Consider the following 57,671-nt stretch of genomic DNA (forward strand, 5'->3'; position numbering starts at 1 on the left):
GCAAAAAGGATTCTGCTACACGAGCTACAATTGCTCCCTTTTCGTATTTAGGATTACCATTGTACATCACATCTCGCATTACTTGGTCTCCAGATAGCGACAGCGACAAAGCTCTAGTTGTTGGTACGCCTAAATGAAACATGGCCTCACTACATAAATATTCTCTTACAGAAGAGCGTAACACGGCTAATCCATCTGCAGAGCGCGAATATGGTGTTTCACCAGCACCTTTTAATTGCAATGCCCAACGTTTATTATTATGTTCTATTTCGGCCAAATTAATTGCTCTACCATCACCTAATTGCCCTGCCCAATTGCCAAACTGATGTCCTGCATAACACATAGCATAAGGTTTTGTATTTGGCAAGAGTTCTGCTCCAGTAACAATTTTTAAAAATCTATTTGTTTTAATATCTGCTTCAGAAAATCCTAAATTTTTAAGCATGTCTGGAGAGACATGAATTAATGAAGGATTACTAGGTACTTTAGGAGTTACATATGAAAAACAAGCTTTTTTCACCTGTCTTCTGCTATTTTCTATAATTGAATCAGCTGGTAAATCTTTATTAAATCTATCTTTTATGTTGAGTTTTAATGTCATATAATATGTTAACGATTAATCCGCATTTTCCTCCTGTGATTGAAGCACCATAGATTCAGAATTTATACAATAACGCAATCCACTTGGTTCTGGACCGTCTGGAAAAACATGACCTAAATGAGCATCGCAAGTATTGCATTGTACTTCTACTCTAACCATACCGAAAGCCGTATCTTTAATATATTTTATAGCATTTTCTTGTATTGGTTGTGAGAAACTTGGCCATCCTGTGCCAGACTCGAATTTAATTGTTGAGTCAAACAATGGTGTGTTACAACATACACAGTTATATTTTCCTGCTTCATGGGCACTACATAAGTCTCCAGAATGAGGTGCTTCTGTGCCTGCTTTGCGCGTAATTCTATATTGTTCTGGAGTTAAAATAGCACTCCACTCTTGTTCTGTTTTTTCAACTCTACAATCTGGTTTTGGATTTCCATTGACCGAAAAGTTAATAACATCTTTCCATGTTAGCATAGCTCTTTTTTTTTATTTTTTAGACGTAATAATATCTATAAAATTACTACTTACTACAAAAGTATTAAACTAATACTGATTTAATGAAGATAGTTTCTAGGCTAAATTGTTTTTATAAAATAGACTAAAAACAAAAATACCACTAAAGCTATTGCTTTAATGGTATTTTGAAAAGAATGAGCAACTTGCTTAAACGCCTTAAACATAATAACATCATTATAAGACACATGTAGTATTTATTTAAAAGTTGCGGTTAAAATTCTCAGTTAGGGGATAAGAATTTACTTTACCTTTTAATAAACACTTTCATTGAGTGGTTTTACTTAGGGCCTCAATGAATTATGTGTTTGCTATTTTATTCTGAACGTATCCTTAATTAACTATTAAGGCGTTTCTTTTACAAGTCACAACATATTGCTATTAGAAGCGTAATTATTTTTTGCTTCTTGGCAAAACCCCTTTGCGGAGCTTAGATCTTTAAATATTCCAAATGGTATAATTTTATCATATAATTTTTTATACATTCCTATTAATAACTTAATTTCTATAGTGTTAATTAAGTAAGATTCGGAAATTCTTAACTTAACTAATTCTGGACTTTTAGCTAATAATTTTGCTGCAGCAATAGGAAAAGTGCCACATGTATTTCTTAAATCAACAATAAATGGCATGGACTTACCGTCACACAACTTAGTTATTGCCTCTATATACGACTCTACATTTTTTCTTTCTAATTTTATATTTGAATCAGTATTACTAAATTCACAATAAAGAATTTCTGTGTCATCAGTCCAAAATATGGCGTTATTAAATCCTATTATTTTACTCATGAGAATCCGTGTTCACTAACTTCATTAAAAATCATGTAATCCTTTTTACAATATTTAATTGCGGCATTATAGCTTCTATAAATTTTGTTTGGCACAGCTTGTTTAACAATTAAATTATTTAAACTTAGTATTACTTTTAATCCTGTAGAGTTAACTAAAAAGATTCTAGATAATACCAATCTTTTAATGTACGAACTCTTAGATATAATATTAAAAATTTTTAAAGCATATGGACGTTCAACATCTTCTATATTAACCATAAAAGGCATATATTTTCCATTAGATAAAACAGGTATTACATTACTAAAGAGTTCTTCAATATTTACATTTTTGTGCTTTTTGAAGAAAACATTATCAAGATTACAATGTATAATATCTTGGTCTACCCAAAATTTTATCCCATCAAATTCAATTACGTTATTCATCATTATTTTATTTGTAAAACTAAATACCAATTGATGTGCCAAAAAAAAATATAGTTAAAAATAAATATATAAATAACTGATAATCATCTAATTAAAATATTAACTCTGTTTTTGCTACAAAAGAAAAGTCACGGAATACCGTGACTTTTAAGATTCAAATAATAAAATTAACGAAATACCGTTATTTATATTGTGGCTTTACAATTTTTAGTTTATTCATTCTATCGCGTAAGGTACTAGGTTTTATTTTTAGTAAAGATGCTGCACCATTAGCTCCTGTAATTTTCCAATTACATTGTTCTAGTATATTTAGAATATGATTTCGTTGAGCTGCATCTAATGATAAGTCTTTTTTATGAATTGATTTTGCTTTTTGATTTGCGGATTCAAAACCTGGAATTAATAAGGTTTCTTCCGTTGATAAAATAGACGCACGTTCTATTAAATTTTCTAGTTCTCTAATATTACCTGGCCAATCATAGTCTCTTAGTTTATTCATGGCTTCATCTGAGATGTACTTAATATTTTTACCATAGGCTTTATTAAATTTTTCTACAAAATGCTCTACTAGGTAAGGTACATCTTCTTTTCTTTCTTTTAATGATGGAATATCTATAGGAAATACATTAAGCCTAAAATATAAATCTTCTCTAAAATTCTTTTTTTCTACCTCTTCTTTAAGGTTTCTGTTAGTCGCTGCAATGACCCTTACATTTAATTTTTTTACTCCAGAACCACCTACGACTTCAATTTCTCCTTCTTGCAAAAAACGTAATATTTTTGGCTGTAAATCTAATGGTAACTCACCTATTTCATCTAAGAACAGAGTGCCATTGTCTGCTAATTCAAACTTTCCTATTTTATCTGCAAAAGCACCAGTAAATGAGCCTTTTTTATGACCAAACAATTCGCTTTCAAAAAGTTCTCTTGGGATTGCGGAACAATTTACTTTAATTAATGGTTTATTATTTCGATGACTAATATTATGAACCGCTCTTGCTAACAATTCTTTACCAGTACCAGACTCTCCAAGTAGTATTACTGTAGCATCTGTTGGTGCTACTTTTTCTATTTCCGTTAAAACGTTGCCAAATGCTTCGCTGCCATAAACCATCTCTTCATAATTAAATACAAGGTCTATCTCATTTCTAAGGTATACGTTTTCTTGTTCTAACTTATCTTGCAATACATTTAATTCATTATTTGCCTTGGTAAGTTCTTCATTGGCTAAGACAAGTTTGTGTTCTGCCAGTTTTCTTTCTGAACTTTCTATCATTAAAGAAACAATATTGGCAATTGAGCTTGCAAACTCTTGCTCCTCTGCAGTCCATTCTCTTAAATCATCTCCCACATGCTCAAAACAGATAACTCCATAATATCGATTAGTACTTTGTATAAACACATCCATTACAGAGGTTATGTTATTTGGCTTTAGATAAAAGTCATTAAAGAGTTGGGTTACAATATTATTTTGAGCATCTTTTATTAGAATTGTTTGATACATTTTTAAGGCTTCAAAATAATATGGATTAGCCGAATAATTTATGGCTTGCTGAGTATCTAAAAATCCTTTACCTAATTCAAATAGATTTTCTGAATTAATTACACTCATATCATCATTAAAACTCCAAATACCAACTCTACTAACGTTTAATGTTTGTGCTGCTAATTCTGAAATTCTCTGTAAGGAAGATTCAACATCTTTACCTACCAATTTAGCCAACTCTAGAATTACGTTTTTCTTTTGGTTAGACTTTTTCTCTTTATCTATTAATATTTGCTTAGCCTTTTCTTCTTCTGAAATATCTTTAACTGTGGCATATACAGCAATAACCTCTTCATTATTATTTTTAATTTTACCTGTATTAAAAGAAGCCTTTATTAGCTCTCCATTTTTTCTTTTTATATCAAAAAACACCCTTTTCTCTTCTTGTGTAATTGATTTATGAATTTCTATCGCTTTTTCATGGTCTTCTTTTCTCCAAAAAGGATAAGGCTGACTTTGTTCTAAAAGTTCATTTCTAGAATATCCTGTTAGTTTACATAAAGAATTATTAACTAAAATAATTTTAGTATTTAGGTCTGTAATGATTAACCCTTCTTGCATAGACATAATTAGTTTGTCGTTAAATTCTTTAGACAATTTTAATTCTATCTCGGCTTTTCGTCGCTCTGTAATATCTTGTATTGTTCCAAAAAACGCAATAACATTTCCTTGATCATCATTTATTCTAGAGACCCTAATTTGTACGGGAAAACGTTCTCCGTTTTTACGTCTGTATAAATTTTCGTAATTAGGATTATTATTGGTTTCTAGTAATAATTTATAACGCTCATTATTTTTAGAAGCCATTTCTGGTGTAGAAAATGGATATGGACGTTTAGCACCTAATAATTCCTTTTCGGAAAACCCTGTCATTTGGCAAAATGCTGGATTAACACTTATTATTTCAGATTCTAAATTAATGGCATATAAACCCTCTTGCATGGATTCTAAAAGACCTGAAGAAAACTCTTTTTCTTTTTTTATGGCTTTTAATATTTTTTGCCGTTCTGTAATATCTCTTACAATACTAACAACTTTGCCATCTTGTTGTATTTTTGCAGATACTTCTCCTTCTATTATATCACCACTTTTAGAAACTAATTGTCTCAGAAAAATTACGGATTTACCATCTAAAATGTTTTGATAAATGTTTTGATCTCTTATAATATTATCTACTAAAAAGTCTTGTAGTTTTATATTTGAAAACTCTTCTTCTGTGTAGCCAAGTATTAAATAAGCGGCTTTATTAAAATCATAGATATTGCCTTCAAAATCATAAGTAATAATGGCATCACTAGCTTGATTAACTAAAGATTTATAGGATTCATCTTTTTTCTTAATTTCTTCAGTAATTATTCTTTTTTCAATGGCAATTACGGCCAAGCTTACAGCAAAATCTAAATCTCTTATTTGTTCTGTACTTGGCGTGTTTATTTCTTTGCTATATATAGCAAACGTACCTAATAGTGTATTCTCTTTTGAAAGAATAGGTACAGACCAACACGATTTTAAATTATGCTTTAAAGCAATCTCTCTGTCTCTATCCCATAATTTATCTGTACTTATATCTGAAACAATAACAGTTTTCTTAGAAAAAGCTGCTAAACCACAAGACCCTCTATTTTTTTCAATCTTAAAACTTGCAAGAGGTTTACTAAAAGTTTTAGGTAAACTTGGTGCTGCAGATAATTCTAGATGCGTCCCTTCTACATTTAATAAACAAATGGCACCATGGTAACCAGGGTTTTCTGACTCATAGTTTAATATTACTTGTTCAAATATTTTATTTATTGACGTGTTAGAAGCAAATAATTCTAAAACTTCGTTTTTTTCAATTAATGATTTTTCAATCTTTTTTCGTTCTACTATTTCTTTTTCTAGTTCTAAATTTTTTTGCTCTAGTTTTCTTATTAGCCTTTTACTGTAAAATTTTAAAACTTCTTTTTCTGATAAATCTTCATTTTCTGGTTCAATTGGCTTAGTTTCTACTACCTTTTGTTGCAGAATCTCTTGGATAATTGATACTATTTTATCGTAATCTGTTGGTTTTCTTAGAAACTTTGCTGCTCCTAATTTTAGGGCTAATTCTTCGTCTAATTTTTCGGTATATGTAGATGTGTAAAATACGAAAGGAATATCTTTTAATTCATCCTTTTTTTTGCAGGCCTGACAAAACATATAACCGTCCATTACAGGCATTAAAATATCTGAAATAATTAGATCTACGTTGTGATTTGATAATTGATTTAAACCTTCTTGGCCATCATAGGCTTCTAATACCTGAAACCCAGATTTTTCTAATATCACTTTTAGTAAATAGAGATTCTCATAGATATCATCAACTATTAAAATAGTACTCATATCTCTACTATTGATTTAATTTATATATATTTTCCATTTCAGCAATGAATGTTTCTGTATTTATAGGTTTCTCCATATAACCGTCTGCACCTGCTTTAATTGCTTTTTCCCTATCACCTTCCATGGCATAGGATGTTACTGCAATAATTGTAGTTGTTTTTGGTAAATTGGCTTGTCTTAATTTAGCACAAATTTCATAACCGTCCATATCTGGCAACTGAATATCTACTAAGATTATCTCTGGCTGTATATTTATTGCTAATTCTAGCCCATCTTTTCCATTAAATGCTTTCGTAACTTCATAGTCTTCTTTTTTTAGAAGATAAGACAACATATACATATTTTGTTCATTATCTTCTATAATTAAAATAGAGGTTTTCATAATCATTGAATTTTTTTATATCAACTTGTTATGCTCATTATCCCTTGTTTTAATTAATAGCAATTATTTTTAATTTATATTTTTATAATGGTATAGAAAATGTAAAATTACTTCCTTTACCTATTTCGCTTTCTACATGTATAGAACCTCCAAGTTTCTCAATTAAACTTTTACTAATGGTTAATCCCAAACCTGTTCCTTCATGTTTTCTGCTTAATCCTCCTTCTAATTGAACAAATGGTTTAAATAATTTAACCATTTCTTCTTTGTTAATACCAATCCCTTGATCTATAACTTGTGTAACCACAAATTTATCTCTTATATCAACTTTTACTATTAATGTTCCCTTTTCAGAGAATTTAATAGCATTAGAAATTAGATTTATTAATACTTGTTCTATTCGTCTTTCATCACTGTTTACTATTATTTCTGTTTTAGGTATTTCTGTTTTTAATTTTAAATCTTTTTTTGAAATTTGTATCTCAAAAAAATCTATAGTTTTCTTTAAAGATGTTAGATAGTTAAATGAAGACATTGTTACATTTAGTTTTCCTGCTTCTATTTTAGAAATATCTAATATATCGTTTATTAAACCTAATAAATTTTTACCGCTTCTTTTAACCATGGAGAGTTGCTTTTTTTGCTCGTCATTTAATGGTCCGGCTAATTCATTTAAAAGTATACCTGTAAAACCAATTATTGAATTCATTGGTGTTCTTAACTCATGAGACATGGTTGCTAAAAAAGCAGATTTCATAGCGTCTGCAGATTGTGCTTTTTGTTTTTCTTTTTCTAATTCTACCGATTGAGAGTTAATATCTTCTAATAAATTTAATAAAGCTTCCTTACTATCGTTGAGTTCTTCTGTTCTTTGATTTACTAAATTTTCTAAATTTATTTTAAAGTTTAATAGTTCGTTTTCGCTAATAACTCTTTCTGTAATATCTTGTATGGTACCAAAAGATTTAATTAGATTTTTATTTTTGTCAAATAATAACTCGCAATGTTCATTAACATGTTTTATACGATCATTAGGCAATAATAAACGGTAAGTGATATTATAATCTTTTTTATTTTGCAAAGATGCATTAATAGTTTTAACAATTTCTTCTCTATCATCTGGATGAATAATGTTGTAATACGCCTCTCGTGAAACATTAAAAGTTTCAGGGTCTTTTTCTATTATTCTGTACATTTCTTCAGACCAAGTTAGTTTGTTTGATTTAAGTATTACTTCCCAACTACCAATACTTGCAATTCGTTGTGCTCTATTTAAATTTAACTCACTTTTTTTTATTTGATTTTCTGCCTTTTTATGAACTAACTTTAATTCAGTTTCCTGTTTATTTAATTTTTCTGCTACAATTTTACTATATCGCTCGGTCTGCCCAATAAAACGCCAAATTATCCATCCTCCAAAAAGTGATATTAATAACCCTAAAATAGAAAACCAAATAGCTGAATTTAATGGTTGATTGACTGGCATTATATATAATTTCCATTCTCCAAAGGGTATTTCTATTGGCACTGCATATTCTTGTAAGTTGGATAAGTCATTTTCTAGAAAAAAATTTTCTTCACCTGTTTGTCCATTCACTCTAGATAATTGATAATAATATTTGTTATCATTTTCATAATCTATATTTAAATCATCAAAAAAAGTGGAGAGCTTGGTTACAACAGCAGAGAAACCAGAAAACTTATTGTCTCTAAAAATAGGTTGTCTACTTATTATACCAACACCACCTTGTTTTAATTTTACAGGACCAGCTATAAAAAAATCCTTTCTCTTAATTGTTGCATAAGCACCTTCACTAGCTGCTTTATTAGACATTATATTAAAGCCAATGACATCATTACCTTCTAAGGGATATACATGTGTAATTACGCCTTTATCATTTACTAATTCTATAGCATCAAAATATCTATGATGGCTTAAGAAATCTTTAGCGATATCATCAAAATCATCTGGTACACCGTTTCGCTCTATTATGTAAGCCAAGGATTTAGTTGCAGAATAATTGTACATAATTAATGACTGCAACTTATCTTTAATTAAACTTATTTCAGTGTTTAATTCTTTTTTTTCTGTATTAATATTTATTAAATACTTTTGGTAAGCAATGTATTGTGTTATTACCAACAGAACAATAAAAGTAGAAAAACCGGCTACAATAGGTTTTTTAAAATAATGATACAAAGCTGTACTTTTCATTGAACGCTTATTTTATTTATTTGCCAAACTTTACTCATTAAGCTAATCTTCATATTTGTTTTTTAAGTCTTTTATTACCTTTTTTAAGTCTCTCATTTTTAACTCCCTTCCTACAAACATCTTATTCATACGCTCTAATTGAATATTTTTAGATTTAACTTCTTCTGTTCTTATTTCTACTAACTCTTCTAGATTATTTCTGTAATTTTCTAATTCTGTCTCTGTAATTTTGTTTTCTGTATTATCTATAACAGCAAAAAGCGCATGTGTTTCTCCTGCAATTTCTATAGCCTCTACGGAACATAAAAGGCTTATTTTTTTACCACTTACTAATACCCTATCAACGGTTTCATTATTTAAGAAGCCATCTTTCATTAATTTTTTAAATAATCTACTTTTTTGATCGTAATAAAAATCATCTAACCTATCAACATTTGCGTCTTCCATTGTTTTTCCAATTAAATGCGCTCTTGTAGATTCTAACATTTTGGCCATGGTTTCATTTACATCTACTCTAATTTGATCTGAATTAATTATGGAGTAGCCTATTAAACTAGAGTGAAATACTTTAGAAAACTTTTCTTCGCTTTCAGCAATACTTTTTTCAATTTCTATACGTTCGGTAACATCTAGCACTATAGAGAAATAAGATTCTATATTACCTTTAGGACATAGCAATACCGAATTATACCACTCACAATAAATCACTTTGTTTTCTTTGGTATTGTTGCGGTTAATTACTCTGTTATAATTTACTTTACCATTTTTTAAATCATTGTAAAACTTGGAAATTAAAAATTCATCTTCATTATAAACTAAATTGAATTCTCTAAAGTGCTTACCAATCACCTCTTGTTCATCCCAACCAAATATGTTTTCTGCTTGCACAGACCAATTAGTAATGTTAAACTCTTTATCCCATTCTATAACTGCTAATGGCGAATTATTTAAATGAGTTGTAAGTCGTTGATGTGTTTTTCTTATTTCTTCTTCAACTTTTTTACGTTCTGTAATATCCCTTAATACGCCAATTATTAACTTATTGCTGTCATTATCTATGTACCTCGTTTTTTTTATGGAAAATGTACGTGGCTCTTTAAAGTTTAAACTCACAGTTTCCTCGTTTACCACTTCCTCTCCTGTTTCTAAAATGTGTTTTTCTATTTTAAATAAAGTTTCGCGTTCTTTAGCTGGTTTTCGTTCTCCTAAAGTTTTACCTAATATTTCTTCCCTTGGCAGACCAAAAACGTTACACAAGGCATCATTTACTAATATTAACTTACTCTCACTATTTTTTACAAAAACAGGATCTCCAATGTTATTTAATATATCATTTAAGTATTGCTTACTTTTTAGCTCTATTTCTTCTGCTTTCTTAGCTTCAGTTATATCAATAACAGAACTTATAAAACCGCTAAATTCATTATTTGCATTATATATTTTTACAGAATTATTTAATAGCCAAGATATGCTATCATCTTTCTTTAAACATCTGTAAACAATGTTTACATTTTCTTCAGTAGCAACTGCTTGCTTCCATTTATTAATAACGTCTTCTCTATCGTCTGGATGTACAGCCTTTACAAAACCAAATTCCATAGCTTCCTCAAACGTTTGACCTGTGTAATTAAGCCATTCTTTATTTACATAATTGCATAATCCGTATTTATCGGATTGAAGAATTGCTATTGGAGCATTTGATATTAATCTTTTAAAAAGTTTTTCGCTATTAATTAATTTTATTTCTGCTTTTTTCTTCTCTGTAATATCTAACACAGTTCCTTGAAACTTTATAGCATTACCTTGCTCATCTTCTATTACTTCTGTTTGTACAGTAACGTATTTAACCCTTTGGTCTGTGCATAAAACTCTATATTCAAAAGGGTCTGTATTCTTACTTAGAATTCTATCTTGTGTTATTTTATCATGGAAATCTCTATCTTCAGGATGTACTCTACTTAAAACCGTATCATATTTTAGTTTAGCACCTCTATCAACATCGTAAATATCATACATTAAATCTGACCAATACACTTCGTCTTTTTCTATGTCCCAACTCCAATACCCAATATTACCAATTCTAATTGCCGCTTCAATTTTGCCTTGCATTTCTGCAATTTCATTCTCTGCTTTTTTCCGTTCTGTAATATCTCTTATTACACCTATTATATACTTATTACCATTACTATCAATAAAACGTGTCTTTTTAGTTGAAATAGATCGTAACTCTGTATTATTTAAACTAACCGTTTCTTCATTTACATTTTCTATTCCAGTTTCAATAATATGCCTATCATTTGCTAAAAAACGATTTCTTTCTTCCATTGGCACATTTTCTGCCATGGTTTTTCCTAAAATATTTTCTCTAGACATACTAAAAATTGAGCATAGAGCATCATTAACAAGAATCATTCTGCTTTGCTCATCTTTTACAAAAACAGGATCACCAATGTTATTTAAAATATTTTCTAAATATTTTTCGTTTGTCTTTAATTGTTCTTCTGCAAGTTTACGCTCGGTAATATCTACGCACATACCGATATAACCATTCAAATTATTATTAGTATCATAATAACAAACAGCTTTGACGCTCAACCAAGTTACAATGCCTTCCTTGGTTTCAAATCTGCAATCGGTAATAAACTCTTTTTGTTTTTGGATTGATATTTGCCAACTTTTAATTACCCTGTCCTTGTCTTCTTTATGTAATGCTGAAGTCCAACCTAAGCCCATGGCTTGGTCAAAGCTAAGTCCTGAATAATTTATCCATTCCGCATTAACAAAATTACAGACACCAACTTTATCTGTTTTAAAAATCCCTACAGGTGCATGAGTTGATAATCCTCTAAAGAGCAACTCACTATTAATTAAATTTTCTTCTGCTTGTTTGCTTTCGGTAACATCTATAGTCATTCCTATATAACCATTTAGGTTATTTTCGGCATCAAAAGTTGCTACAGTTTTTACGGTTACCCAAACAACGTTATCGTTTTTATGTAAGAATCTAAAATGAGTTTTTAATTCTGTTTCATCGGTCAATAAATAATTTTGCCACTCTTTTACTATTCTATCTAAATCATCTGGATGCAATGCATTAGCCCAACCAGCTCCCATAGCTTCTTCATAAGCTAAACCTGAATGTTGTAACCATTTATCATTTACATAATTGCATGCGCCTTCTGCATCTGTTTGAAAAATACCTACAGGTGCTTTAGATGTTAGACGCTTAAATAATTTCTCACTTTTTTTAAGGTTTTCTTGTGCTAACTTGGTTTCTGAAACATCGAGACATATGCCTATGTAACCATATAACTTATTACTAGAGTTATAATTACCAACCGCCTTTACGGTCATCCATAATATTTTCCCATCTGGATTTAGAAACCTAAAATCAACGTTAAAGTCTTTTCCGGTTGGTACAATTTTCATCCAAGCATTAAGTACTCTTTCTCTATCATCTGGATGTATGGCGTTTGTCCAACCAAATCCCATGGCATCATTATAGGACATGCATGCATATTCTTCCCATTGCTGATTAACAAAATTACAGCTTCCGTCTAATTGCATTCTAAACATGCCTACAGGTGCTGTAGTGGTTAATTGTCTAAATAATAACTCGCTATTTGCTAATTTCTCTTCTGCCGTTTTGCGCTCTGTGACATCTATTACCGTTCCATGAAATTTTATTGGCACACCAGAAGGGGTTTCTACAACTTCCATTTGTACCATAACGTACTTTATAGAACCGTCTTTACTTAATATTCTGTATTCAAATGGCTTATTGCTTTTATCTTTAATTCTTTGTGCACTTATCTCATTGTAAACTTTTTTATCTTCTGGATGCACACAATTTGAAGCCGTATTGTATTCTATAACAGTATCTTTAGGTACATCATAGATTTTATACATAAAATCTGACCAATAAACCTCATCCTTAGATATATCCCAAGACCAGTGACCAATATTACCAATTCTTATAGCGGCTTGCATTTTTTGCTGAATATCTAATATTTCATTTTCAGACGCTTTACGTTCGGTAATATCTGTGGCTACAATACCTAAAGCTATTGGTGAATTTGAATTACTATCTCTTATTAAAAAGCGAGACACTTCAACCGGAATTAATTTATTGGTTTTAAAATTTATAAAGTGAGTTTCTCCCGTCCATTTTTCGTTATTAAAAACTTCAGACATTTGTTGATTCTTCACTTCATGTTTATATTCTGGCGGATAAAACTTATAAATAGTCTCTGGCAAATCTTCATTTTCTGCTAAACCAACTAATGCTCTTCCGTTAGAGTTTAAATAGAATGGCTTACCTTCTAAAGAAGCTAGACCAATAAACTGTTCACTAGAATTAATTAAGGAACCCAACTTATGGTTGTGGCTATCGGCTTGGATTTTTTCTGTAATATCCCTAAAGTATATAGTTATACCATCTTCTGTTGGGTACACCCTATTTTCAAACCATTTATCTAACGGTTCATAATAATCTTCAAAATATATTGTTTCTTGTGTTTCAACAGCTTTATAATAGGCTTTATAAAAGGAGCGACCTATTCCTTCCGGGAACTCCGTCCAAATATGCTTTCCTATTAAACTTTCTGGTGTTCTTCCTAGTAAATCTGCTGCTTTTTTGTTAATGTAAGTATAATACCAATTAGAATCTAACGAAATAAAACCATCAGAAATATTGTTTAACGTAGACTCTATATCAAAAAATATTTTTTGATTATCATTTTCGTTTTTTACATATTGATTAGCGCTTGTTTTATTAAATTTTAAAATAGAAAAGATATCAATGTTCTTATTTGAAATGAATTTAAAGTGTGTTTTTCTTATATCAAAATATTTTAAATAAACATATAAGAGTATTCCGTAACACAATGCTAAAATAGAATTAGCAATTGTTTGAGAAGTAATTAAAGTTGTTAATGCTGAATTATTGAAATTATAGATTACATTGTAAACGACAGAATGAAAAATGGAAACTGCTAATAAACTTAAAATTAAAACAAAAATTAAAGACGTTTTTTTTAATCTATTTATTAATGTCTGATACAGTATAACTAACATTAATAATTCTGCTAACCCCAAAAATGTGTTAATAAAAACTGATTTTAAATGGATATTAAATATTAATTCTGAAGTTAAACTCTCTGGTTGATGCCTATTAATAAACAACACCAATAAAGACAAAATTAGGTTTGTTATAACAATGCCTGTAATAACAGCTTTTGTACTAGTAACACCTTCTTTTATATAGATTAATAATACTGTAAATAAAATACAGACAAATAAAATTGAAGAAATAGGATAAATTATAACATCATCTAAAATCTCTACACTAAATAGTTTTCCAAAATTAGACTGAAAAAAATGAATAGCACCTACAAGCATAAAAAGTGGAGCCAAGCCAATTTTGGTCCTTAAATTATATAGCAACAGAAAACTAAAGGATGCAAATAGGAATCCTAAAAGAATAGAAATACAAATAATCATACAGCGGTTAGTTGTTAATGCAATCTAAGTTAAGGGCTTAAATTTTAGTCTTAATTTACAAAAAATAACTAGGCATAAAATACGTAATTAATACGATTATTTCATAAAATGTGGAAAACAAATAATAAGTTACATTTTAGATTTTAATCAATTCTTATAAAAAACTACAATAAAAAAACGTTGTGCAAAAATATGGATTTTTTAACACTAACTACCTTTAGTTTAAAACATTAATAAATTAATTCTTTTTAGTTGTAGCTTCAGTAAGTTCTAATCTTATTTGTTTTATGGTCTTAGTACTATTATCATGACTCCAACCAGGAGGACCAAATACATACATTAATTTGTCTTTCCATTTTTTAGACTTTTTAATGTCATTCCAAATATTCTTATACTCGTGTGTAAGAATAATAAATATATTGTAAGAATTTGGAGGTGTAGAAACGCCGTATTTGATAGCTACAGCCTCATCTAATTCTTTCCAAGTACCAAAAACTCTATCAAAAATATTGAGAATACCACCATGATTTTTATCCATATACTCAATGTTCTGAGCGTGATGAACCTGATGCATAGTATGCGTATTTAGAAATTTCTCAAAAAAACCTAACTTTTTCACATACTGTGTATGCAATTGAAACTGCCATAAAGATTCAATACCTAAACATACCACAAGCATTTCTGGCGGAAAACCAATTACAACAATCCAAACATAAAAAAAGGGCTTATAAAACAATGTAAACCAACCGTTTCTAACCGCTGTACCTAAATTAAAATTATCTGAAGAATGATGTACAATATGCGCTGCCCAAAATAGCCTTACCATATGGTTTTGTCTATGAAACCAGTAATAAGAAAAGTCATCTAAAAGCATGCAAATACCCCAAATATACCAGGCATAACTAAAAGACTTCCACCCCATAATATTGGTACGCACACCATCTACTAAAGGATTAAAAAGGTCGTATGCAAAATTAAAAATAAGCATCACAGACACCGTTTTTAAAAGTGCACCTAAAATTGCAGAACCAACACCAAGCGATAAGCTAGAAATTAAATCTTTCCATTTATATAACCTTTTATTATCAAATGCTTTGCTGTAAGACAGTTCAAGTGCTATAAAACCTAAAAAGCAAGGTACTCCGTAAACTAAGGGGTTTGTAATATCCATTTATTTCTCTTTCTAATTTGAGTTGATGTTATATTTATAAAAAACGATATCTCAACTCCCACATTACAAAGAGAAATGAATACGAATTTAAAGATCCTATTTAAGTTAATTTCTTAATCCGAATCTTATTTGATGCAAGAATACTAAATTTACTTCCCAATACAATATGTAATTTACCTTATATTTATTGGGGTTAGAGCATTTGGGCAACAAATAGGATACAAAAAACACCTAAAAAGGGTAAATTAAGGGCAATCATTAATAAATTCAATTACGAATATAGCATAAAAAAACCACTCATAAAGAGTGGTTTCATACATAAAAACATCAACCGTTAATTAGCTGTTCCAGAGCCTAAATAAACGCTGTTTGACACGGTATTACCTTCAGCAGTAATAAATGCCATAAAAAGCTCGACTGTATCACCTGCATAGGTACTTGGAATTGTAATGATTTGTGATCCTACAGTTCTATCAGCACCATCAAGAATATACATTGATTCTTTTTTACTTGGATTGTAAACTAAAATCATTGCTTTATCAGTTGCATTTGCATTACCTTCAGCAGAGTTATCATCCCAAGTAAATTCTACTTGTCCCGCAGTTGCTAAATCTGTTGCAGGGTTCAAAGCTCCAGATAGATTACCTCTACTTAATAAAGCTAAAGAATAATCTACAGTAAAGTTTGGCGCAGCTCCTGTAATCGCATTATTCAATACATAAGACATTGCTGCATTAAACTCTGTTTTTTGAACCGCATAAGATTTATACCCTTTCTTGATAAAACCTAAATTCGGTTGAAGATACTCCAAAGTAACAGTAAACTTATTTCTTTGGTTAACTTGTCCTTCAGTTCGTGGATTTGCCACATTTGAAGGCTTAATTCTCAAATAGTCAATACCTTTCCAAGAAGCACCAACTACGTTTCCTACTTTACCTGATACACCGCCCAGGATTCCTTGTGAAATAACACCCATTGTATATAAAATTTAAAATTAATACTTGTTCGAAGTTGGTACGGACTTGGTACGGTCTTTAACCAACACAAGTAATATATGGCAAATACTATGCTAATAGATTGATTTGGTTTTTGTTGCCCTTTGTTGCCCGATTTTGCTTTTTAGAAAATAGATTTTGTATGTATGACACTTTTAAATCTGCCATTTTTGAAATTACTTTTTGAAGTTCAGCTTCTTTTTTACAAATAGTTGAAACTATATTAATATGCTTTTGTAACTGAAATTCATCACTTAACAACGAGGTGTAACTGTTTTTTAAGGTGTTTCGGCAATCATCTATTGAGATAAACGGAATAACACTCCCTTTTAAATAATAAGCATAAAAACCGCCTATTTGTAACATCATAGATAAATGGTAAAGGGTTTGTTTTTCTTCTTCGGTTGATGTAGATACCACAAAACAATTAGGACAAGGATTTATTAAAGGCTTTCCGCTGTTTTGCCCTTTGTTTAGGATAAAAAAATGAGGGTTTGAGTAAGTTCTTCCGATTTGGTGTGTTTTTAGTTCAAAAGTTGACATAGCTATCCAATTTAAAATTGCTTCGCTACGCTTCGCACCATTAATTTTTTAAAAGAAAAAGAATAAAAAAAGAAAGCCTAATGCTCTTGTGGCGTGGATAAGGCTGTCAAGGTTTTTGGATAAAAGTTTTTTGAGGTTAAATGTTTAATCATTTTGAAAAATGCTTTTGAAAAAAGTTTTATTCAAAACCCGTAGGGCTTGACCTTTATAGCCTTGCGCGTTGGCTGTGGTAGCCACATATATTTGCTACCTTTTTTTATTTATTGACTGTTCTTCTAAAACATCTAAAATATCTTGTTTTTTGTATAAGATTCTGTTGCCCATACGAATTGGATTTAAAATGCCGTGTTTATTCCAAGAATGTATTGTTACTAAACTTATTCTTAAATAATCGGCTACTTCTTGTCTTGTTAGTAATTCATCATTTTTTGATTTTGATAGTTCTTTAAGGTAATCTTCAATTTTAAACAATAATTTATCTGCTACCTTATCCGCTAATTCATCAACTTTGACTTCTGTAATTTGGATTGTTTTTGTAATCATATTGAAATGTATTTAATTAATTGAACAACACTTTTTGGGGCATAAACTCTTAAAAAAATAGGTTATTTCCAATTTGAGCTTGGGATGAAGCGTTTGTATGTGTAGCGTTTTAAATAGTTGTTTGATAAAACAGCATTTAAACAAGCTACTTATACAGGACTTTTAGACAATAGCTTTTTGTTTTTTTGACCTCTCGACTGGCGCTCGAGACAGGGCGAGCGAGAAAAAGCAATATGCTATGTCGTATTACTGCATTTTATTAACCTATTTTTTTATAACCGCTGACTTGGGTGGTGGGGAAAAGTGGACTTTTATATTTGTTAACGAAATGAAACAAACAAAGACTTGAGGTAAGGAATACTTGGATATTTCGTCAAGCTCAATACAGGCTTAGCGATGGTTTTGTGCAGCTTGAATGAGATAACGAATATAATACTTAACTAATTCAACCTTTTAAATTTACGACTGTTTAATGCTTTTCCAAAATAACATTATATGTTCGAATTTGTGCGGATGGTGTGTGGATATTTTACATAATGACAGTTATAGGCACGAAAATATAATAAAACGCCGTAGGCAACCATTGAAAGGATTTTTGCTCCTATAACTACGCATTATGTAACTTAGCTTTGGGTTGGTTTTGTGGCGGAATAGTTGTTTTGAGCGTTGGCAATAGCTCTTTGCTTTTTTATTGTACTAATTTATTAAAATAGATACTTTTAAATAAAACAAGCAATGTGCTATTATAGCGTTGGCTACAACTATTGTGACATAAAACCAACTATGTGTGGCGCGCGGAACAACACAAAAAACAGAGGATTTTGAGGCACGAAAAAACTGGGTTTTGGGTTGTGGGGAATAAAAAAGAGCCTTTCTAAAAAGACTCTTAAATTATTGGCTTAATGGTCGTGATTTGAATGGTCTTCCGATTTCATTTCACCTGACTGATTCATCATCATTTCGTGGTCGTATTGACAACAACCTGGTAAGTTTTTATAGGCTTCTTCACTACCTGCAACTTTTTCGGTGTCGTAACCTGAAGCTGCTATTGCTTTATGAATTGCCATTGCATCTGTTTTGGTATCATCAAAAGAGACATCAATCTTCTTTTTATCGACATCCCAATTGGCACTTGCAACACCTTCAACACTATTGGCTGCTTTTTCAATGGTACTTTTACACATACCACAATTTCCTCTTACTCCAAAGGATAAATCTGTCATTGCGATTTCTTTTGACACTTCTGTTGCTGTAGTATCTTCAACTTTTTTAGTTTCGTTTTTACAACTTGTTAAACCTAATGCTGCTATTGCAACTACACTTAAAATTACTTTTTTACTCACGTCGATTACATTATCGTTTTTGTGTTCGTGATTTTTCTTTAAAAAATTCATTGTTTAAAATTTAATTGTTATTATTTGATTTATTATTATTCGATTACTTGTTTTACTTCTCCACAGGTTAGCATGGCTTCACCAAAATATGGATTGATTACTTTTTCTTCTTTACTCAACCAATATGCACCATTGTTGTTATCTGCCATTGGACAAAACTCTACATACACTTTTTCCTTAACTCCAAACAGTTGAACAGCATTTATTAAGTGTGATGATAGATGCTTGAAATGGTCTCTTTGTTCTTTTATATCTGACGTTTTAGAAATAGATGTTGCAGAAGATTGTATTTCTTTTACTAATGACATCCAATGTGTATGAGCATTATTGTCTGATAATAATTTCATATCCACTTTACTTAAATTGTTTAATAAACTTGTTGCATTAACTGAAGTATTTTTTGAATCTTCTTTAACTAAAGCATCTTTTAAATTGATATAGTCATTGTAAACAACTTTTAGTTGTTCTTGAAATTTCTTTGATACTGTCAATCTTTCGTTCATATTAGTATGGCCACTTTCTTTTTTTGATGCATTATTATCCATTCCTAAATGGCCTTCGTGACCAGTCATTACTTTGCCACCATCTTTATTCATCATTGATTTTTTACCTTGTAATTGAGCTGCTGCATCAACCGTAAATGTCCCGTTAGTCACGATTTCATTTCCAATAAATAAACCTTCTAAAACTTCATATTCATTACCAATTTGATTACCTAAAACAACTTCACGCATTTCAAAAATGGTTTGGTCTGGACTGGTTTTTAAATAGACCACAGAACGTTCTCCTGTCCAAAGTACAGCAGATGCTGGAATTGTTAATACCGTATCATTACTACTTGCAACTCGTTCAATATTTGCGGTTACAAACATTCCTGGTTTAAATACATCGTTTTTGTTATTAAGCACCACACGTAAGGTTACTGTTCTTGTTTTAGTATTTAAAATTGGTTCAATGAAATCTACTTTCCCTTTAAATTCCTTATTAGTATAAGCGTTTGTAGTCACTAAAACTTCTTGTCCTTTTTTAAATAAATCGATTTGATTTTCATATACATCAAAGTTTGCCCAAACCGTATTGAGATTTGCAATTTTAAGCAATGGTTGACCTTGTTTGATGTAGTCACCTTGTTCTACTAATTTTTCGGTAACTGTTCCTGAAACGGTTGCATAAACTGGAAAGTTTTCTTTTACTTTTTGGGTTTCTTCTATTTGATTTATTTGATTTTCAGACAGCTTCCATAACTTCAATTTATTACGAACTGCCTTATATAATTCAGGTTGCGATTCCTTTAAAGATGCTGTTGTAATCAATTCTTGTTGTGCTGCATACAATTCTGGCGAATAAATGGTTGCTAATAATTGACCTTTACGAACTTCTTCGCCTGTAAAACTCACATTCAAACGTTCTATTCTACCCGAAAAATAACTGACTTGTACTGCGTTTGCTTCTTCATTTTCAGCAATTTTACCAGATAATTTAAGGGTGTTGCCATCAACATTACCTTTGCCTACAACAGTTGTTTGAATATTGGCTAAAGCCATCGCATTTTCGGTTAACTTGAATTGGTCTGCTAACAGACCATCACTTCCACTTTCGGCAGGAATTAAGTCCATCCCACAAATAGGACAATCACCTGGTTCTGGTTGCATAATTTGTGGATGCATTGAACAGGTCCACATTTGATTGGTTTCTGCAAGCTCGTCGTGATTATGGTCTGTTTTTTCATTTGATGAACCACCAAAAAGCAACCATCCTAACAACAACCCAACTACCAATATTCCGAAGTAAATTATATATTTTTTCATAGTGCTATATTTTAATATTTCTTAATCTTAATGCGTTTACTATTACCGAAACAGAACTAAAACTCATTGCTAATGCTGCTATCATTGGCGACAATAAAATGCCAAAAAATGGGAATAATACGCCTGCTGCAATAGGTACTCCTAATGTGTTATAAATAAGTGCAAAAAATAGATTTTGCTTTATGTTCTTCATTACGGAATGACTTAAATTTTTAGCCTTTACTATGCCGTGTAAATCGCCTTTTACTAACGTTATCATAGCACTTTCAATAGCTACAGAGGTACCTGTTCCCATTGCAATACCCACATCACTTTTTGCCAATGCTGGTGCATCATTAATTCCATCACCTGCCATAGCAACTACTTTGCCTTTTTCTTGCAGTTTCTCTACTTCTTTGAGTTTATCTTCTGGTAGCATACTGGCTTTGAAATCTGCCAAATTAAGTTCTGAAGCTACTGCTTGTGCTGTATCGTGATTATCGCCTGTAAGCATTATAACATCAATGCCTTTATCTTGAAGTACTTTAATAGCCTTGGCACTTGTTTCTTTTATTTTATCCCCTATAACTACATACCCGACAACGGTTTCATCTATTGACAAATAAGAAACTGTTTTGCCTTGTTTTTGATACGTTTTAGCTTCATCTTTCATTTTAGAGGTAATGTCTGCTTTGGCATATTCCATCATTTTAGGATTACCTAATGCTACATTTTTTTCATCAATTTTAGCTTCAACACCTTTTCCTGTAACAGCACTAAAGTTTTTAGATTTTACTATTTCAGCGTTATGTTCATTTCCATATTTAACAGTCGCTTCTGCCAAAGGATGTTCGCTATTGGTATTTAATGACACGATGTACTGTAACACTTCTTCTTCGCTCAAAGCTTCATTAAAAGTACCAACGGTTTCAACTGTTGGTTTTCCTTCTGTAATAGTTCCTGTTTTATCAACTATAAGTGTATTTACCTTATCCATTTTTTCGAGAGCTTCGGCATTTTTAATTAATACACCATTTTGAGCACCTTTACCCACACCAACCATTACAGACATAGGTGTAGCTAAACCTAAAGCACAAGGACACGCAATGATTAAAACTGCAATTGCATTCACAAACGCATATACATAAACAGGTTCTGGTCCCCAAATTGCCCAAACCATAAATGTGATAATAGAAATAAGAACTACAACTGGCACAAAATAACCTGATACCTTATCTGCTAAATTCTGAATAGGTGCGCGACTTCTACTGGCATCATTAACCATATGAATGATTTGTGAGAGTAAGGTATCACTTCCTACTTTTTCCGCTTTCATCAAGAATGATTGATTCCCATTAATGGTTCCGCTACTTACTTTATCATCTTGAGATTTGTTTACAGGAATAGGTTCTCCCGTAATCATAGATTCATCAATAGTTGTTTCTCCTTCAGTTACTACACCATCCACAGGAATTTTATCACCTGGTTTTACTTTTAGAATATCATTTAATTCTATTTCATCTATACTGACTTCAATTTCTTCACCATCTACAATTTTAATGGCTTTATTAGGTGCTAATTTTAGTAATTCTTTTACTGCGGAATTGGTTTTACTGTGTGCTCGCGCTTCTAACAACTGTCCTAAAAGCACCAAGGTTAGAATAACCGTTGCTGCTTCAAAATAGACGTGTACTGCACCTGATTCAGTTTTAAACTGTGCTGGAAACACATCTGGAAATAACATCCCAAACACACTAAATAACCAAGCCACACCTGCACCGATTCCAATAAGTGTGAACATATTGAGATTCCACGTTTTTATACTTCTATAAGCACGTTCAAAGAACATCCAAGTCGCATAAAATACAACTGGAATAGATAATGCAAACTGAATCCAATTCCAATATTTCTGTTCCATTATATCGTACAATGGATTGTTATTGAGCATTTCGCTCATAGCCATTAAGAATATTGGTAATGTGAATGCAGTTGCTATCCAAAACTTCTTCAATAATTTTTTATAGGTCTTTTCTTCTGCTGAAACATCTGGTTGCATTGGTACTAAATCCATACCGCAAATAGGGCACGAACCTGCTTCATCTTTTACGATTTCTGGATGCATTGGACACGTCCATTGTTCTGTTGAAGCTGATGATAGATTTTGTTCTTCAACCAAATCCATTCCGCAAACAGGACAATCGCCTGATTTATCGTAGGTTTTATCACCTTCGCAATGCATTGGGCAATAAAATGTACCTGTGCCTTTGCCTTTTGATGTTTTTTCTGTTTTATCTTCTAAATGGTGATGATGTTCACCTTGTTTATGAATACTGTATCTCCCACCATCATTTTTTAAGGCTTCTTGAAATGTTTCTATAGGAATATGCAATTCCATTTCGATTGTAGCTTCTGCCTTTTCTAAATTGACTGTTGCTTTTGAAACACCTTCCACTTTAGAAAGTGTTTCTTCTACGTGAGTACGACAACCATTGCAGGTCATTCCGTGTATATGATATGTGTGTTTCATCTGTTGTTATTTATTTTTTCTTAATGGACAGATGTAATTCGCTTATAAAAATCTGGAATAGATTTATAATAATACATCTGCTCATTTCATTACTATTGTATTAAATAATTAATAATTGTGCTTTGCACATAGTAGCCCTTAATAGACTCTATTTGGTTCATTTGAAACTTTAATTGTAGTTCTTGAATATCTAAAACATCATTAAAATCAATCGTTCCTGTTTCGTAGCTTTTGATTAAAATTTCTTCAGCATCTTTGGCTTGTTTTAAGTTCTTGGTTTGCGTTGCATAACTTATTCTTGCAGAAATACGTTCATTAATCGCCTTGCTTAAAAGCGTTTCCAAAGTGTTTAAACGTTCCTGTTTTTGAGCTGTTATTTCTTGCTGTTCTAACTCATTTTGCTTGGTTTGAGATTTATATTTTTTATTAAAAATTGGGATTGACACCGAAACCATTGGCATCACAATATCTTTACCGTTATCCGAGAAATTCATATCTGGTCTTTCGGAAACATTGATATAATCCAAGCCAAAACCAATCATAGGACTGCTTTCTTTTTGGTTTAGTAATTCTGATTGTTCTATAGATTGATAAAGTTTATCATACTTCAATAATTCAGGATGTAATGCTAAATTTTTAGTAGTGATTTCAAAGTCTTCTGAAGGCATCATTAAACTATCTACCACAGTAACAGCAATATCATTTTCCCTATTCAAAAGATTATTAAGATTTGTTTGTTCTGCTAAAAACTGTTGACTTAAAACATCTTTTAGTTGTTGCATTTCGTTTTGACGCATTTGCAATCGCAACACATCTACAGCAGATGCTTTACCAACCTCAACAGAAGTTAGTGCTAATGTCTCATAGGTTTCCAATAGTTTAATGTTTTCTGTTAGCACCTTTTGTTTCGCTTTGTTGGCGTATAAATTATAATAGGATTGTGATACAGAAGCCATCAATTTTCGCTTTGCAATAACAATGTCTTCATATTTTGCATCAGCTAATGAACTGACATAATTTTCTCTTGATGTAATTGTGCCAAACCACGGTAACATTTGTTTAGCCGATACTTTAAATCGTTGCGCACCTGTTCGTGTTTCTGGTTCACTCACAAAGTAACCTACACCAAATTCGGTATTAGGAATGGTATTGACTTCATTTACTTTTTCAGAAGCTCTTTTGTATTGCAATTCAAATTTTTGAATTTCTGGATTGTTATTTAGTGCAACATCAATAAGCGTTTCTAACTCTTGACTTTGCGCAGAAAGCACGAAGCATAAAGCACAAAGCACAAAGACCGTTTTTATATTGATTTTTATGTATTTCATTTTGTTGCTCTTTTAAGTTGAACTTCGGATTTCCAGCTATATAAAACTGGTACAACAAATAAGGTTATTAAGGCTATAAGCATACCTCCAAAACTTGGTATGGCCATAGGAATCATAATATCGCTTCCTCGTCCTGTAGATGTGAGTACAGGCAAGAGTGCTAAAATGGTTGTTGCTGTAGTCATTAAACACGGTCTAATACGTTTTTCACCTGCTTCTACAATAGATGCTCTAATTTCCTTTTTGTTATCTGGTGTATTTCTATCAAAAGTTTGCGTTAAATATGTTGCCATAACCACACCATCATCTGTTGCAATACCAAATAGTGCAATAAAGCCTACCCAAACAGCCACACTTAAATTAATTGGGTGCATCTGGAATAAATCACGCAGATTTTCGCCAAAGAAACTGAAGTTTAAAAACCAATCTTGACCATAGAGCCATATCATTATAAATCCACCTGCAAACGCTACTGCTATACCTGTAAATACCATTAATGAGGTTGCCACAGAACGGAATTGGAAATACAGTATTAAAAAGATAATTGCCAATGCTAACGGTACAACAACAGATAGTGTTTTTTCTGCTCGTAATTGATTTTCATACGTTCCTGTGAATGCATAGTTGATTCCTTTTGGAACTATTAATTCGCCTGAATCTATCTTTTCTTGGATTAATGCTTGTGCATTTTCAACAACGCTTACTTCTGCAAAACCATCTAATTTATCAAACAAGACATAACCTACTAAAAAGGTGTCTTCACTTTTAATGACTTGTGGACCTTGTTCGTAGCGAATGGTTGCCAATTCGCTTAATGGAACAGGACTGCCTTTTTCAACTGGCACATAAATCTGTTGTAAGTCTGTTGGATTTGCTCTTAATTCTCTTGGGTATCGCACACGAACACCATAGCGCTCACGACCTTCAACCGTTTGTGTTAATACCATACCACCAACTGCGACTTTTAATACATCCTGAACATCTTGTATAGAAATTCCATAACGTGCAATTTTCTCTCTATCAATATCAATTAACAAATAGGGTTTACCGACGATACGGTCTGCAAAAACAGCTTCCTTTTTAACGCCTTCAGCTTCCTTGATGATGTTTTCTAATTGCACACCAAACGCTTCAATTTGCTTTAAGTCTTGACCTTTTACTTTTATTCCCATAGGTGCTCGCATTCCTGTTTGAAGCATTACCAATCGGGTTTCAATCGGTTGTAGCTTTGGTGCTGACGTAACACCTGGTAATTTGGTAACTCTTACAATTTCATCCCAAATATCATCAGGTGATTCAATTTCTGGTCGCCAATTACGATAATATTCGCCATCCTTATCTTCAATCAATTGAGACCTTTGGACATTTAATAAAGTTGATTTGATTATCACTTTGTTCTCGACTGCGCTCGAACTGACATCTATATTTTCGTTATGAATTAATCGACCATCTTTTAATTCAAACAAACCATCCTCATTTACTTTGTAACGTTGGCGCACTCTGCTTTCATTCAGCATATACTCTGGCTTATACTGAATGATGTTCTCATACATAGATAGAGGTGCTGGGTCTAACGCTGATTCTGTTCTACCTGCTTTACCTACAACTGTTTCAATTTCTGGAATACTGGCTACTGCCATATCTAATTGCTGTAAAACTCGTTTGTTTTCTTCTACGCCAGAATGAGGCATAGATGTTGGCATTAGTAGAAATGAGCCTTCATTTAATGATGGCATAAACTCTTTTCCTGTATTCTTCATTATGAAAAACCCTGCAATAACAATCGCAGTAGGAATAGACAAAAACAATAATTTATTATCTAAACACCACTTTAAAATACGCGTATAGTATTTGATGAATAGCGAAAAAACACCTAATAAACCAAAGCATATAATACTTACAAAAATGAGATTCCAAAAGATACTTTTATCAACGCCTAATGGTCGCCAATATTCGGCTAACAGGAATACTATCGCAGATGCTGAAATAATGATATTGATAAGATTAGTTTGTTTGTCTGTTATCTTACTTTGAAGATTGAGAAGTGCTGTAATTCCAAAAGCTATCAAAATCAATCCTAACCAATACCCAAAGACTATTGCTACGACTCCTAAAGCTATTAAAACACCATTTAAAACATATTTAAAAGTGTTTTTAATACTTTTCTTTCTGAATAAAAATGCAGCGAATGGTGGTATTAAAAACAAGGCTACAATTATGGAAGCTGTTAATGCAAAGGTTTTTGTGAATGCTAACGGTCTAAATAGTTTACCTTCAGCGCCAATCATTGTAAAGACTGGAATGAAACTGATTATGGTTGTCATTACTGCGGTAACGATTGCACCAGATACTTCTGCTGTGGCGTTATAAACTACCGTATTAATGGGTTTTGTTCCATCATCTTCATCCAAGTGCCTTATAATGTTTTCTGAAAGTATGACACCAACATCGACCATTGTACCAATAGCAATTGCAATACCAGATAATGCGACGATGTTTGCATCTACACCAAAGAACTTCATTGCTATAAAAACCATTAAAACCGCAACTGGTAGTAGTCCAGATATAAGTACCGATGCCCGAAGATTAAATACCATAATGATAATGACCAAAATGGTAATTAGTATCTCTAATGTTAAGGCTTCATTAAGTGTACCTAACGTTTCTTTAATCAATTCTGTTCTATCATAAAATGGCACTATGGTTACTTGTGATGTTCTACCATCTGCTAATACTTTTGAAGGTAATCCTGCACTTAATTCATTAATTTTTTCTTTTACATTATTAATAACTTCCATTGGGTTTGCTCCGTAACGAGCTACAACAACAGCACCTACAACTTCTGCACCTTCTTTATCTAATAACCCACGTCGTGTTGCTGGACCTAAAGAGACTTTTCCAATATCTTTGATTCGTATTGCTGTATAATTTTCGGAAGTAACGACTGCATTTTCTATGTCTTCAATAGATTTCACATAACCTAAACCACGTACTAAATATTCTGCATTATTAATTTCAATAGTTTGTGCACCAATGTCTTTATTACTTTCCTTAACTGCTTTTACAACGTGATGCAATCCTATATTATATTGACGCATTAATTCTGGGTTGACATCCACTTGATATTCTTGAACATAACCACCAATTGAAGCGACTTCCGAAACACCGCTTGCAGAGGATAGTGCATATTTTACATAGTAATCTTGAATACTGCGTAACTCTTGTAAATCCCAACCACCAGTAACTTTTCCGTTTTCATCACGTCCTTCAAGTGTGTACCAAAATATTTGTCCTAATCCTGTTGCATCTGGACCCAAAGCAGGATTAACACCTTCAGGTAATAAACCACTTGGTAATGAATTGAGTTTTTCTAGAATACGACTACGACTCCAATAGAATTCTACATCTTCTTCAAAAATGATATAGATACTTGAAAACCCAAACATAGACGAACTACGAATGGTTTTTACTCCTGGAATACCTAATAAGGATGTGGTTAATGGATAAGTGATTTGGTCTTCTATATCTTGTGGCGAACGACCATCCCACTTTGTAAATACAATTTGTTGATTTTCTCCGATATCTGGGATGGCATCAACAGCCACAGGATTACTTGGTAAAAATCCAGTATCCCAATTGAAAGGTGCGTTTACAGTTCCCCATCCAACAAAAAGAGCAAGTAGCAGAACTGCAACGAGTTTATTCTCTATAAGAAATTTGATTGCTTTATTAAGCATATGATTTGATTATTAAACAGTTAGACATTGGCGTTAAGAAAACACCGAATACAGCAAATTATCCTTATGACATTATAAAGTCATAGGATAAAACAGTCTATTGTTTAAAAATCAAATTAAATAAGTCTCGTCAATCTTGAAGATTTGCCTGACGACGAGTGGTGGTTCATATTCTTCAAAAGAAGATACATTGTTATCTAAACCTTCAAAAAGGTTAATATAGGTATAAACCAATGAGGCAATGAAAACTTGTTGTTCAAAAGAAATTTTGTCAACTTGTAATTGTAGTTCGTCTTGACCATCAACTACCAATTGTTCATCATTACAACAGTTTTTCTTGGTAATAGCACATCCTTCTGTAGATGGCTTTTGCATTTCCATACCACAACCCTTAGCCTTATTAAAAACAGCTGTTTCTACTAAAGCATCTCCACAAAAATGCATATTAAGCGTAAATGACATTGTAGAGCATAACACTACAAAAGCCATTGCTAAAGACATTATTTTATGGAATACTTGTTTCATACTGTTTGCGAAGTTACGAAATTTTAACAAATGTTCATTTTGTTTAACAGAAGTTTAATGGTTAACTCCATCGCATTCGTTGTAGTCTAACTGCATTTAATATTGCTAATAAAGCCACACCAACATCGGCAAAAACTGCTTCCCACATTGTTGCTAAACCACCTGCTCCTAAAATCAGAACAATTACTTTTACTCCAAATGCTAAAATGATGTTTTGCCATACAATTTTACGAGTGGAACGACTAATTTTAATCGCTTTTACCACTTTTGAAGGTTGGTCTGTTTGAATGATAACATCTGCTGTTTCAATAGCGACATCACTACCTAAACCACCCATTGCTATTCCTACATCACTTGCTGCTAAAACTGGTGCGTCATTAATACCATCACCTATAAAAGCAATTTTATTTTCAGGATTTTGTTTTAAAAGCTCAACTTCATTTAATTTATCTTCTGGTAACAAACCACCTTTAGCCTTTTCAATATTTAATTCTCTTGCTACTTGTTGGGTAATGGAATCCTTATCTCCAGAAAGCATCATTATATTATTAATACCTACTTTATGTAAATTGGTAATTGTTTCTTTTGCATCTTCTTTTAATTCATCTGCAATGACAACATAACCTGCAAATTCATTGTCTATAGATTCTAATACTATAGATTCTACAATAGTTTCTGTTTCCTCTAAAACTTTAATATTATTGGCTGACATTAGGGCTTTATTACCAACTAAAACAGTCTTACCATTTACTATACCTTTTAAACCTTTTCCTGCTATTTCTGTAACTTCGGAAGCCTCATAATCTGCGCCTTCATCTTTATATTCTAAAATAGCTTTTGCAATAGGATGTGTGGATTGTTCTTCCATCGCCATCAGGTACTTCATAAACTCTTTTTCATCCCAACCAATTGCTTTGATTTCTTTTATTTTGAAAACACCTTTAGTAACCGTTCCAGTTTTATCCATCACCAACGTGTTTATCTTGGTCATTGCATCTAAAAAGGAAGCGCCTTTAAATAAAATTCCGTTTTTTGAAGCTGCTCCCAATCCTCCGAAATAACCTAATGGAATTGATATTACCAAAGCACAAGGACAAGAAATCACCAAGAAAATTAAGGCTCTGTATAACCAATCTCTAAAAACATAATCATCTACAAAAAAGTATGGTAGAAACGTAACACCTATTGCTAAAAACACAACTATTGGTGTGTAAATACGAGCGAATTGTCTGATGAATAATTCTGTTTTAGATTTTCGAGCTGTTGCGTTCTGTACCATATCCAAAATTCGAGCAATGGAACTATCTTTAAATTCTTTGGTGGTTTCAATTTCAATAACGCCATCCATATTAATACTTCCAGCAAATACTTTTTCGCCTTTTGCAATCGTATCTGGTTTACTTTCACCTGTTAATGCTGCTGTGTTGAATGAACCTTTGTCGGAAAGTAGAATACCATCTAAAGGGATTTTTTCTCCTACACGTACTTGCACTTTTTCACCAATTTCAACCGTTTCTGGACTTACAGACACATAATTATTGTTGCGATATACCAGAGCTTCATTTGGTCTTACATCAAGTAAGGCTTTTATATTTCCTTTTGCTCTGTTAACTGCTGCATTTTGGAATAATTCCCCAACTGCATAAAACAACATTACTGCAACACCTTCAGGATATTCGCCAATAATAAAGGCTCCAATAGTGGCTATAGACATTAAAAAGAACTCTGTAAATACATCGCCTTTTTTAATACTTTCCCAGCCTTCTTTTACAACAGGAAGTCCAACTGGTAAATAAGCAATACCATACCATATAATGCGAGTCCAATTCTTAAAAAAAGAAACATCAAAATAATCTAAACCTATACCCATCATAAGCATCGTAAAACTTATAATTGCTGGCACATAAGTTTTAAATGCACTTCCATTAGCGTGATTATGACCATCATCGTGAGAATGTTGTTCTTCTGAATTTGGTTTTAAATCCCTTAAATTGACTTTCTTTTTCTTCATTTTGAATTGAATAAATTTTTAATATCATTAGGTATAGGCATAGATTTTAATGGTGGTACGTTTGCACTGCCTGTGTTACCAAGTGGCACGTGGTCAATAAATGATTTCCAACCACCAACAAGTAACCTAATAATTTGACCGAGTACTTCTTTAGCATCTTTTTGCATAAATCCAAACTTTAGCATTAACCAATGTGAATAGGTATGTTCTATTGGGTAAGATTGCCCTATGATATGACTGCGTTCTAAATGATACCAAGCATTACTATACTGCTTATTTTCTAAACAGAAACTATATCGTTTTAATTCTTCGTTATAAGCCTGTTTAAGAGGTTTAGGTATTTTAGCATTAAACTTCATATCCATTAATTTTGAATAAAAGTAGTACAATCGTTAGTGCAATGGAAGTGCATTTGTTATCCACTACACTTATCACATATACCTTTTACAACCAAGTTTACATTTTCTGAAACAAAGCCATCAGGCACTTTAATTTTTGGTATTTTATGGTCTGTTAAGCAAATGGTTTCATTACAATTGTTACAATGGAAATGTAAGTGTAAATCTTTATTTATATCACAACTACAACCTTGTTCACATAAAGCATATTTAGTAATACCTGTACCATCATCTATTTGATGCACAATATCTTTTTCCTCGAATGTTTTAATAGTTCTGTACAATGTAGTTCTATCTGCTTTTTCAAAAGCATTTTCTATATCACTTAATGTTACTGCTACTTGTTTATTTACAAGAAACTTATAAATCAATAAACGCATTGCCGTAACGCGAATATTTTTTAACTCTAATAATTGTTCTATGGTTTGCATAATCTAATGTTCGTGTTCTGCTTCTCCTTTTTTCATTTCGGCTATTAAATAATACGCATTGTTATAAGCGAATTTTGTGATTTTATCTTGTTCTTCAGTAAATTGAACAGCTACCCAATTGCCATCTTTTGCTCCTAAAAGCACTTCAATAGGTTTAAAACTCCAATCGTCATTTTCTTTTTCTGCCGAAAACACGAAAAATCTATCACCTTCTTTTACTATCGCACTTTCAGGAAGTGCTTTTGTTTTGGTGTTCTCTACTTGAATTTTACCTTGGATATACATTCCAGGAATTAAGTTACCTTTCTTGTTTTCAATTTCAGCGTGTACGTGTACTGCTTTAGGGTCATCTTCAAATGTTTTGCTTACGGAATAGATTTCTGCTGTTAATTCTTCATCTTGCATTGTTTGTATATTAAAGCTTACTTTTTGACCTTTCTTAACTTTATACACATCTTTTTCAAAGACCATTAAATCAGCGTGAACGTGATGTGTATTTACAATTTCAAAGAGTTCAGTTTGTGGTTCAACATACTGTCCTGTTTTTACTTCTACCTTTTGCACATAGCCTTCAATAGGACTGCGTAATGATATACTTTGAGCAATTGTTCCATTTCGTACTGATGACGTATTTATGTTTAATAGTTTCAACTGCGCTTCCAATCCATTTACCATAGCTTTAGAGGCATCATATTCGGCTTCGGCCTTTTGAAAATTTGCACCAGAGCCAACTCCCGCATCATATAATTTTTGTTGACGCTCAAAGTTCTTCTTTAAAAAATTACTATTGCTAAAAGCATTCAAATAATCGGTTTGCATTTGAATAATATTTGGATGTGAAAGATATGCCACAATTTGACCTTTATTCACTTTGTCTCCTTCAATCACTTTTATGGATAACACATTTGCACCAACTACAGAAGTTATTGCTGCTTCACTTTGTGGTGGTACTTCCAATGTGCCATTTGCTTCTACATAACCACTCATATTACGCAATGCAATGGTGTCTATCTTCATTTTTAAAGCTTCAAACTGTTGTTGTGAAAGCATCACTTCTTCGCCTTCGCTATGGTCATCGTTTTCTTCAATCTTTTGTTCCTCGTTATGGGAATGACCATCACCTTCCTTATGGCTTTCTTTATTTCCGCAAGCAACAACTAAAAATGAAACTGTTAGTAGTGCTAAAATTATATATTGTGTGTTTTTCATTGTCTTATTGATTAAAATATTGTAATTGAAATGTACTTTCTAAATAGTTTGCTAACGCTGTTTGAGCTTCCAGTTCTGATTGAATAGCTTCTTTTATAAGTTGTGTAAACGCTGTGTAATCAATCTCTCCTTCTTTATAAGCAAACAAAGCACCAGTTTTTTGTTCTTTAATAAGTGGTAATACTTCATCCTTATAGAACAGCCAAGATGTTTTCCATTTTTGGTGATTTTCTTTGGCTTGATTAAATTTAGATTGCACTTCCTTTTGCTTGAACTGCATATTTGATTCGGCAATTTGCCTATCAATTTTTGCAGTTCTAACTTGTGCTTTTGTTGTACCAGATAAAAACGGTATGGAAATACCAGCTTGATAGGTATAAAACCCTGAATTTCCGTTTACTTTTTGCAAACCACCTTGAAGGTTTAACTTTGGTAAATTTTCAGCTTTGGCAGCTTTAAAGTTTGCTTCTGCCTCTGCGAGTTGAAGTTGAGAAACAGTATATAAAGGGTGTGCTTCTATACTAAAGGATTCTACATTTATTTCGCTCGCTATATCAATTTCATCTGAAACCGTATAAAAATCATCTGAAATCAACCACAAGTTTAATTGTTGTAAAGCAATAACATATTCGCTTTTTGATTGCAAAAATTTATTCTGAATCTGTAAGGCTTGATTTTTGGCTGCTGCATATTCCAGTTTAGAAATGGCTTCTACTTCATAATTTAAAGCAACTGCTTTTTCAAAGTTGGTATAAATGGAATCTAACTCTTTGTATAAATTATAATTCCTTTTACTCTGTAAAGCATTTGCCCACGCTTTCTTTACTTCCAGTTCTAAATCTAATTCTGAAAGCTGAAACGCTTTTTGAGCTAACTGAATGCGTTGCTCCAGTAATTTTCTCTTTGGTGCTATACCAAATACATCAATATTTGATTGACCAACTCCAATAGTGGTGTAAATACCATTTCCGTTATTGATTTCTTCACCTCCCGTAAAAATTTGGGTAGTACCAAAATCGAAAGCAGTTCCTTTTAATTGTTGTTGCTTATCAATTTCGAGTTGTTGTTGTTTTAAACTTGGATAGTTTTCTTTAGCCAATTTTACAGCTTCTTGCATCGAAATAATTGGTAACGAATCATTTATTTTTTGCGCATTTCCTGTTATTGGCAACAAAAACATAAAAGCCACCATAGCAGTAACTGTAATTACCTTTTTGTTAGCCCTAAAATTGAATGATTTGTTTTCTACCCAATGATATAATATAGGTAAAACGAATAATGTTAATAGTGTAGAGGTTAACAAACCACCAATTACAACGGTTGCTAAAGGTCGCTGAACTTCTGCACCAGCCGATGCTGAAATTGCCATAGGTAGAAAGCCTAAAACATCTGTAAAAGCAGTTAACATTATAGGTCTGATTCTTCGCTTTGTACCTTCTATAATTCTATCTTTTAGATTGGTAACTCCTTCTTCTTTTAACTCATTCAAACCACTAATCATTACTAATCCGTTTAATACTGCAACACCAAACAACACAATAAAACCAACACCTGCCGAAATACTAAAAGGCATATCACGCAACCATAACGCTACAACACCTCCAATGGTTGCCATTGGGATTGCTATATAAATCATCAAGGTTTGTGGTAAGGATTTTAATGCAAAATAAATCAGTACAAAAATGAGTAACAAGGCAATAGGAACAACAGTTTGTAAACGGTTACTGGCACGTTCTAAATTTTCAAAAGCACCACCATAACGAATGAAATAACCAGAAGGCAGTTCTAATTGTGCATCTAATTTAGTTTTAATTTCTTCTACCAATGATTTTACATCACGACCTCTAACATTGACACCTACATAAGTTCTTCTGTTGGTATTGTCTCTACTGATTTGCATTGGACCAGCTTTGTAGCTAACATCCGCAATTTCACGTAATGGAATTTGCGCACCAGAAGGCAAGTTGATATACAAATTTTGCACATCTGTTATGTCTTTACGATTATGAGAACTTAACCTAACCACCAAATCAAATCGCTTTTCGCCTTCAAAAATAGTTCCTGCTATTCCTCCTGCAAAAGCTGATTGCACAATTTGATTTAATGTATTTATTTGAAGTCCGTATTGTGCCAATTTACTTCTGTTATACGTAATTGTCATTTGTGGTAAACCCGTTGTAGCTTCCGCTTTCATATCGCCAATACCTTCTGTACCAGCAATGATTTTAGATATTTCTTCTGCTTTTTGAGACAGTAGATTTATATCTTCTCCATAAAGTTTAATAGCAATATCTTCTCTAACACCTTCAAGTAATTCATTAAAACGCATTTCAATGGGTTGTGTAAATTCATAGTTAACACCAGGAATTATTTCAACAGCTTCTTTCATTTTTTCAATGAGTTCATCTTTTGTCTCTACAGTAGTCCATTCGCTTTTTGGTTTCAGTATTACAAAAACATCAGCAATATCCATTGGCATTGGATCTGTTGGAATTTCTGCAACACCAATTCGACTGACTATTTTTTCAACTTCTGGAAACTTTGCTTTTACAATTTGTTCAATTTTTGTAGTTGTTTCAATCGTTTCTGTAAGTGAGCTACCGGGTTTTAAGATGGCGTGAAATGCAATATCACCTTCATCTAATTGTGGAATAAATTCGCCACCCATTCTTGTAAACATAAAAACTGCAATACCAAATAATACAACAGAAACACCAATTATTAATTTTCCTTTCTTTAAGGCTTTTTCTAATAGCGGTTGGTATTTACGTTCTACCCAATGCACAAATTTATCGCCATACGATTGTTTGTCATTTTTTGGTGCTCTTAAAATCAAGGCAGACATCATTGGTACATACGTCAAACAAAGTACCATTGCACCAATCATTGCAAAAATGAAAGTCAATGCCATTGGTTTGAACATTTTTCCTTCAATGCCTTCTAATGCTAATATTGGTAGAAATACAATTAGGATAATCAGCTGGCCGAAAAAGGCAGCATTCATCATTTTTTTTGAAGCATCTGCTGCAACGCCATCGCGTTCTTTGGATGTCAATTTCCTTTTCTTTAATACTTGTGATGCAATAAGAAAAACTGTACTTTCTACAATAATTACAGCACCATCGACAATAATTCCGAAATCTATTGCTCCCAGACTCATTAAATTAGCCCAAACATCAAAAACATTCATTAGTATAAATGCGAATAATAGTGATAATGGAATTGTTGAAGCTACTATTAAACCACCTCTCCAGTTTCCTAATAAAAAGATAAGTACAAAAATGACTATTAATGCGCCTTCCATAAGGTTTCCAGCTACCGTTGATGTCGTTTCTGCTATTAATTTACTACGGTCTAATAAAGGTTCAATAATCACGCCTTCAGGCAATGATTCTTCAATTTGAGCCATTCGCACTTTTACATTCTCAATAACATCGTTTGAATTAGCGCCTTTAAGCATCATAACCAAACCACCAACTACTTCGCCTTCGCCATCTTGGGTTAAAGCGCCATAACGAATAGCAGCACCAAATTGTACCGTTGCAATGTCGCCTACGGTAATTGGAATATTGTTTGTGTTTTTAACCGTAATCTTTTTAATATCCTCTAAACTACGCACCAAGCCTTCGCCACGAATAAAATTGGCTTGATGGTTCTTTTCAATGTATGCACCACCTGTATTTTGATTGTTGGCTTCAAGAGCTTCAAAAACATCGGTAATTGTTAAACCAATAGCTTTTAGTTCGTTTGGGTCTACAGCAACTTCGTACTGTTTAATTTTTCCACCTATTGCGTTTACTTCAATAACACCTTCTACCATAGCCATTTGACGCTGTACAATCCAATCTTGCATTGTACGCAAATCAGTAACCGAATATTTGTCTTTATATTCTGGTTTTACTTTAAGTGTGTATTGATAGATTTCTCCTAAACCAGAAGAAATAGGACCCATAGTTGGTTCGCCAAAACCACTCGGAATTTGTTCTTTGACTTCGTTTAGTTTTTCAGCTACTAATTGACGCGGTAGATACGTTCCCATATCATCGTCAAAAACTATAGTAACCACAGACAAGCCAAAACGAGAAATGGAACGGATTTCCTTTACTTCAGGTAAGTTACTCATTGCGACTTCCACAGGATAGGTTACAAATTGCTCAATGTCCTCTGTACCTAAATTGGGTGCTTGTGTAATGACTTGTACTTGATTATTGGTAATATCTGGAACAGCATCGATTGGTACTTGGGTCATACTCCAAATACCTGCTCCAACAATGGTAAGCGTTAGCAAACCAATAATGAATTTGTTATTGATTGAAAAATCAATGATTTTATTAATCATAGAAAATGTATTAATTCAGTTAAACTATTCGATACAATTCTGATATAAGAAATAGAATTGTACGAAATAAAAAGAACCATTTAGGCTCAAAATTGGATATAGTTATCCTTTAAAAAAACTGAATTATGCCCTTGGTGGCTGGAAAAGTGATTCCAAATATCTGGAAGTGAAGTTTACTTTATGTAAATTATACTGTTTTTTCTCTTCAAATTTTAGTCGATTGGTTAAAGCCAAATTGTTGTTCGCAATAATTAATACCAAAGGGTGACAACATTGATTATGGGAATGGAAAGGTGTATTCTCCTTATCTGGGTTATGATGATGCCCTTCATTTTTTGTATCATTGTCAATGTAATCTTCAACTACATATTCAAGGAAAGAGTCGCCATAGACTTTATGTTCTTGATAATGGGTAATAACACTTGAAATTTCTTTAATTGGACCACAAAAGTCCATATCTATGCTTATCCCTTGAAAAAAGAATAAAATAGACATTGATATGGAAAAAAATATTTTCATATAATTTAGACAAATATATAAATTATTTAATGCAATGGTGTTGCAAATGATGTTGCAAAAGTATTATACTACCACTTACCCATTTTAGAAAGTACTTTTTTATACTTCAGCATTTGTATGTCATCCTTACAATAAGGGTGTTCTAATAACTCTTTTAGCTTACCAATAAATTCATTGGAAACAAATCCTTTTTTCTTTAAAATCTCAAATAGAATTAGAGCTTGTTCCGCTCTGTATTTAGCTTTTTTGACAAATTCCTCACCATTTTCTGGTTTTTCATAATGACTTTGAATATCGAAATGTTTATCAATATCTCCTTTATAACCAATTAATAGTTTTTCTGCATTCTGTTGGGTTACTCCATTTGTAGTGAATACATAGTCTCTATCTTGTGTAAGACGATTAATTCTTGTTTGGCCATCTGCATAGTCATTGGGATGAATTTCTAAATAATGTGAGCGGTCTAATGGTAAAGTTATTACTGCTCTTGGGTCATATAACCCTTGAAAACGATTTGTTTCAAAATGCCTGATGGATACAGGATTATCGCAAGTTATGAGAGGTGCATTCGCATCATTAATTTTAATAACATTAATAGTACAGTCATATTTATATTTTACAAAATTCCCCCATTGTTCTAAATGGTTTACTAAAAAAACCGTTCTTGAACGTTCGTTATGTTCTTTTTTTACAGCTTCAATATCATCAATGTGAAACTTTATTTTTTCACTATATAAGTTCATTTTTATCAATCCTTCTTCATCTGCTGTATGAGCTGCTCTATCAAAAATTTGATTATTCATACTCCGTTGAAGATTTAAAATTCTTGGTGTTCTAAAATATAGCGAGAGACAAACGTAGAGTATCTGTATTTTTTGTTCTTGGGTTACCGTTAAAGTTTTTTCATCAATAAGCAGAGAATAGACCTTTTGAAATTCACTATCTACATTTTCAGCGTAATGTTTTTCTAATGCATATTTAATCTCATCAGATTCTGCTGGAATAGTATATATGTTTTTCTCAAAACAAATATCTTTAGTACTAATCTGTTCTAAAAGAATATCATCATCAGTTTTATAAACATCAACAAAATAATTTCTTTTTCTACCTTCAATTCCAAAGTTCTTTAAATATGAACGTGGAATATAATGTTGTTTTATTGGGTTTGACATACTCTATTTTACTTCGTTTAAAGGCATTTCTTTACTGCCTATTTTATCTAATAGACTTTCAATGTTATTTACTATCTCTTTAAAGAATTTTGGATTATCAAGTACTATTTCAAATCTATTTTGTGAAGAGACATACTGTTTTAAAGTAAACTTACCTTTGCTAAAACTCTTAATGTTATTGAACTTTTTATCACTATTATTGACGGTATCGTTGTTTTTAATTATACCCTTATGATGAACAACTAAATTACGTACTTGTCTAAAATTATCGATAAAACTCCATTCAGGATTGAGTATCGAAAAATCAACTTTAGCTGACTGCTTTAAGAACTTCTTTACCTTATCAATATCATTATTACCCTTTAAGTCATCTACTCTGTAGTCTGTTTGTTTATACGATGCGAACCTATCACAACCACGTTTTAAAACATCTTCAAAAAAAGAATACAGTTGTATGATTTGAGCGTTTCTATAATTTTTGATGTAAACATCATTAAACATAAAAACATTGTCAATAAAGGAATCCTGTATGTGGTCTAAATATTCCTCTGAATATTCTGATTTATCAACCTCTTTGGATTTTTGAAAATTATCATACTCAACCTCTATATTTTTTAATTCTCTTTCAAAATGAGTTTCCATATGATTCATATAATCTTCAATTAAATGGAACTCAAAATGGATAAAACCAAAACCCATTATAGATGCAAGTGTTTCTTTTCTTCTTAATCTTGACATATCATTCTTTTATAAAAACCATAAAGCATCTTTGGCATCATCTGGAACACCATTATTAAATCGTGGCGCTATTTGTGCTACCATTTCTGGATATTTTATAGTGATTGGGACATTCTGTTGTCGTAGTGATTTCCAATACAATCTGCTAAACTGATATACTTGTGTTAATAATTCTAACACGACGTCTGCATCTTCAAAAGCATCTTCATCTGGACTGCTTATTTTAATTTTTATTGGAAATGGATAGCCATCTGTATCTGCATACCTTTGAGAATTAGGGTAACGTGCATTGTTAAACAGCAAAAATTGGTTTTCGCTTATACGTATGTATGTACCACTTACTGGCATTAACTTTTTATTCCAATTGAGGTCGTAAGCAATAATATCTTCTGCTTCTGTTTTATTGATATTTAGAATGTAGAGAGGAATTTTTAACCCTAATGTATGCATCCCTCTTATAATAGGTTTTAGTTCCTCGTAGCTCATTTCTTTATAGAAGTGAATGACTACTTTATCAGCTTCTGCAACAGATGTAAAATCTCTTATGGCTTTACATATACTACCTGCTAACAGGTCTGTTTCGCTTTGGTCAAAATACTCGAACTTTCTAAACAAGCCATTGTTTTGAAAACTAAAGGCACTTGCTATATAACGTCTGTTTTCGCCTTGATTGGTAAATGCACCAACACCTATTACTAATTCTTTTTTATCGGTTACTGCAAGTTTCCAAGGTGCGCCACCTAATTTGGCGTGAATTGCCAATGCCATATTTTGTAATGAGAATTGGAAGTTGTATTGATTCTCGATATTGACCACCATTTTTTCATAATCTACAACCTGTGTAACAATGCCTTCATTTAGAAAGAGTTCTTTGATTTGAATATATATTTCTCGGTCTTCAGGATTTGGTGTAAACTTATCGAAAGGACTTAAATAAAACGCTGCATAACGTACAGTATCGTGGTCGAATGAAAGGTTTTCTAACTTTTCTGTAATTTCTGGAATTGGGTCGCTTTCGTTGGTAAACTCTATAAAATGCTCTTTAGAAGTTGAAGCCTTAATGTTTACATAAGCCTCAATCCCTTTAAAATATTTTTTATCTGCCGTAACACCAGTTTTAAGGTTGTTGTAAAATGTTTTAATTGCTTCTTTATGCGAGGTATGGTACACAAAGAAAAACTTAATATTTTGGTTGTTTGGTCGTTTGTATGGGTTAAGGTTATTCATTGCCAATTTAGGCACTAAATGGGTTTTCTTGTTACCATATTGGTCTTTACCAAACTCTAATAATCCTACTTGTGGGTCAATGTGATTAATACGGTTGAGAGGCACATCAATAAATGCATCGTTTTTAAACGGGAAAATGGCTTTAAAATCTTCTGCAAACAAATAATTGGTTGCAAAATTATTAATAAGTGCTACATACTTTTGGTATTTATTAGCTGGTCTAATTGGTTCTTCAATAGGTATCTCTAATGCTCTGGCTAATGGTAAACTAAAAATTGGGAATGCTTTATCAAACTCAATAGCATTGAAATAATCTTCTTTTTCCTCTGTATCGAGGTTCATTTGATAATTGAAGATAGTTTGTCCATATACGCAACGTTTTATTAACTCTGAATCCTCAATATCCTTAACAGACGTTGTAAGGACTTTTGATGTGCCATCGTACGATACAATAAGTTCTGGTAAGTCGGTTAATTTTGCAAATTGTATTTTAAATGAAAACTTATAATATAAATTATAATGCTCTGTATTGCCTTTAAGAGAAGGCATCCAAACCTGTACATCACCTACAAAGTTTTTTACAACTACATAGTCTTTTGCTTTAAAATAGCTTCTTAATTGGTGTTTAAGGAATTGCTTATATATTCTTAATTCTCTACCATCTACTAAATTTAACTTAATGCTTGGTGCATCTGGTATTTCCGTTGTAAATGTTGTAAATATTTGGTCTTTGTTAGATAAGTCTGCATCTGGAAACACCTCTTTAATCTGCCTTGAAAATTTAGATTTATGTATAGGATGACTACCTTCAATATCTTCTAAAGTTAAATAAATGGTAGGCGCACTATTAGGCCATTTAAAGTTAAGTATGTTGGTTTTTAAGTGTTCTTGCATAAGTAATGAGGTGTTTTGGGTTTTACATATTTGGTGCTTTTTGATTAGTACTTTCTAATAAATCTTTATTTAATAATTTATTTACAGACTGCATATCTTGATATGTAGATTTGGCTCTACCTATAATCTTTTCAATAATTTTTTCGGAAGCATCCATTTGTTTCATTAGACCAATACCAACTATATAATCCAAGAGAAACGATATATACAATAATTCAAATTGTGTGAAAATATTGTTTTTTGTTTTAGTACGATGTATTAAATAATCTCGATGACGTACAATTTTTGATACATAAATTTTAATCTCATCTTTAGGTATATTAGTTATATCGGCTAATAATTGCTTTTGTTCTAATAAATCTTTGGCAAAAGATGAGTTCTTCATCTTGTTTCCAAATTTCAAACTATAAGCCTCAAAAGCTGAATAAGAATTTGTAAATCGTCTACTATGACTTGTTTTAACCGAGAGTAAATTTTCGATGATAATATCAGCACAATAACCTATACCTTCATTGTTATACCAATGCTTAATTATATTAGATAAATCATCTTTAATAGTATCATAGTCAAGCGCGATAAAACCAGATATGTTTTCCTTGTTGAAATCATCCTTATAATATAACGAAGCCCAGTTACCACAACTTAAACATTTGAAATTAAAAGCCTTAAATTGTACAGACTTACCGTATAAAAAATGAAATAATTTTTGAAATGAATTATATAAATCTATACTCTCAAGAATACTCAAACTTTTTTCTGATTTAAAATCAACATATCCAACATTGTCCATTCTAAAAAAATCGTGGTTAGAAGTATATGATGTTGATTTTGTAATTTTTATAGATAAGTCTTTAGCAATATTCGTATTATGAATTACGTCATCCTCTTTTTCAAGTTTGTCTTCTAAAGAATTATACCAATGCATTTTTCTAACCCAACTCACAATTGCTAAATTGTCAATTTGAAATTCATTAATTCTCAAACCTACAGGTTCAATTAAATGATATGCACAAGCAAAAGTATATTTAGGTTTATAAGTTTTAGTCTCTACTATTCCATTGCTACTGTTTTTAATCTTGCAGTTTACAAAAGTTAAATAGCCTAAACCTGTAAAAACTCCATAAATTAACTCTATTTGATAGGCAGGTAATCTTTCTGATAAATTGGTCGTTATGTGTACTTCATCATTAATTAACTCTAATACACAAAAGCATTTATCATCCTCTGCAGATTTGAACCATACCTCTCCATAATATTTATTCTCTTTAAACATAAATCACTTTAAATTCTTACCCTTTTTAACAATCTTACTAATTTTTTCTTCAGCTATTTTGAGGATTTCCGTACGCTCTTTTTCATTTTTTAGCATTAGTACAATTTGTTCCGACATCCATAGCTTAATTAATTCATTCTCGTCTTCTTTTAATGTTTTAGCAAAAGCGACTACTTGTTCGCGTCTTGCTATACGATTTCCACGTTCTATTTTGCTTAAATAGGCAACATCCATATTTAGGTTTGCAGCCATTTCTCTTAATAGTAAATTGTGCTTTTCACGCAATGAACGTATATACTCTCCAAACTCCATAATAGAATTATTTAGACTTGTCAAATTTTGTCTAATTTAAGAAAAGGAAAGAAAGAAGTAAGAAAAAGATATTAACAGTTATTAACAAGGGAATGAGGAAGTTAAGGATTTAAGGAAGTCCTATCAATTTTATCCTTAAATCCTCAAAATCCTGAATTATGTTTTTGCAGGATTTGTATAATTGTTGTGTGCTTCTCGATGTATTAAACCTGCATCAACAAATTTGGTAATATAGCCTTCTGCTGTTTTGTGGGGTATTTTGTTTTTGTCGGCTATATTTAGATAATCTTGTCTTGAAAATTGATGAGGTAACGCATCTAAAAAACGTTCTTTTCGATTGGCTCGTTTTACTTGCTTTTGTTCCATAGGTAAATCGTTAAAAACCTTACTACTATGCTTTACTAACACGCTAATCATTTCCAATGTGTTTTCAAAATCTACATCTTCACAATACCTCACTTGGTTGACATCACCATCTTCCATAATTCGAAATACAGAAAATAACATTATAATTCTAAATGCAATTAAGCCTAAACGCCTTACTGTTGCGATATAATCATCTGGTTGTAAGTTGAGATATTTGGTTTGTAACTTTTCAAAAAACACATTGAATTTTTGTTGTTGCTCTGTTGTTAGCCTTACTTCAATAGCTGGATTGTTTTTTAAGGTTTTGTATAGCTCAAAAAAATCTTTTCCTAATTGGTCATAGTATTCATCTAAACCATTTGCTGTGCCTGTTTGAAAAACGTTTTTCCAAGTTGGTTTGATATTCATATAATAAAACATAAAACGACTAAACAACCCATTTTCAGCATTTGGAACCAATGCTTGAATTTGCTTTGGTGTACCTGACAATACTGTTGACAAACAAGGTCTTTCAATATCTACATATTCTCTATCTGTTCTTCGATAATAACTAATGGTTTCGTGGTGGAATGCTTTACGAAAACCATCGGAATAATTACCGTAATCACTTTTAAAGGCTTGTGCTAAAGTATCACCTTCAGTTTCAAAAATTAACCCTCTACCTTCATTGTCAGATATTAATTGATAAACACCCGTAACGCTATTGTTGGCAGGAATAAACAACATCCTTTCAGGTGGTTTATTTGGTTTTTCCATTGTTTCACTTTTACCCTTATTCATATTATAAGTTGCCATTTCAACTTGATGTTGTTGTTTTAGGATTTTGGATTGTTCACGTTGTTGTTTGTGAACAGGATTTACCAAATTTTTAATTTGGTTTAATCTTCCTTTTCCTGCTGAAGCTGGTGCTGTAACAAATAAATACAAGTTACTAAATACCTTGCGTTGGTCGTACACACCAAACAATTTTGGAAAACAAGCACTAAACGCTGTTAATGCACCCAACAATAAAATATCACGTTCTTCATTACTGCTTGATGGCTGTGTTACTTGTTGTAAAAATGTCGGAATATTGCTGTAAACTGTTGTTGGTATTGTTGGCAGTGGCTGTTTTACTTCTTCTGACTGTTGCAACACTTCAACAACTTGTTGTTGCTGTTGTGGTTTAATACCAACTTGATGTAAATGGTGGTATAATGTTGCTATGCTTATACCGTGTCCTTTTGCCTGTAAGCATTTATTATACTGTTCGTCGCATTCTTTATGGTCGTAGCCAGAATAATTTTTACTTATTCTATGGTAGTAATCACGTCCAGCTTCTCCGTATTCTTCTGAAATAGCAAAACCAATATCACGCCATTTATCATAAGTATCTGTAATATCGATACCTGATTGTCCTAATGCGTTGATATATGTTTCAATATCATTTACAACAACCATCGTAGAGTTGTTGTTGATTGGTTTTTTAGTTACTTCTTTTGGCTCTGGAACAGTTAACCAATCTTTTGGGTTAAATATTTTTGTCATAACTTTTGATGTCTTTTATGTAGGAATGCCAATGGATCGTGGGATAAAAAACACGCTCTGGAAATGTCTTTACCTGATTGGTCAACCTCTATGTTATATGTATGTTTTATATAATTGGCCACCGCAATAAAATATTCATTGTGTGACACTTTGGATAAATCGATTCTAATTATCCATTTTAAGCCTTCTCCTGAAGGTGATGTAAACAGCAATTCGGTTTCGAAATATTCATCGTTTAATAATTGTTGTTTTAGTTCTTCAAGATTTTCTAAATGGTCAAAATCGATTGTCAGTAATGATGAATGCTCAATTAAACTATCATCATTTCGTTTAGAAAACACACCTGAAAATGTTACATAATCAAAATGATTTGCTTTAAATTTTCGTGCTTCTTTTGGGTCTTTAATCGCTCTGAATTGTTCTGTGATACTTTTATACTTATCGCTTGTAATACGCTCAAATATTTGATGTAATCTTACTTTTTGATTTGGAAATACATTTCTAATTGGTGCTTTATAAAAACTGCTGTAAGCATACCAAGTATCATCGGGATCATCTAACCAAGACAATTCATTTTCTTTTTTAACTTCAAGATTTAGATGTAATTCAGTGTTGATTTTAAGTAATAATTCTTCATCATCTACGAGTTTAAAATGATAGGATGCAAAATCAAAAACATCACCTTTAAAATCGGTTAGTTCTGTATCATAATGTATTGCTTTATTTTCAACAACATTAATTTGTAATGTTGATTTACCACCGTTAAAAGGGTTACGGGTTACCCCGCAGTCCCTTCCTTTTAAGGAAAGGACTGTTGTTTCAGAATAATACTGTCTTAATACATACGCATAGATATTTAAACCGTAATGCGTTTTCTTCAAGATATTTTCTCTACTTATTACCATCGCATTTGAAATTTGGGTTATAATAATTGCTCTGTAATAGTTCCTCTATATCAGATACCTTGTAATAAAATTTACCTTGTATCTTGCTATATGGAAGCGTACCATTTGAACGGAATGTTTGTAGTGTGCGTTGGCTAATATGTAGCGTTTGCAATACGTCCTGATTGTCAATCCACGTATCTTTTAAGCACTCTGCTCTCGTTGCTCTTATTAATTCGATACGTGCTTTTATGTCCTTAATCTCTTGTGAGAGTGCCAAGAGTAAATCGATTATTTCAGTCATAACTTTACCTTTCCTTTTTTGATTAGGTAATCGGCAGCTTGCTGTTCGATTTCATCTTGGGAATCCATACGGTTACGTAGTAACCATTGGTCTAACTCCTGACGTTGGAAATAGATTTTTTTTCCATTCGGTTTATAATGTGGAATGGCTCCCGTACTTGTAAGTTTATACAAGTGCGATTGTGATAGTTCTAAATACTTGCAAGTTTCATTGAAGTTCAATACTTGCTTTTGCATTGTTTGTTGCTCTAATAAGAGTTTTTCAATGCGGTCTAACTTTTCGATGATATTTGTGTCCATCGTTTATTTTGTTTTAAATAAATGAGGACATCTGGCCAAATGTCATTCTTGGTTTTCAAGAACAGGACAAAGGTTTAAAATTGGCTTTCCTATTTTAGTAAGAGTGTAAAGCAAGGGTAAGACAACAGTAAGGTTTCTTACTATTCTTACTGTTTTTTATTGCAGTTGTTGGATGATTTTATCTATTTCTTCCTTTTCTTTTGGGTTGTGAACTTTGTTTTTGTGAAGATTATTTGCTCTTAAAGGTGTATCTGTTTTAGTTCTAAATTTACCAGAGCGTTCAATTGAAGTAGGATTGAAACTATTAAAAAATGGTTTTAGCTTTTTTACCACGTAACTAAACTGTGTGGTTTCGCATTGAAGATAAATTTGAAAATCTACTACTGTAAAATCTTTAGATAATAATAGTTCTTGAAATTGCTCAACAGTTGAACGATTATCTAACAAATCAATTTTTAGGTTTAATTGCTTTAGTACAGTTAATAAGGTTGAGGTGTCTTTGCTTTTATAACCGAAAGAGGTTTTTGGTTTTGCTGTAACTCTCGGTTCTTTTTTAGTAACTGTTTTTTTTGTGTTCGCTTTTTCTATCTGATTAATATCAAACGTTGTGTCATTAAAATATTTTTCAGCTATTTCTAAAATTGTGAATTTTGAATCTTCTGAAAACTGACCATATTGTTCTTGCAGTTCAGCATATAATCGGATTACAGATACTTTTAAGTAGTTGATGATATAATTGTCGTCAATATTAAAATCTGCTGTTATCGCTCTATTATTTATATAATTTGCGATGTCATTTAAGTACTTATCAAACTTGTTAAGCAGAATAGTAAAACTGTATTTATTTTCTGGAACTGTAGCATTTTCAGGAAATTCCTTTACAAATGATACTACTGTCTTTTCTGTTTCATTAAATATCAGCTTTTGGTAGTATTCTTTTTTAGCATTTAAAGGCTTTTTAAAGTTTACTTTAAAAACCGCATTATTAGCTTTTGGATTCAATTTGAAATCAGACAATAAGTGCTTAAAATCCTTTTCCTTTCTATTATCTCTATGTAGGCCATTGGTTATATAAACTAAACTTGAAAACATACTTCCTTTCATTATAAATCCAGTTGAATACGGTTAGCAGCTTCTTTCTTTTTATCATCAATTACTTTGGCATAAATCTGTGTAGTTCTCAATTCCTTATGACCCAACAACTTTGAAACTGTATAAATATCTGTTCCTAAAGTTAATTGTAAAGTTGCATAGGTATGACGCGCACAATGGAACGTGATATTTTTTGTTATTCCTGCTTTAAGCATCCATTGTTGCAACTTTAAATTTGACCAAGCACTATAATGTAAACCTTGAAAAACTTTTTCTTCAGGTTTACCTTTATCTCCTAACAGTTCTGCCGCTTGGTCTGAAATAGGTAAAGTTTCAACTCCTTTTGTTTTCTTTTGTCTGAAACGAATATAATAGCCCATTTCTTTAGAATGTTGAATTTCTGACCAAATCAGTTTTTCAATATCTGACCAACGTAAACCGGTAAGCGCAGAAAATATAAAAGCACTTTTTAAAAGTGGTAACTCACATTCTGTGTTAACTGCTATTTGTAATTCATCCAAAGTTAAAAACTCTCGTTGAGGTTCACCTTGTTTAAAATACTCAACACCATTTGCTGGGTTTATTCTTAAAATACCATCTTTAACAGCTTGTTTTAATGCTGCATTAAATTTTCCATAATAGGAATATTTAGAGTTTTGAGATAATTTTTTACCTGCTCTTGCCATAGCATCCTTATCTAAATACTCTTTAAACCGTTCTACAAAATCCTTATCAATATCTTGAAAACTTACGTCTGTTGGACAAAAAGTTTTTAGATGTTTTAACATACTGTTCCAATTACCATAGTTACCAGAGCTTGTATTCTTTTTCTCTGCTAATGCTGTTACATAAGTAATAAAACTCCCTTTTAATTTCTCAATATCTTGGAATCCATAAATACCGTTTTGAATTTCAATCTGTCGTTGAGCGCAAATAGTTTCCGCTAATTGTTTGGTTTTCTTGTTAACCTCTCTTTCGGTTTTAGTTTTAGGGTTAGGTGTAAGGTATAAACGCAAATATTCGGTTTTACGTTTGCCTTTATGATAGTAATCTAAATACAAACTTATTTTGTCATTCTTCTTGCGTTGTCTTAATGTTACTTTCATAGGATGCTAATTAAAAAGGTTTTCTATTTGCCATCTGGCTACAATACGTTTTCTTCCGAAAGGAACAGCTTTTAAACGTCCTTGTTGAATCATTCTTTGAATGGTCCATCTACTAACACCAATTAATTGAGAAGCCTCTGTAACGCTTAAAAAATCTTTATTGTTTACAGCATTTGTATTTTGAACCTCAATCACTTCATTCTTTTGCTTCATATCTGCATTAAGAGTTGATTGAATTTTTTCTTTACGCTTTCTGGCCTTATAGGCTTTTTTAGCGCAAGAATTACCACAGTATTTAGTTACTGTTGTACGTGCTGTAAAAGCATTTCCGCAATGCTTACAAGTTTTCGGGATGTATAAATTACTGCTCATAAATGGTGCTTTATGTAGCGTAATGGTGCAACGTGGTGCGTTATGGTGCATCATTTCGCCTTTATTTTTGCCAACAGATTTGGGCAACAAATCCGTATGTTGGGCAACATATATGAAACAAATATAGTTAAAAAAGGGCAATTAGGCAACAAAAAAGAATATGTAAACCATTGAAAAACAAGTAAAAACCAATAAAAAGAAGCTTAATTACTTCCCAATACAGAAATTAGCAAAAATATTTCCTAATAAATCATCATTAGTAATTTCTCCTGTAATTTCTCCAAAGTGATACAAAGCTTGCCTAATATCAATAGCCAACAAATCACCCGATAATCCTGTTTCTAAACCATGTTGTACTTTTTGGATTTCTTCAAATGCCTTTAATAAAGCATCATAATGACGAGAATTTGTAATTATAGTTTCATTATTACGCAAGGCTCCTGTATTGATAAGGTTCAGCAATGAATTAGTTAATTGCTCTACACCAAAACCTGTTTTAGCAGATAACAGCAGTACGCCTGCAATTGTTGTATTGATTTCAGCTAATTGTATATCTGTTAATGCATCTATTTTATTTGCTATTACCAATAATGGCTTTTGAGGATGCTTATTTCTAATTTTAGCAATCTCAATTCTTACAGCTTCGAGATTATTAATGCTTTGCTTAGCATCAAATAAATAAATTACAACTTGAGATTGCTCTATCTTTTCAAAGGTCTTTTTAATACCTATGCTTTCTACAACATCTTTGGTTTCTCGTATTCCGGCAGTATCAATAAATCGAAAACCGATACCTCCTATGGAGATTTCGTCCTCAATAGTATCTCTAGTGGTTCCGGCAATTTCAGAAACAATAGCTCTATCTTCATTTAACAACGCATTAAGTAATGTAGATTTCCCAACATTAGGCTCACCAACAATGGCAACAGGAATTCCGTTTTTTATCACATTACCTACCGCAAACGAATCTATTAAACGCTTTAATACAAAAGTGATACGTTCTATCAGTTGCTTAAATTGTGTTCTGTCAGCAAATTCAACGTCTTCTTCTGCAAAGTCTAATTCTAGCTCAATTAACGAGGCAAAATTCAACAATTCTTCACGAAGCTTTGCTATCTCTGAAGAAAAACCGCCACGCATTTGTTGCATAGCTATTTGATGCGATGCTTCATTATCACTAGATATTAAATCTGCAACCGCTTCTGCCTGACTTAAATCTAACTTCCCATTTAAAAAAGCGCGCAAGGTAAATTCTCCTGCTGTTGCCATTCTGCAACCTTGCCGTAAAAACAACTGTATTATTTCTTGTTGAATATAAGAAGAGCCATGGCAAGATATTTCTATTACATTCTCTCCAGTATAAGAATTTGGGTCTTTAAATACGGATACTAAAACCTCATCTATAGTTCTATTATTCTCTATAATATGACCTAAATGTATGGTATGCGTTGGTTGCTTTGTTAGGTCTTTATTAGTAACAGACTTAAAACATTTTGACGCAATTGTTATGGCATCTTTGCCAGACAATCGTATAACGGCAATGGCACCACTTCCAGATGGTGTTGCTAAGGCAACAATAGTATCGTTATGCATTTTACAATTATTTGCTACAAAAGTATTGTAAAATATATGATTGCCAAGAGGTAAATGCTTCCTATTTTAGGATTTTACGAGCTTGTTAAAAACAGGAAGCATTAAAAAAAAATTAAACTTTTACATATTCAGGAATAATCACAGCATCTAATTCAGTTTTGTAATACTGAAATTCTTTGTATATGTTTTTATAATCCTCTGTAGTAAACGACATAAACAAGTCTTGATAATAGGCAATACCATTAAAAAGATTGCTCTTAAAAGCATTCCATTTTTTTACTTGTTTTAATGTAAGCTCATCAGACATGGTTTGTATTTCATTCTTCAAATAATCAACATACATTTTTAATTCCTTTACAAACATATTTGGACGATTATAAGAAGGCAATACTGAACTCGTTCCGTTAATGTGCTTTATCATTTCAAAAAGCGATACTTCTTTGTCAAAATAAGCCAAATTAGGACCAGGACATATTACAACGCCTTGCTCCTGCCCTTTTATGTCAATATCATTTTCTAAATACGATGCATTTGCTAAACCAACGCAAAGACAAGCTTTCTCAGTTATTTTAGCTTTTGCATTATTATAAATCTTAGAAGTTAAAGAGTCTTTTTTTTCTTCTAATTCTTGCAACTTAATATCTTGGTATTTTTTAGAAGCCGTACAAATACCTTCTGCTCCAAAAGCTTTACTCAAAGCTAAAAGTCTTTTAGGACAAGAACTACCTGCTTTATTATTGTCTATACGTTGTTGTTTATAATACGCATTTGTGGTTCCCTTAATGGTATTAAATGGCACACCTAATGGGGAAATACCACTGAGATATAAATCTTTTTCTTTAGCTTTTGCTAACAAATTTCTTGTTTCTTGGTCTACCGAAGTGGCTTCAGGCACCAATAAAAATGGTGTTCCCCAACCAACAGAATCTACTTTGTAATTTTCTAACAAAAAGGCTTGTTCTTCTGAGGTACCAACACCGCCTTGTACTGTAATTTTTAATTCTAATGGTTCGGAAGGAACTTCTAATTCTTTTAATTCTAAACCTTTTTTTAAAACATGGTGCGTATCTTGTATTAGTTCATTTTTCTTGGTTTTAAATTCTTCTAAAATCGGACCTAATAAAAAACCTTCTGTCGCAAATGCATGTCCGCCACAATTTAAACCAGACTCTATTCTATATTCTGATACCCAAAGTCCTTTTTTCGCTAAAAACTTTCCTTGAATTATGGCTGATCGGTAATCACTTACTTTTAAAATTATTTTCTTTTTTAATTGACCATTTTCATCGGGAAAGAAGTCTTTAAATTTTTCAAAATAACTATATAATCTCGGATTCATACCAGCAGACAGTACCACAGAAGAACTTAAATTACTATTTGCAAATCCTCTAAGTGAAGCATGTGCATCATTAAACTCCGTTGGCAATTGTTCCGATTTATTAAAATTATCTTTATCCACTTTAGTCATTATGTTAACATCTATTTCACCAGGTTTTAAATGGGATTCTAAATAATGTTTTACACTGTCTTTAAGTGCTGCACCTTCTTGCATTAAATGAGAAAGTCCTGCTTTAAAATCTGAACTATTTGGTAAGGTTGCCATAAAATGCTCTAAAGCCACTTTACTTTCTGTTAATTCAGTTTTAAATTTTGTGAATTTATCCTTTACTACCGTATCTACTAAATTTAAATACGATGTAATACGCTCAGCACGATAATCGTGTGCTTTTTTTGAAATTTCTTTATACGGTAAGTCGAATTTTTTACTGTAAAACGCATTCATTTTTTCAACTAACTCATCATCAATAATAGAAATTACGGACGAAATACCATATTGAGCTACTCTAATCGGACTGTCTATCGTATAAGCTAATCCCATCACAGGAATATGGAATTTATGTAGTGGTTTTGATGTAGCCATCTTTTCTTTTTTAGAATTAATCAAGCTACAAAGATGACTTTAGAAAATCCGTAAAAACATGACAAATATCATAACTTATTATCTTTAAATAAATTAAATGATGCTATTTCAACTTTCCTGTTTTATGTAGTACAAATAAAATAATTATAGGTATAGCTAATAAACCTATATAGCCCAAATTAGTTTGAAACAAACTTGGATATAAAATCAAAGTAATAACATAACCACCAATAGCACCTCCAAAGTGCGCATCATGGCCAATATTACCAATACTATTTTTCATGCCATAAATAGAGTACAATAAATAACCAATACCAAATATATAACCAGGAATTGGGATAGGAATAAAGAACATATATAGGCTCATTCCTGGTTCTAATAATATGGCTGCATACAAAATACCTGTAACGGCACCACTTGCACCAATTGCACTGTACCAATATTCGTCTTTATGAAAATATAAGGATAGTAAATTACCAAAAATTAAACTTCCAAAATAAATGATTAAAAAGTGAATAGAACCCAACTTTGCCACCACAAAATCCGCGAAGAAATAAAGCGTAAACATATTAAAAAACAAATGTTGCATATCAGCATGCAAAAACCCAGAACTTAACATTCTAATTTGCTCGCCTCGCCTTACACTGCCTACATTAAATTTAAATTTCTCAAAAAAGCCACGATCATCAAATCCCTTAAAAGATATAATGCCGTTTGCTGCAATAATAACCATGGTAACTATACTAATACCTAAATTGTCCATAAACTCTATTCTTATAAATCAAATATATATATTTGTGCTTAATTGCAAACATACTTTAATGCAACTTATTGCTTATATTTTAGTTTATCCTATTCTTTGGTTAATTTCAATCTTACCATTTAGATTACTTTATGGATTTTCTGATATTATTTACTTTTTTATATACCGAATTATTGGATATAGAAAAGCTACAGTAAAAGAAAATTTAAGATTGGTTTTTCCTGATAAGCCTGAAAAAGAAATTTCTGAAATCACCAGAAAATTCTATCATCATTTTTGCGATATGATGGTTGAAGCCATCAAATCCTTAACCATTACAGAAGCGCAGATGAAAAAACGTTTTAAATTTACTAATGTAGATTTAATTAACGATTTAGAAAAAAAGCAACGCAGTATTATTTTAATGTGCGCGCATTATGGCAGTTGGGAATGGATTTTTATTCTTCAAAAACACGTAAAACATAAAGGTTACGCTGTTTACAAACGCTTAGCCAACAAGCATTTTGATAAATTAGTAAAACGTATTAGAGCAAAATATAATTCGCATCTTATTACCACTAAAGAAACGTTTGGCATCTTGCTAGACAGTAAGAAAAAGGGTGAATTAACCATTAACGGTTTTGTGTCGGACCAATCACCAAAAGCACGTAAAGCTTTTCATTGGAATGAATTTATGGGAATAAAAGTGCCTATGTACACTGGCGCTGAAATGCTTGCCAAAAGACTAGATATGGCAGTTGTATTTTTTAGTGTAAAACGAATAAAACGTGGGTATTACGAAACTACTTTTACAACCATAACAGAACACCCAAAAGACTTCAAAGATTACGAGATTACGGATTTATTTTTTAAACTTGTTGAAGAACAAATTAAGGAAGCACCTCAATATTATCTTTGGACGCATAAACGCTGGAAACATAGAGATAAAGTTCCTACCGAATTCCTTTAAAGCAAAGCATTTATAAAATTAACAAAAGAAAATACTTTTAATTACTAATATCTACTATAGCTCAAACCAAGCATCAACATTAGTGACATCACTCGGTTGATTTATAATTGATTTATGAATAAACTCATTATTACTTTTAGCATATTTATAATCATTTGCCCAATCTCTATGGTTTTTAGACAACTCTATAATACTATCACATACAAACTCAATTTCTGCATTGGTGGTTGTAGGATGAATAGACATACGAATCCAACCTGGTTTACGCACTAAATCACCTATAGAAATTTCATCCGTTAACTCATGAGACATTTGCTGATCTACATGCAATAAAAAGTGTCCATAAGTTCCTGCGCAACTGCAACCTCCTCTGGTCTGAATACCAAATTTATCATTCAACAGTTTCACAGCCAAATTAAAATGCAAATCATCAATATAAAAAGAAATTACACCTAAGCGATCCTGATGTTGACCTGCGAGAATATTAATATTAGAAATATGTCCTAATTTATTAAAAACAATAGCAATTAATTCATGCTCGCGTTTTAAAATATTAGCAACACCCATTTTTTCTTTTAACCGAATAGATAATGCTGTTTTTATCGTTTGAAGAAATCCTGGTGTACCACCATCTTCTCGATCTTCAATATTATCAATGTATTTGTGTTCTCCCCAAGGATTCGTCCAACTTACGGTACCTCCTCCAGGACAATCTGGTACCATGTTTTTATAAAGCTTCTTATTAAAAACCAAAACACCAGAAGTGCCTGGTCCTCCTAAAAACTTGTGTGGTGAGAAGAAAATAGCATCAAGTTGTTCTGCTTTATCCTTAGGATGCATGTTAATATCTACATATGGTGCAGAACAGGCAAAATCTACAAAACATACACCACCATGCTGATGCATTAGTTTAGCAACATCATGATATGGCGTTTGGATACCTGTAACATTAGATCCACCTACAATAGACGCAATTTTAATGGTACAATCTTTATATTGATGCAGTAACTTCTCTAAATTTCTTAAACAAAATAATCCGTCTTCATTTGGCGGCACAACTTCAACTTTAGCAATGGTTTCTAACCACGTTGTTTGGTTAGAATGATGCTCCATATGCGAAATAAAAACAACTGGACGCATTTCATCTGGCACCTTGGTAAACTCCTTTATGTTTTCAGGTATTTTTAAACCTAAAATACGTTGAAATTTATTAACTACACCTGTCATTCCATTACCAGAAACAATAAGAATATCATCTTCATTTGCGTTGACATGATCCTTAATAATATGCTTAGCTTTATGGTAGGCTTTAGTCATTGCCGTGCCAGAAACCGTTGTTTCTGTATGCGTATTGGCTACAAATGGCCCAAAATCATTACATAGTTTTTCTTCTATGGGTCTATACAAACGGCCTGAAGCAGTCCAATCTGTATAAATGATTTTTTGCTCGCCATAAGGAGACACAAAGGTTTGATTTTGCCCAATAATATGATTCCTAAATTGGTTAAAGTAGGCTTCTAGTTCACTAGTTTCTCTTGTGGTAGATTCAGAAATCATAATATTGATAATTATATTTAAAGATACTAAATATTAGCAACAGCTTTAATCTCGGCAATAAAACGTTCGGCTAACGTATCTGCAGCTTCTTGAGAAGGTGCTTCTGTATAAATTCTTATAATTGGTTCTGTATTACTCTTACGTAAGTGTACCCAACTATCTGCAAAATCAATTTTTACACCATCAATAGTCGTTAATTTTTCATCACTGTAATTAGCTTCCATAGTAGATAAAATTCCATCAACATCTAAACCTGGTGTTAATTGAATTTTCTTCTTACTCATAAAGTAATTTGGGTAAGTGGCTCTTAACGCGCTTACTTTCATTTGCTTTTCGGCTAACAAGCTTAAAAATAAAGCAACACCAACTAAAGCATCGCGGCCATAATGAGAATCTGGATAAATAATTCCGCCATTACCTTCACCTCCAATAACAACCTTGTTTTTCTTCATTAAAGCCACAACATTCACCTCACCAACAGCACTGGCCTCATACGTTCCGCCATGCTTCTCAGTTACATCTCGCAAAGCTCTTGTAGAACTCATGTTACTCACCGTATTACCTGGAGTTTTGCTGAGTACGTAATCGGCACAGGCAACAAGCGTATATTCTTCTCCAAACATTTCGCCTGTTTCATCCATAAACGCTAATCGGTCTACATCTGGATCAACAACAATTCCAAAATCAGCATGTTCCTTAACAACCGCTTTTGCTAAATCACCTAAATGTTCCTTTAATGGTTCTGGATTATGCGGAAAATGACCTGTTGGATCACAGTATAATTTTACTGGCTCTACACCTAAACGCTCTAATAATAACGGAATAGCAATACCTCCTGTAGAATTTACACCATCAACAACCACTTTAAAATTGGCGTCTTTTATAGCTTTTACATTCACTAAGTCTAAGTCCAAAACTTCATCTATATGGATATCAATATAAGCATCGTTTACGGTAATTTTTCCTAAGTCATCTACCTCAGCAAAATTCATGGTGTTAGATTCAGCTATTTCCAAAATCTTCTGACCTTCTGCACCATTTAAAAATTCACCTTTTGCATTTAAAAGCTTTAAGGCATTCCATTGTTTTGGGTTGTGACTTGCTGTTAAAATAATACCACCATCAGCATGTTCTAATGGTACAGCTACTTCAACAGTTGGTGTGGTAGACAAACCTAAATCTATAACGTGGATTCCTAAACCTACTAATGTATTCATTACTAAATTCTGAATCATTTCTCCAGAAATACGAGCATCTCTACCAACAACAACGATATAGTTGTCTTTTTGACGTTGCGTTTTTAACCATGTACCATAAGCTGCAGCAAATTTAACGGCATCTATAGGTGTTAAGTTTTCGTCTACTGGTCCTCCAATAGTTCCTCTAATTCCTGATATTGATTTTATTAATGTCATGTGTTTTTCTATTTTAAGCAAATATAATATCTTAATCTTACTTAGGACTTTAACTCATCTTGACTTTTGTCTTTTAACCGAAAAAAACAAAGAATTCTTTATAAATTGTAA

42 protein-coding genes (1 of these 42 only partly in view) are annotated in these 57,671 nt (G+C 32.0%); 1 reads left to right on the top strand and 41 read right to left on the bottom strand.

Going from position 1 to position 57,671, the window contains the following annotated elements; all coding sequences use genetic code 11:
* The 39 genes from HNV10_RS05275 to HNV10_RS05475 all read right to left on the bottom strand — a co-directional run.
* On the bottom strand, window positions 1-601 hold the start of the coding sequence (locus HNV10_RS05275) for a protein adenylyltransferase SelO (RefSeq protein ID WP_173300305.1). It extends 968 nt beyond the left edge of the window; 601 of the gene's 1,569 nt are visible here — the first part of the coding sequence; it begins with the start codon at window positions 599-601; its stop codon lies off the left edge, out of view.
* Window positions 602-616: 15 nt separating this feature from the next.
* Entirely contained in the window at window positions 617-1,078 is a 462-nt protein-coding gene (msrB, locus tag HNV10_RS05280; protein WP_173300306.1) for a peptide-methionine (R)-S-oxide reductase MsrB, read from the bottom strand.
* 404 nt (window positions 1,079-1,482) lie between these two features.
* Entirely contained in the window at window positions 1,483-1,908 is a 426-nt protein-coding gene (locus HNV10_RS05285) for a DUF7793 family protein (RefSeq protein ID WP_173300307.1), read from the bottom strand.
* Window positions 1,905-2,336 carry a hypothetical protein gene (locus tag HNV10_RS05290; RefSeq protein WP_173300308.1) on the bottom strand — a complete coding sequence of 144 codons (432 nt, stop codon included), beginning with the start codon at window positions 2,334-2,336 and terminating at the stop codon, window positions 1,905-1,907. The genes HNV10_RS05285 and HNV10_RS05290 overlap by 4 nt, the downstream gene beginning before the upstream one ends.
* Window positions 2,337-2,514: 178 nt before the next feature.
* Window positions 2,515-6,240, bottom strand: a complete 3,726-nt coding sequence (locus tag HNV10_RS17210; RefSeq protein ID WP_241695461.1) for a sigma 54-interacting transcriptional regulator — start codon at window positions 6,238-6,240, stop codon at window positions 2,515-2,517.
* Between the two features lie 7 nt (window positions 6,241-6,247).
* The gene (locus HNV10_RS05310) at window positions 6,248-6,622 is read right to left on the bottom strand and encodes a response regulator (RefSeq protein ID WP_173300309.1); all 375 of its coding nucleotides are present in this window, start codon (window positions 6,620-6,622) and stop codon (window positions 6,248-6,250) included.
* 82 nt (window positions 6,623-6,704) lie between these two features.
* The gene (locus HNV10_RS05315) at window positions 6,705-8,837 is read right to left on the bottom strand and encodes a sensor histidine kinase (RefSeq protein ID WP_173300310.1); all 2,133 of its coding nucleotides are present in this window, start codon (window positions 8,835-8,837) and stop codon (window positions 6,705-6,707) included.
* Between the two features lie 42 nt (window positions 8,838-8,879).
* Window positions 8,880-14,339: a PAS domain S-box protein gene (locus HNV10_RS05320; RefSeq protein ID WP_394353347.1), complete on the bottom strand. Its 5,460-nt coding sequence runs from the start codon at window positions 14,337-14,339 to the stop codon at window positions 8,880-8,882.
* Window positions 14,340-14,577: 238 nt separating this feature from the next.
* Window positions 14,578-15,510 (bottom strand): sterol desaturase family protein, encoded by a 933-nt coding sequence (locus HNV10_RS05325; protein ID WP_173300312.1) that lies wholly within the window; start codon window positions 15,508-15,510, stop codon window positions 14,578-14,580.
* 334 nt (window positions 15,511-15,844) lie between these two features.
* Entirely contained in the window at window positions 15,845-16,486 is a 642-nt protein-coding gene (locus HNV10_RS05330) for a DUF6266 family protein (protein ID WP_092468868.1), read from the bottom strand.
* Window positions 16,487-16,574: 88 nt separating this feature from the next.
* A complete protein-coding gene (locus HNV10_RS05335) occupies window positions 16,575-17,048 on the bottom strand; it encodes a DUF6943 family protein (protein WP_092468866.1) in 474 nt (157 codons plus the stop codon).
* 246 nt (window positions 17,049-17,294) lie between these two features.
* Complete coding sequence (locus HNV10_RS05340; protein ID WP_092468864.1) at window positions 17,295-17,591, bottom strand: helix-turn-helix domain-containing protein; 297 nt, start codon at window positions 17,589-17,591, stop codon at window positions 17,295-17,297.
* A gap of 899 nt (window positions 17,592-18,490) precedes the next feature.
* Window positions 18,491-18,985 carry a heavy-metal-associated domain-containing protein gene (locus HNV10_RS05345; protein WP_092468862.1) on the bottom strand — a complete coding sequence of 165 codons (495 nt, stop codon included), beginning with the start codon at window positions 18,983-18,985 and terminating at the stop codon, window positions 18,491-18,493.
* A 35-nt stretch (window positions 18,986-19,020) separates the two neighbouring features.
* Window positions 19,021-20,793, bottom strand: a complete 1,773-nt coding sequence (locus HNV10_RS05350) for an efflux RND transporter periplasmic adaptor subunit (protein ID WP_092468860.1) — start codon at window positions 20,791-20,793, stop codon at window positions 19,021-19,023.
* Between the two features lie 4 nt (window positions 20,794-20,797).
* A complete protein-coding gene (locus HNV10_RS05355; RefSeq protein ID WP_173300313.1) occupies window positions 20,798-23,299 on the bottom strand; it encodes a heavy metal translocating P-type ATPase in 2,502 nt (833 codons plus the stop codon).
* Window positions 23,300-23,391: 92 nt separating this feature from the next.
* Window positions 23,392-24,627, bottom strand: a complete 1,236-nt coding sequence (locus HNV10_RS05360) for a TolC family protein (RefSeq protein WP_092468856.1) — start codon at window positions 24,625-24,627, stop codon at window positions 23,392-23,394.
* The gene (locus tag HNV10_RS05365; RefSeq protein ID WP_092468854.1) at window positions 24,624-28,364 is read right to left on the bottom strand and encodes an efflux RND transporter permease subunit; all 3,741 of its coding nucleotides are present in this window, start codon (window positions 28,362-28,364) and stop codon (window positions 24,624-24,626) included. The genes HNV10_RS05360 and HNV10_RS05365 overlap by 4 nt, the downstream gene beginning before the upstream one ends.
* A 111-nt stretch (window positions 28,365-28,475) precedes the next feature.
* Complete coding sequence (locus HNV10_RS05370; protein WP_054724093.1) at window positions 28,476-28,889, bottom strand: HYC_CC_PP family protein; 414 nt, start codon at window positions 28,887-28,889, stop codon at window positions 28,476-28,478.
* A gap of 61 nt (window positions 28,890-28,950) precedes the next feature.
* The gene (locus tag HNV10_RS05375; RefSeq protein ID WP_054724092.1) at window positions 28,951-30,900 is read right to left on the bottom strand and encodes a heavy metal translocating P-type ATPase; all 1,950 of its coding nucleotides are present in this window, start codon (window positions 30,898-30,900) and stop codon (window positions 28,951-28,953) included.
* Window positions 30,897-31,259 (bottom strand): DUF3703 domain-containing protein, encoded by a 363-nt coding sequence (locus HNV10_RS05380; RefSeq protein ID WP_054731062.1) that lies wholly within the window; start codon window positions 31,257-31,259, stop codon window positions 30,897-30,899. The genes HNV10_RS05375 and HNV10_RS05380 overlap by 4 nt, the downstream gene beginning before the upstream one ends.
* 56 nt (window positions 31,260-31,315) lie before the next feature.
* Window positions 31,316-31,729 (bottom strand): Fur family transcriptional regulator, encoded by a 414-nt coding sequence (locus HNV10_RS05385; RefSeq protein WP_054724091.1) that lies wholly within the window; start codon window positions 31,727-31,729, stop codon window positions 31,316-31,318.
* Between the two features lie 3 nt (window positions 31,730-31,732).
* Window positions 31,733-32,938 carry an efflux RND transporter periplasmic adaptor subunit gene (locus HNV10_RS05390; protein ID WP_054724090.1) on the bottom strand — a complete coding sequence of 402 codons (1,206 nt, stop codon included), beginning with the start codon at window positions 32,936-32,938 and terminating at the stop codon, window positions 31,733-31,735.
* A 4-nt stretch (window positions 32,939-32,942) separates the two neighbouring features.
* Entirely contained in the window at window positions 32,943-37,277 is a 4,335-nt protein-coding gene (locus HNV10_RS05395; RefSeq protein WP_054724089.1) for a CusA/CzcA family heavy metal efflux RND transporter, read from the bottom strand.
* 123 nt (window positions 37,278-37,400) lie between these two features.
* Window positions 37,401-37,796 (bottom strand): hypothetical protein, encoded by a 396-nt coding sequence (locus HNV10_RS05400; protein ID WP_236778447.1) that lies wholly within the window; start codon window positions 37,794-37,796, stop codon window positions 37,401-37,403.
* 68 nt (window positions 37,797-37,864) lie between these two features.
* The gene (locus HNV10_RS05405; RefSeq protein WP_173300314.1) at window positions 37,865-38,968 is read right to left on the bottom strand and encodes a DUF4238 domain-containing protein; all 1,104 of its coding nucleotides are present in this window, start codon (window positions 38,966-38,968) and stop codon (window positions 37,865-37,867) included.
* Window positions 38,969-38,971: 3 nt separating this feature from the next.
* Complete coding sequence (locus tag HNV10_RS05410; protein ID WP_054724086.1) at window positions 38,972-39,706, bottom strand: hypothetical protein; 735 nt, start codon at window positions 39,704-39,706, stop codon at window positions 38,972-38,974.
* Window positions 39,707-39,715: 9 nt separating this feature from the next.
* Entirely contained in the window at window positions 39,716-41,827 is a 2,112-nt protein-coding gene (locus HNV10_RS05415; protein WP_054724085.1) for a Piwi domain-containing protein, read from the bottom strand.
* A gap of 22 nt (window positions 41,828-41,849) precedes the next feature.
* Window positions 41,850-43,100, bottom strand: a complete 1,251-nt coding sequence (locus HNV10_RS05420) for an ApeA N-terminal domain 1-containing protein (RefSeq protein ID WP_054724083.1) — start codon at window positions 43,098-43,100, stop codon at window positions 41,850-41,852.
* Between the two features lie 3 nt (window positions 43,101-43,103).
* Entirely contained in the window at window positions 43,104-43,436 is a 333-nt protein-coding gene (locus HNV10_RS05425; protein WP_139181074.1) for a helix-turn-helix domain-containing protein, read from the bottom strand.
* Window positions 43,437-43,568: 132 nt separating this feature from the next.
* The gene (locus HNV10_RS05430) at window positions 43,569-45,305 is read right to left on the bottom strand and encodes a DUF3987 domain-containing protein (protein ID WP_092468850.1); all 1,737 of its coding nucleotides are present in this window, start codon (window positions 45,303-45,305) and stop codon (window positions 43,569-43,571) included.
* On the bottom strand, window positions 45,302-46,210 hold the full coding sequence (locus tag HNV10_RS05435) for a BT4734/BF3469 family protein (RefSeq protein ID WP_092468848.1): 909 nt from the start codon (window positions 46,208-46,210) through the stop codon (window positions 45,302-45,304). The genes HNV10_RS05430 and HNV10_RS05435 overlap by 4 nt, the downstream gene beginning before the upstream one ends.
* Complete coding sequence (locus tag HNV10_RS05440) at window positions 46,197-46,469, bottom strand: helix-turn-helix domain-containing protein (protein WP_241695462.1); 273 nt, start codon at window positions 46,467-46,469, stop codon at window positions 46,197-46,199. Before HNV10_RS05440 ends, HNV10_RS05435 begins: the two co-directional genes overlap by 14 nt.
* Window positions 46,470-46,489: 20 nt before the next feature.
* Window positions 46,490-46,792 carry a helix-turn-helix domain-containing protein gene (locus HNV10_RS05445; RefSeq protein ID WP_092468844.1) on the bottom strand — a complete coding sequence of 101 codons (303 nt, stop codon included), beginning with the start codon at window positions 46,790-46,792 and terminating at the stop codon, window positions 46,490-46,492.
* 156 nt (window positions 46,793-46,948) lie between these two features.
* Window positions 46,949-47,896 carry a DUF6617 family protein gene (locus HNV10_RS05450; protein WP_092468842.1) on the bottom strand — a complete coding sequence of 316 codons (948 nt, stop codon included), beginning with the start codon at window positions 47,894-47,896 and terminating at the stop codon, window positions 46,949-46,951.
* Window positions 47,896-48,990 (bottom strand): site-specific integrase, encoded by a 1,095-nt coding sequence (locus HNV10_RS05455; protein ID WP_092468840.1) that lies wholly within the window; start codon window positions 48,988-48,990, stop codon window positions 47,896-47,898. Before HNV10_RS05455 ends, HNV10_RS05450 begins: the two co-directional genes overlap by 1 nt.
* A 6-nt stretch (window positions 48,991-48,996) precedes the next feature.
* Window positions 48,997-49,449: a helix-turn-helix domain-containing protein gene (locus tag HNV10_RS05460; protein WP_241695463.1), complete on the bottom strand. Its 453-nt coding sequence runs from the start codon at window positions 49,447-49,449 to the stop codon at window positions 48,997-48,999.
* A gap of 120 nt (window positions 49,450-49,569) precedes the next feature.
* Window positions 49,570-50,955 (bottom strand): tRNA uridine-5-carboxymethylaminomethyl(34) synthesis GTPase MnmE, encoded by a 1,386-nt coding sequence (gene mnmE, locus HNV10_RS05465; protein ID WP_173300315.1) that lies wholly within the window; start codon window positions 50,953-50,955, stop codon window positions 49,570-49,572.
* Window positions 50,956-51,067: 112 nt separating this feature from the next.
* Complete coding sequence (locus HNV10_RS05470; protein ID WP_173300316.1) at window positions 51,068-52,876, bottom strand: hypothetical protein; 1,809 nt, start codon at window positions 52,874-52,876, stop codon at window positions 51,068-51,070.
* A gap of 103 nt (window positions 52,877-52,979) precedes the next feature.
* Window positions 52,980-53,639 (bottom strand): rhomboid family intramembrane serine protease, encoded by a 660-nt coding sequence (locus tag HNV10_RS05475; RefSeq protein ID WP_173300317.1) that lies wholly within the window; start codon window positions 53,637-53,639, stop codon window positions 52,980-52,982.
* A 58-nt stretch (window positions 53,640-53,697) separates the two neighbouring features.
* Between HNV10_RS05475 and HNV10_RS05480 the strand changes: the two genes are divergently transcribed.
* Window positions 53,698-54,588 carry a lysophospholipid acyltransferase family protein gene (locus tag HNV10_RS05480; protein WP_173300318.1) on the top strand — a complete coding sequence of 297 codons (891 nt, stop codon included), beginning with the start codon at window positions 53,698-53,700 and terminating at the stop codon, window positions 54,586-54,588.
* Window positions 54,589-54,642: 54 nt separating this feature from the next.
* Here the strand turns inward: HNV10_RS05480 and HNV10_RS05485 are convergent, their stop codons facing one another.
* Window positions 54,643-56,145, bottom strand: a complete 1,503-nt coding sequence (locus HNV10_RS05485) for an aminotransferase class V-fold PLP-dependent enzyme (protein ID WP_173300319.1) — start codon at window positions 56,143-56,145, stop codon at window positions 54,643-54,645.
* Between the two features lie 26 nt (window positions 56,146-56,171).
* Window positions 56,172-57,560 (bottom strand): phosphoglucosamine mutase, encoded by a 1,389-nt coding sequence (glmM, locus tag HNV10_RS05490; protein WP_173300320.1) that lies wholly within the window; start codon window positions 57,558-57,560, stop codon window positions 56,172-56,174.
* Between the last annotated feature and the right edge of the window lie 111 nt (window positions 57,561-57,671).

This window comes from Winogradskyella litoriviva, from assembly GCF_013249065.1.
In the GTDB taxonomy this organism is placed as follows: domain Bacteria; phylum Bacteroidota; class Bacteroidia; order Flavobacteriales; family Flavobacteriaceae; genus Winogradskyella; species Winogradskyella litoriviva.

What these genes read in the sequence shown, in the direction of transcription:
- HNV10_RS05445 (WP_092468844.1), bottom strand. Translation starts at nt 46,792, where the DNA reads ATGGACACAAATATCATCGAAAAGTTAGACCGCATTGAAAAACTCTTA.
- HNV10_RS05470 (WP_173300316.1), bottom strand. Translation starts at nt 52,876, where the DNA reads ATGGCTACATCAAAACCACTACATAAATTCCATATTCCTGTGATGGGA.
- HNV10_RS05420 (WP_054724083.1), bottom strand. Translation starts at nt 43,100, where the DNA reads ATGTTTAAAGAGAATAAATATTATGGAGAGGTATGGTTCAAATCTGCA.
- HNV10_RS17210 (WP_241695461.1), bottom strand. Translation starts at nt 6,240, where the DNA reads ATGAGTACTATTTTAATAGTTGATGATATCTATGAGAATCTCTATTTA.
- HNV10_RS05355 (WP_173300313.1), bottom strand. Translation starts at nt 23,299, where the DNA reads ATGAAACACACATATCATATACACGGAATGACCTGCAATGGTTGTCGT.
- HNV10_RS05375 (WP_054724092.1), bottom strand. Translation starts at nt 30,900, where the DNA reads ATGAAGAAAAAGAAAGTCAATTTAAGGGATTTAAAACCAAATTCAGAA.
- HNV10_RS05310 (WP_173300309.1), bottom strand. Translation starts at nt 6,622, where the DNA reads ATGAAAACCTCTATTTTAATTATAGAAGATAATGAACAAAATATGTAT.
- HNV10_RS05325 (WP_173300312.1), bottom strand. Translation starts at nt 15,510, where the DNA reads ATGGATATTACAAACCCCTTAGTTTACGGAGTACCTTGCTTTTTAGGT.
- HNV10_RS05475 (WP_173300317.1), bottom strand. Translation starts at nt 53,639, where the DNA reads ATGGACAATTTAGGTATTAGTATAGTTACCATGGTTATTATTGCAGCA.
- HNV10_RS05360 (WP_092468856.1), bottom strand. Translation starts at nt 24,627, where the DNA reads ATGAAATACATAAAAATCAATATAAAAACGGTCTTTGTGCTTTGTGCT.
- HNV10_RS05365 (WP_092468854.1), bottom strand. Translation starts at nt 28,364, where the DNA reads ATGCTTAATAAAGCAATCAAATTTCTTATAGAGAATAAACTCGTTGCA.
- HNV10_RS05370 (WP_054724093.1), bottom strand. Translation starts at nt 28,889, where the DNA reads ATGAAACAAGTATTCCATAAAATAATGTCTTTAGCAATGGCTTTTGTA.
- mnmE (WP_173300315.1), bottom strand. Translation starts at nt 50,955, where the DNA reads ATGCATAACGATACTATTGTTGCCTTAGCAACACCATCTGGAAGTGGT.
- HNV10_RS05350 (WP_092468860.1), bottom strand. Translation starts at nt 20,793, where the DNA reads ATGAAAAAATATATAATTTACTTCGGAATATTGGTAGTTGGGTTGTTG.
- HNV10_RS05400 (WP_236778447.1), bottom strand. Translation starts at nt 37,796, where the DNA reads ATGAAAATATTTTTTTCCATATCAATGTCTATTTTATTCTTTTTTCAA.
- glmM (WP_173300320.1), bottom strand. Translation starts at nt 57,560, where the DNA reads ATGACATTAATAAAATCAATATCAGGAATTAGAGGAACTATTGGAGGA.
- HNV10_RS05290 (WP_173300308.1), bottom strand. Translation starts at nt 2,336, where the DNA reads ATGATGAATAACGTAATTGAATTTGATGGGATAAAATTTTGGGTAGAC.
- HNV10_RS05485 (WP_173300319.1), bottom strand. Translation starts at nt 56,145, where the DNA reads ATGATTTCTGAATCTACCACAAGAGAAACTAGTGAACTAGAAGCCTAC.
- HNV10_RS05455 (WP_092468840.1), bottom strand. Translation starts at nt 48,990, where the DNA reads ATGAAAGTAACATTAAGACAACGCAAGAAGAATGACAAAATAAGTTTG.
- HNV10_RS05315 (WP_173300310.1), bottom strand. Translation starts at nt 8,837, where the DNA reads ATGAAAAGTACAGCTTTGTATCATTATTTTAAAAAACCTATTGTAGCC.
- HNV10_RS05345 (WP_092468862.1), bottom strand. Translation starts at nt 18,985, where the DNA reads ATGAATTTTTTAAAGAAAAATCACGAACACAAAAACGATAATGTAATC.
- HNV10_RS05335 (WP_092468866.1), bottom strand. Translation starts at nt 17,048, where the DNA reads ATGTCAACTTTTGAACTAAAAACACACCAAATCGGAAGAACTTACTCA.
- HNV10_RS05320 (WP_394353347.1), bottom strand. Translation starts at nt 14,339, where the DNA reads ATGATTATTTGTATTTCTATTCTTTTAGGATTCCTATTTGCATCCTTT.
- HNV10_RS05395 (WP_054724089.1), bottom strand. Translation starts at nt 37,277, where the DNA reads ATGATTAATAAAATCATTGATTTTTCAATCAATAACAAATTCATTATT.
- HNV10_RS05415 (WP_054724085.1), bottom strand. Translation starts at nt 41,827, where the DNA reads ATGCAAGAACACTTAAAAACCAACATACTTAACTTTAAATGGCCTAAT.
- HNV10_RS05385 (WP_054724091.1), bottom strand. Translation starts at nt 31,729, where the DNA reads ATGCAAACCATAGAACAATTATTAGAGTTAAAAAATATTCGCGTTACG.
- msrB (WP_173300306.1), bottom strand. Translation starts at nt 1,078, where the DNA reads ATGCTAACATGGAAAGATGTTATTAACTTTTCGGTCAATGGAAATCCA.
- HNV10_RS05330 (WP_092468868.1), bottom strand. Translation starts at nt 16,486, where the DNA reads ATGGGTGTTATTTCACAAGGAATCCTGGGCGGTGTATCAGGTAAAGTA.
- HNV10_RS05340 (WP_092468864.1), bottom strand. Translation starts at nt 17,591, where the DNA reads ATGATTACAAAAACAATCCAAATTACAGAAGTCAAAGTTGATGAATTA.
- HNV10_RS05430 (WP_092468850.1), bottom strand. Translation starts at nt 45,305, where the DNA reads ATGACAAAAATATTTAACCCAAAAGATTGGTTAACTGTTCCAGAGCCA.
- HNV10_RS05435 (WP_092468848.1), bottom strand. Translation starts at nt 46,210, where the DNA reads ATGGTAATAAGTAGAGAAAATATCTTGAAGAAAACGCATTACGGTTTA.
- HNV10_RS05405 (WP_173300314.1), bottom strand. Translation starts at nt 38,968, where the DNA reads ATGTCAAACCCAATAAAACAACATTATATTCCACGTTCATATTTAAAG.
- HNV10_RS05380 (WP_054731062.1), bottom strand. Translation starts at nt 31,259, where the DNA reads ATGAAGTTTAATGCTAAAATACCTAAACCTCTTAAACAGGCTTATAAC.
- HNV10_RS05450 (WP_092468842.1), bottom strand. Translation starts at nt 47,896, where the DNA reads ATGAAAGGAAGTATGTTTTCAAGTTTAGTTTATATAACCAATGGCCTA.
- HNV10_RS05410 (WP_054724086.1), bottom strand. Translation starts at nt 39,706, where the DNA reads ATGTCAAGATTAAGAAGAAAAGAAACACTTGCATCTATAATGGGTTTT.
- HNV10_RS05285 (WP_173300307.1), bottom strand. Translation starts at nt 1,908, where the DNA reads ATGAGTAAAATAATAGGATTTAATAACGCCATATTTTGGACTGATGAC.
- HNV10_RS05390 (WP_054724090.1), bottom strand. Translation starts at nt 32,938, where the DNA reads ATGAAAAACACACAATATATAATTTTAGCACTACTAACAGTTTCATTT.
- HNV10_RS05480 (WP_173300318.1), top strand. Translation starts at nt 53,698, where the DNA reads ATGCAACTTATTGCTTATATTTTAGTTTATCCTATTCTTTGGTTAATT.